This window comes from Streptomyces anthophorae, assembly GCF_049310305.1.
Lineage (GTDB): Bacteria > Actinomycetota > Actinomycetes > Streptomycetales > Streptomycetaceae > Streptomyces.
Genome location: NZ_JBLWQQ010000001.1, coordinates 4,929,594 through 4,985,394, shown reverse-complemented (window position 1 = coordinate 4,985,394; position 55,801 = coordinate 4,929,594). Strand labels below are relative to the sequence as shown.

Here is a 55,801-nt window from a genome sequence, read left to right as displayed (position 1 = left end):
GGAGTGCGTCAGCAACGTCGCCAATCCTACACGCTCCGCGGGGGTGCTCCGTACAGCCTTTATGACCAGGGGACACGCACTACGAGCAGCGCTTTCCGTCGGCCGGAGGGGTGCCGGTGAGCAGGTAGTCGTCGATCGCTCCGTCCACGCAGTCGCTGCCGCGGCCGTACGCCGTGTGGCCGTCGCCGTCGTACGTGAGGAGGTGGCCGGAGGAGAGCTGGGAGGCGAGGGACTTCGCCCAGCGGTAGGGGGTCGCCGGGTCGCGGGTGGTGCCGGCCACCACGATCGGGGCGGCGCCGTCGGCGGTGATGCGGTGGGCCTCGCCCGTCGCCTTCACCGGCCAGTAGCCGCAGTTCAGGGACGACCAGGCGAGGCCCTCACCGAACAGCGGGGAGGCCTTCTCGAAGTCGGGGACCGCCTTCTCCACCTCCTCGGGCGAGGTGAAGGACGGGGGCTGGTCGAGGCAGTTCACGGCGGCGTTGGCGAACATCATGTTCGAGTACGTGCCGTCGGGGTCGCGCTCGTAGTAGCTGTCGGAGAGGGCGAGCAGGCCCGCGCCGTCCTTGTGCTTCATCGCCGCGGTGAGCGCCTCGCGCAGCTGCGGCCACGCCCCCTCGTCGTACATCGCGGCGATCACGCCGGTCGTCGCGAGGGCCTCGCCGAGCTTGCGGCCGTGCTCGTCGCCGGTGCCGATCGGCTTGCGGTCGAGGGTGGCGAAGAAGTCCTTGAGGCGCTTGCTCGACGCGGCGGGGGCGCCGGTGCCGAGGGGGCAGCCGGAGCGCTTCGCGCAGTCCTTCGCGAAGGACTTGAACGCCGTCTCGAAGCCGGCGGTCTGCTGTTCGTTCATCTCGCGCGCGGGCAGCGAGGGGTCCATCGCGCCGTCCAGGACGAGCCTGCCGACCCGCTCCGGGTACAGGCCCGCGTACGTCGCCCCCAGGAACGTCCCGTACGAGGCGCCCACGTAGTTGAGCTTCTCGTCGTCGAGCGCCGCGCGTACGAGGTCCATGTCGCGGGCCGCCTCGACCGTGGAGACGTGCGGCAGGACCCGGCCGGATGTGCGGTTCGTCGTCTCGCAGCCGGCGCCGAACCCCTTGTAGGCGGCGGTCAGGCGGGCCCGCTCGGCCGTGTTGTCCGGGGTGACGTCGGTCTGCGTGTATGCGTCCATCCGCTTGCCGTCGAGGCAGGTGACGGGCTCGCTGCGGGCGACGCCGCGCGGGTCGACGGCGACCATGTCGTAGCGGGCGCGGACCTTCTCCGGGTAGCCGATGCCCGCGTACGACTGGAGATAGCCGATCGCGGAGCCGCCGGGGCCGCCCGGGTTGACCAGGAGCGAGCCGAGGCGCTTGCCGGGGCCCGTGGCCTTCTTCCGGGAGACGGCGAGGTCGATGTCGCCGGCGGACGGCTTGTCGTAGTCGAGCGGCGCCTTGAGGGTGGCGCACTCGAATCCGGGCACGCCGCACTCGTGCCACTTCGGGGTCTGGTCGTAATACGGGGCCAGGTCGGCCGGTGTGGCGCGGGGCAGCGCGGCGAGCGAGGAACCCGGGCTCCCCGAACTGCCCGACGCGCAGGCGGAGATGGCGGCGAGCAACAGCCCACCGGCGACGGCGAGCGCGGCGGGTCGGCGGCGTGGGGCGAGGGGGTGGCGCCAGGAGTACATCGAGCGAGCGTAACGCTCCGCGGACAACTGGTCACATTGCGTATCGGCGAGACAACTCAAGCCCCGCCGGCGATTGAGGCGCGGGGTCCGGGGCGGAGCCCCGTGGCGTGGGGGCGGCGCCCGGTACCCGACGGCTGAGGGAACGGCTCCCCGTACCCGACCGCTAACCCGCGCGGAGCGCCATCGTCATCGCCTCCACCGCCAACAGCGGCGCCACATTCCCGTCCAACGCCACCCGGCACGCCCCGATCGCCTCGATCCGCCGCAGCGTCGACTCCGGCGACGTACTGCGGGCGACCCGCTCCAACGTGTCCTGGATCTCGATGTTGGCCAGGTCCACGCGCGAGCCGAGCTGCATCGCCAGCACGTCCCGGTAGACCCCGGTCAGCTCCGTGAGCGCGAGGTCGAGGCTGTCGCGCTGCGAGCGCGTGCGGCGCCTCTTCTGCATGTCCTCGAGGTCCTTCATGACCCCGGCGGTGCCGCGCGGCATCCGCCCGCCGCTCTGCGCGCCGAGCGCCGCCTTCAGCTCTTCCGTCTCCTTGGTGTCGACCTCTTCGGCGAGCTGCTTGGAGTCCTCGGCGGCCGCGTCCACCAGTTCCTGCGCCGCCTTGAGGCAGCCGCCGACCTCCTCGACGCGCAGCGGCACCTTCAGGACGGCGGCCCGGCGCTCCCGCGCGCGCGGGTCCGTGGCCAGACGGCGGGCCCGGTCGATGTGGCCCTGCGTGGCGCGGGAGACGGCGGCGGCGACATCGGGCTCGATGCCGTCACGTCGTACGAGCATGTCGGCGACGGCCGAGACGGCGGGCGTGCTCAGGGTGAGCAGGCGGCAGCGGGAGCGGATCGTCGGGAGGACGTCCTCCACAGAAGGCGCGCACAGCAGCCACACCGTGCGCGGCGCCGGCTCCTCCACGGCCTTCAGGACCGCGTTCGCCGACTTCTCGTTGAGCCGCTCGGCGTCCTCCACGAGGATCACCTGCCAGCGGCCGACGGCGGGTGCCGTGTACGACTTGCGGACCGTGTCACGCATGTCCTTGACGAGGATCTCCGAGCCGACCGCGGCCACCGTCGACACGTCCGCGTGCGTGCCGAGCAGCGCGGTGTGGCACCCGTCGCAGAATCCGCAGCCGGGGGCGCCGCCGAGGGCGCGGTCCGGGCTGACGCACTGGAGGGCCGCGGCGAACGCGCGGGCCGCGGTCTCCCGGCCGGCTCCCGGCGGACCGGTGAACAGCCAGGCGTGCGTCATCCTCGACGCGGCGGGCGGCGGGGTGTCGGCCGCGGCCGCCGTCACGAGCGCGTCCGCGTCCTGCGCGGCCGCGCTCAGCTCCGCGGTCACCCGGTCCTGACCCACCAGGTCGTCCCACACGGCCATGCGGTCACCGTCCCTTGCTCCTGCCGATCCCAGCGCACCCCATTGTGCCGGGCACCACTGACATCACCGGAACCGTGCCCAGGTCGCGGGGCTCTGCCCCGGATCCCGCGGGCTCTCGTACGAAAGGCGGGCTTGATTTAGCGGCGCCGTCCGCCCCGGTCGTCCTCGTCCTCGTGCCCGCCGAGCAGTTCGTCCGCCAGCGACGGCAGGTCGTCCAGCGGCGTCTCCTCCGCCCAGTCGGGCCGGGGCCGCCGCGGCCTGCCGTTCTCGTCGACCTGGGGCAGCTCCGCCGTACGTTCGTTGGACCCCTCCCGCTCGTCGCGGAAGTAGCCGCTCGGCACCCGGTCCGCCGGCTCGGACACCTGCGGAAGGACCGCCGTCTCGTCCGCTGCGCCGGGCGCGGGCGGCTGCGGCAGCTGCGTCGTCTCCTCGGCGTCCGCCGTGTCCCGGTACTGCGGCAGCACCGTGGTCTCCGCGGCGTCCGAGGACGGCTCCGGAGCCTTGGTGAAGTCGACGATCGGCGTCGGCACCGTCGTCTCGTTGTCCGGCACCGCGTCGTCCGCGGCCGCGTCGCCCGGGGCCTCGCTCGGCAGCTCGACCTTGCGGAGGTTCGCGGTCGGCGCGCCCGCGCTGCGCTGCGCCTGCTCGGCGGCCTGCGCCGCGAGCCGCCGCGCCTCCTCCGCGCGCAGCAGGGCCTCCTCGGCCTTGCGCTGCTTCTCCAGGCGCCGCTCCTCGGCCTCGGCCCGCAGCCGCGCCTCGTCCTCGGCCTGCTTGCGAAGCCGCTCCTGCTCGGCGGCGCGCGCCTCTGCCTCGGCCTTGAGGCGGGCCCGCTCCTCCTCGGCCCTGCGGCGCTCCTCCTCGGCGCGCTGCCGTGCCTCCTCGGCCTGCCGCTCGGCCTCCAGGCGCTGCGCCTCCTCCAGCTCGCGGCGCTTGCGCTCCTCCTCCTCGGCGCGCAGCTTGGCGAGCTGCTCCTGGCGCTCGCGCTCCAGGCGCTCCTCCTCCGCCTTGCGGGCGGCCTCTTCCTCGGCCTTGCGGCGCGCCTCTTCCTCGGCGGCCTTCCGGGCCTCCTCCTGCGCCTTGATCTCGGCCTCGGAGAGCGGAAGCAGCATGTCGAGCCGGTGCCGTACGACCGTCGTGACGGCCTCCGGTTCCTGGCCCGCGTCGACCACCAGGTAGCGGCCGGGGTCGCCCGCCGCCAGCGTCAGGAAACCGGAGCGCACGCGCGTGTGGAACTCCAGCGGCTCCGACTCGAGCCGGTCGGGCGCCTCGGTGAACCGCTCGCGGGCGGCCTCCGGGTCGACGTCGAGCAGCACGGTCAGGTTCGGTACCAGGCCGCTCGTGGCCCACCGGTTGATCCGGGCGACCTCGGTCGGCGACAGGTCGCGGCCCGCGCCCTGGTAGGCGACGGACGAGTCGATGTACCGGTCGGAGATGACGACGGCGCCGCGCTCCAGGGCGGGCCGGACGACCGTGTCGACGTGCTCCGCGCGGTCGGCGGCGTAGAGCAGCGCCTCCGCGCGGTGCGAGAGACCGGCGGACGAGACGTCCAGGAGGATCGACCGCAGCCGCTTGCCGACCGGCGTCGCGCCCGGTTCGCGGGTGACGACGACCTCGTGGCCCTTGCCGCGGATCCACTCCGCGAGCGCCTCGGCCTGCGTCGACTTCCCGGCGCCGTCCCCGCCCTCCAGGGCGATGAAGAAGCCGGTCGCGGCCGGGGCCTGCACCGGGTCGTTCCCGCCGCGCAGCGCGTCCCGCAGGTCGTGCCGCAGCGGCACTCCGCTGCGGTCGTCGGCCTTGGCGAGCACCAGCGCGGCGACGGGCAGCAGCAGCGCGCCCACGAGCATGAGCGTGAACGCGGCGCCCCCGTGCGCGAAGACGAACTTTCCGCTCTCCAGGTGGTGCGGCCCGATCAGCGCGGCGAGGACGGGCGCGAGCAGCGCGCCGAGCGCGACGCACACCCGTACGACGGCCTGGAGGTGCTCGGTCGTGCGCGCACGACGGTGGTCCTCGGTCTCCTGGTCGAGCAGCGCGTGCCCGGTGTTCGCCGCGATGCCGGCGGTGACTCCGGCGATGGTCACGAGCAGGATCACGCTCGTGACGTCGGGCACCAGGCCGGCGGCGAGCAGGGCGATGCCCGTGAGCGTGATGGCGAGCGCGAAGAGGCGGCGCCGCGACAGCGGCGGCAGCACCTTGGGCGCCGTGCGGATGCCGACGACGGTGCCGCCGGTCAGGCCGAGCACGAGCAGCCCGAACGTGACCGGGCCCCCGCCCAGGTCCTTGGCGTGCAGCACGGACACGGCGACGGCCGCCGCGATCGCCCCGGCGACGCAGGAGCAGGCGAGGACGAGCAGCCGGATCGCGCCGGTGCGGCCCTTGTCCACACCCGTGCCGGTGTTCGGCCTGCGCAGCCCCTCCAGCGGCGACCGCGCGCGCGGGGTCTGCGTGTCGGGCAGTTCGAGGAAGAACACGACCGACAGGGAGGCGGCGAAGAGGCCCGCCCCTACGTAGGAGGACAGCGCCACCTGGTGCGAGGCGAACCAGTCGACGCCCGCGCCGAGCAGGTTCTGCACCAGCGTGACGACGACGAGGCCGGCCGCGCCCAGCGGCACGGCGACGAATCCGGTGCGCAGCGAGAGCCGCCGCAGCGCGTCCGTGTGGTCGGGCAGCGGCCGGACGGCCGCGCCCTCCAGCGGCGGCGGGGGCAGCAGCGCGGGCGCCGCGCTCGCCTTGGCGACGGTCCAGAAGCGCTCGGCGACACCGCCGACGAACGCGGTCACAAGGAGCATCGCCAGCGCGTTGTCCGGCACCCAGTCGATCCACAGGGGGGCGACGATGAGCAGCGCGGCCCGCACTCCGTCGGCGCCGACCATGGTCCAGCGCCGGTCGAGCGGTCCGCCGGGCGTCGTCAGCGAGGTGAGCGGCCCGAGCAGGACGGCGCCGAACAGCAGCGTCGACAGGATGCGCGCCCCGAACACGGCGGCGACGGCGAAGGCCACGCCCCGGTATCCACCGCCGAAGGACTCCTCGGGGATGGCCGTCTGCACCGCCAGCACCACAAGGACGAGCAGCCCGATCACGTCGCCGACTCCGCCGACGAGTTGCGCCGACCACAGTCGCTTCAACTGAGGTACGCGCAACAAGGCGCGCACCGCACGCTCTCGGGAGTCCGCGACCAGGGCGTCGTCTGGGGCCGTGTTGGGGTCCGTTGGCTGCTCGGCACGGGTCATTCGTCCAGCCTATAGGGACCCGCTGACACACCGAAGGTGTGTTCCCGGTGTGAACGCCTCCCCGCACGGATCACGGGGAGGCACTCGTTCCGCTGAGCCGCCGACCATCCGGTCGGCCACTCCGCCGACTATTCGGCCGGAGCGGTCTTCTTGGCGGCCGTCTTCGCGGTCGTCGTCTTCTTGGCCGCGGTCTTCTTCGCCGTGGTCGTCTTCTTGGCGGCCGTCTTCTTCGCCGCCGTTTTCTTCGCGGCGGTCTTCTTGGCGGGCGCCTTCTTGGCCGCGGTCTTCTTCTTGGCGGGGCCCTTCGCCCGCTTCTCGGCGAGCAGCTCGAACCCGCGCTCCGCCGTGATCTCCTCCACGGAGTCCCCCGAGCGCAGCGTCGCGTTGGTCTCGCCATCGGTGACGTACGGGCCGAAGCGGCCGTCCTTCACCACGACGGGCTTCTCGCTGACCGGGTCGGTGCCGAGCTCCTTCAGCGGCGGCTTGGCGGCCGCACGACCGCGCTGCTTCGGCTTGGAGTAGATCTCCAGGGCCTCTTCCAGCGTGATGTTGAAGAGCTGCTCCTCGGTCTCCAGGGAGCGCGAGTCCGTGCCCTTCTTCAGGTACGGGCCGTACCGGCCGTTCTGCGCGGTGATGTCGACGCCCTCGGCGTCCTGGCCGACGACGCGCGGCAGCGACATCAGCTTCAGGGCGTCGGCCAGCGTCACCGTGTCGAGCGCCATGGACTTGAAGAGCGAGGCCGTGCGCGGCTTCACCGCGTTCTTGCCGGTCTTCGGGGTGCCCTCGGGGAGCACCTCGGTGACGTACGGGCCGTAGCGGCCGTCCTTGGCGATGATCTGGCGACCGGTCTCCGGGTCCGCGCCGAGCTCGAAGTCGCCGCTCGGCTTGGCGAGCAGCTCCTCGGCGTACTCCACGGACAGCTCGTCCGGGGCGAGGTCCTCGGGGACGTCGGCGCGCTGGTGGTTCTCGGAGTCGCGCTCGCCGCGCTCGATGTACGGGCCGTAGCGGCCGACGCGGAGCACGATGTCGTTGCCCACGGGGAACGACGAGACCTCGCGGGCGTCGATCGCGCCCAGGTCGGTCACGAGCTCCTTGAGGCCGCCGAGGTGGTCCCCGTCACCGTTCCCGGCGTCGGCGGCGCCGCCCTGGCCGTCGGAGCCCTCACCGAAGTAGAAGCGCCGCAGCCACGGAACGGCCTGCGCCTCACCGCGCGCGATGCGGTCGAGGTCGTCCTCCATGGAGGCGGTGAAGCTGTAGTCGACCAGCCGGCCGAAGTGCTTCTCCAGCAGGTTGACGACGGCGAAGGACAAGAAGGAGGGCACGAGCGCCGTCCCCTTCTTGAACACATATCCACGGTCCAGAATGGTCCCGATGATGGACGCGTACGTAGACGGGCGTCCGATCTCGCGCTCTTCGAGTTCCTTGACGAGCGAGGCCTCGGTGTAGCGCGCGGGCGGCTTGGTGGCGTGGCCGTCGACCGAGATCTCCTCGGCGGACAGGCCGTCGCCCTCGGCGACCTGCGGGAGACGGCGCTCACGGTCGTCCAGCTCCGCGTTCGGGTCGTCGGCGCCCTCCACGTAGGCCTTCAGGAAGCCGTGGAAGGTGATCGTCTTGCCGGAGGCGCTGAACTCGGCGTCGCGGCCGTCGGCGGACGTGCCACCGATCTTGACCGTGACGCTGTTGCCGACCGCGTCCTTCATCTGGGAGGCGACGGTGCGCTTCCAGATCAGCTCGTACAGCTTGAACTGGTCGCCGGTCAGGCCGGTCTCGGCGGGCGTGCGGAAGCGGTCGCCCGAGGGACGGATCGCCTCGTGCGCCTCCTGCGCGTTCTTGACCTTGCCGGCGTACGTACGCGGCTTGTCCGGCAGGTAGTCGCTGCCGTAGAGCTGCGTGACCTGCGAACGGGCGGCCGCGACGGCCGTGTCCGACAGCGTCGTGGAGTCCGTACGCATGTAGGTGATGAAGCCGTTCTCGTACAGCTTCTGGGCGACCTGCATGGTCGCCTTCGCGCCGAAGCCCAGCTTGCGCGAGGCCTCCTGTTGCAGCGTCGTCGTACGGAACGGGGCGTACGGCGAGCGGCGGTACGGCTTGGACTCGACGGAGCGTACGGAGAACCGCGTGTCCTGAAGGGCGGCGGCGAGCGCACGGGCGTTCGTCTCGTCCAGGTGCAGCGTGTTCGCCGAACCGGCCTTCAACTGGCCGAGCGAGTCGAAGTCGCGGCCCTGCGCGATGCGCTTGCCGTCGACGGCGCTCAGGCGTGCGGTCAGCGAGGACGGGTCGGAGGAGTCACCGGCGCGGCCCGTCGCGAACGTGCCGGTCAGGTCCCAGTACTCGGCCGAGCGGAAGGCGATGCGGTCGCGCTCGCGCTCGACGACGAGGCGGGTGGCGACGGACTGGACACGGCCCGCCGACAGGCGCGGCATGACCTTCTTCCACAGGACCGGCGAGACCTCGTAGCCGTACAGGCGGTCGAGGATGCGTCGGGTCTCCTGGGCGTCGACCAGCTTCTTGTTCAGCTCACGGGGGTTCGCGACGGCGGACCGGATCGCGTCCTTGGTGATCTCGTGGAAGACCATCCGGTGGACCGGGATCTTCGGCTTGAGGACTTCCTGGAGGTGCCACGCGATGGCCTCGCCCTCGCGGTCCTCATCGGTTGCGAGGAAGAGCTCGTCGGACTCCTTCATGAGGTCCTTGAGCTTCTTGACCTGCGCCTTCTTGTCGCTGTTCACGACATAGATGGGCTGGAAGTCGTGCTCGACGTCCACTCCGAGGCGGCGCACCTCCCCGGTGTACTTGTCCGGCACTTCGGCCGCGCCGTTGGGGAGGTCGCGGATGTGCCCGACGCTCGCTTCGACGACGTATCCGGGGCCGAGATAGCCCTTGATCGTCTTCGCCTTGGCGGGCGACTCGACGATGACGAGTCGGCGGCCGCCCTGTGCGGTCTCGCTGGTCGGGGACAACTTCGCTCTTCTCTCCGGTCGGCGGTTCGGGGCCTCTTCGATGGCTTTCTCCCGCGGGATCGTGCCGTTTCTGCGGCACTGCTGCGGAGTGTGACGGTACCTCCCGCCGGTGTGTCAAACGGGAAAAGCACGCAGCAGCCACTCGGAACGGTAACCCGACTCCTCGTGATCCTGCCCCCGGACCGGTGAGGCCCCACCCCGATACATAGCGGTCCCGTGCCCTCGGACCCGCCCGTTTATCCCTTCCTGACAAGATGGCGCATGGCTGGGGGAGCCCACGGGAAGCCTCCGGCTCGTCCCCAAGGTATTACTATCCAGGAGCTTCCGGACATGTCCGACAGTAATCCGTACGGCCAGCCCCCCAAGGACCCGTCCGGCGGGAACCCGTACAACCAGCCCCCGGCCGACCAGCCGGGCCAGCCGCCGCAGGGCCAGCCGTACGGCTACCCGCAGCAGGGCTCGCAGCCCGGCTACGGCACGCCGCCTCCCGGCCAGCCCGGTCAGCCGCCGCAGGGCCAGCCCGGTCAGCCCGGCTACGGCTACCCCTACCCCGGCTCCGCCCCGGCCGGCGGTGGCGCGTACCCGCCCCCGCCCGGCCCCGGCATGGGAGCTCCCGGCATGGGCGCCCCGAACATGGGCCCCGGCATGGGCATGCCCTACGACCCGGCCGCGCCCTACGGCTACGACCCGTACGGCCGTCCGTACTCGGACAAGACGAAGCTCGCCGCGGGTCTCCTCGGCATCTTCCTCGGCTTCTTCGGCGCGGGCCGCTTCTACACCGGACACACCGGCATCGCCGTCGCCCAGCTCATCGTGTCGATCGTGACCTGTGGAATCGGCAGCGTCTGGGGCCTGATCGACGGCATCATGATGCTCGCCGGCGGCAACGCCACCGACGCTCAGGGCCGCCTGCTGCGGGACTCCTGACCCGTGCTCCGCGCCGCGTCACCCACGGCTCGCCTCAGGAGCGCGCTCGGCGCCCCGGCGGCGGCCCCGCTCGGGGTGCTCGCGGCGGGGACCGCGGCCGCGCTGTACCTGTACGGCACGGACCCGCACGAACCGGGCCACGCCCTGCCGGGCTGCCCCTTCCGCCTCGCCACGGGGCTGCTCTGCCCCGCGTGCGGCGGGACCCGGATGGTCTACGACCTGATGCACGGCCGGTACGTCATGGCCTGGCACGACAACGGCGCGCTGCTGCTCGCCGCCCCCTTCGTCCTTGCCCTGCTGGGGTGTTGGACGTACGAGGGGCTGCGCGGGCGCCGCTGGGCGCCGCCGATCGGAGGGCGCGGCGCGGCCGCGATCCTGATCGGGGCGGTGGCCTGGGCGGTCCTGCGCAACGCGCTCTGAACGGCGGCCCGGTGGAGCCGGACGGCCGGGGCCAGGGCCCTAGACCTGGCCGAAACACCACACGGCGAGCGCCAGGGCCCCCGCACCGGCCACCCCCGCGAGCACCACCGACGTCACGGGGCGCGCCCCGTACGCCACCGGCTCACGGTGCGCCGCACGGGCCCCGGTCCACGTCAGCAGGCCCGCTCCGAACAATCCGAACACGGCGCCTGCGAACACCGCGGGAACACTCTCCATCGCCTTGCCTCCCCCAACCTACGGACCGATTCCGGTACCCAGGCGGGCGACGCTGACACGGACAGCCGAACCCCGGGTGAACTCCCGGGCGCCACAAGGCGAAGAGCGGCCGACCGGAGTCAGCCGGCGGGCGTGAAGGGCTCCAGGAACCCCTGCTCGACCAGCGTCCGGATCTGCGCGGGCGTGCGGTCGCGCAGCGACACCGGGTCCTCGCCCATGAGTTGGGCGATGGCGTCCAGGATCGTCCCGGCGCTCAGCGAGCCGTCGCAGACGCCGGCGAACCCGGCCCCGACCGTGTCCACCTTCGTCGCCCGGCGCATCCCGCGCCCCTGCCGCAGCACGACGTGCTCCGGGTCCTCGGCGCCCGGAAGGCCGACCTGCTCCTGCACGACCTCCCCGGCCAGCTTGAAGTGCGCACCGAGCAGCCCCGCGTCGTCGTGCGCCCGCAGCCAGTCGACCCGCTCGAAGTGCGCGCGCACGGCGTCGCCGAGCGGCTGCTCGACGGGGTGCGGCCACTCCTCGACGACGATCGAGGGCTCCTCGGCAGCGGTCTTCCGCAGCGTGATCCAGCCGAAGCCGACGGCCCGCACCTTGCGCGCCTCGAACTCGTCCAGCCACGCGTCGTACCGCGCCGCGTACGCGGCCGGGTCGCCGCGGTGGTCACCGGCGTCCCGCAGCCACAACTCGGCGTACTGCGCGACGTCCTGCACCTCGCGCTGCACGATCCAGGCGTCACAGCCGCGCGGCACCCAGGAGCGCAGCCGCTCGGTCCACTCCTCCCCCTCCACGTGCTGCCAGTTGGCGAGGAACTGCGCGTACCCCCCGTCGTTCAGGTGCTCCCCTGCCCCCTGAACGACCGAGCGGCACAGATCGTCCCCGCTCATGCCGCCGTCCCGGTACGTGAGGCGGGCGCCCGGCGAGATCACGAACGGCGGGTTGGAGACGACCAGGTCGTACGTGGCGTCGCCCACGGGCTCGTACAGCGAGCCCTCCCGCAGGTCGGCCGCCTGCGCACCCGACAGCGCGAGGGTCAGCGCCGTCATGTGCAGCGCACGCGGGTTGAGGTCGGTCGCGGTGACGCGCGTGGCGTGGCGCGCCGCGTGCAGCGCCTGGATCCCGGATCCGGTGCCGAGGTCGAGGGCCGAGCCGACGGGCGTGCGCACGGTGATCCCGGCGAGCGTGGTGGACGCCCCGCCGACCCCGAGCACGACGCCTTCCTCGCTGCTGCCGATGCCTCCGGCGCCGCCGACGGCGCACCCGAGGTCGGACACGATGAACCAGTCCTCGCCCTCGGGGCCGCCATACGGGCGTACGTCGACGCTCGCCGCGACCTCGTCGCCCCCGACGGCCCGCAGCCACCCGCTCTCCAGGCACGCGTCGAGCGGCAGCACCCCGGCCACGCGCTCGCGCGGCGCGGGCTGCTGCAACAGGAACAGCCGGACGAGCGTCTCCAGGGGCCGCTCGCCCCGGGTGGCCCGCAGGGCAGGCACGGTCTCGCTGCGCGCAAGCGCCGCGTAGGCGGACGCCCCCAGCAACTCGAGCAGGCCGTCGGCGGTGAACTCGGCAGCAACGAGCGCGTCCCGCAGGGACTGGGCGACATCGTCTCGATCAACGGAGGGCAGCGATACAAACGCGGAAGAACTCACCCCTCCATTGTGACTCCCCCACAGCCACGGACAGCCGCTACACCCCACTGTGGGCAGGCATTCCGCCCCGCTGTGGGCAGGCGTTCCGCACGGCGGAACGGGTGGGCACAGCCCCCGGCGCAGGCCTCCGAAAACACGACAGCGCCCCCGGTGCCGCGCAAAAAAGCGCAACCCCGGGGGCGCGAACCCCAAACCGGAACCTAGGACCCCGAAGGCGTAGCGGAAGCGCTCTTGCAGCTCTCCTGCTTCGCCATCGCCTTGCCCACGTCCCCCTCCTCAAGGTTCTTGAGCGCGTCACTGCCGTCCTGGCTCAGCGTGTCCAGCTGGCCGGCGATGTCCTTGAGCCCGTCGGCGAACTTCGCCTGGTCGCCCGTGTCGAGCTTGTCGACCTTCTTCTTCAGGTCGGCGTACGACGTCGAGATCTTGTCGAGCTCCTTGACGGCGTTCTGCTGCTTCTTGTCACCGCCGTCGACCGGCGGGGCCCCCGCCTTGTCGACCGCGTCACCGATCGCCTTGTACGCGTCGGACATGTCCTGGAACGCCTGCGAGTCGGTCTCCTGGACCTGCTTGGGCTCGCTGTTGTCCGAGGTCTGCTTCTGGATCGCGGTGTTCGCGGCCTCGATCTTCTTGGCCTGCGGCTGGACCTTGTCGCAGACCTGCTTGGCCCAGGAGTCGAGCTTCTCGTTGCTGTCGTCGCTGCAGCCCGACAACGCCAGTACCAGTACCGCACCGCCGGACAGTGCGGCAGCAAGCTTCTTGTTCACCGGATTGGTCCCTTCCATGGCTCTCGGCCCCGGAACTTACACGCCACGCACACGACAATCGCACGCCGGGTGTCCTATACGACCACTTTATTGACCTTTAGCAGCCATTTGCACCAAGAGAGATAAGGCTCACTGAAACCGGAAGGGCCCGCCCCGCAGGCGTAAGAAAACTACGCCAGAACAGACCGATGGGCGGACAGCCCGTCAAAAAAGGCTGTCCGCCCACCCGTTGTCGTACTGACGTGCACTCAAGTCACGTACGCATGTTCCTCACGTACGTGTCGTGGAGACCACGGCGGGATCCGACTGTTCCGGCACCCGTCCGGCCCCTTCGGTGGTCCCGTCCTCGTCCCCGCCGACCGCGATGCCGCGCCGCTTGGACATGTACACGGCACCGATGATCACGGCGAGCGCCACGACCGCGGCCCCGATCCGCACGCCCACGCTCGCGTCGTCCCCGTAGCTGAACTTCACGATCGCCGGCGCGATGAGCAGCGCCACGAGGTTCATCACCTTGAGGAGCGGGTTGATGGCGGGGCCCGCGGTGTCCTTGAAGGGGTCACCGACGGTGTCACCGATGACGGTGGCGGCGTGGGCCTCACTGCCCTTGCCGCCGTGATGCCCGTCCTCCACCAACTTCTTCGCGTTGTCCCACGCGCCGCCGGAATTCGCGAGGAAGACGGCCATCAGCGTGCCCGTCCCGATCGCCCCCGCGAGATACGCCCCGAGCGCGCCGACGCCGAGCGTGAAGCCGACCGCGATCGGCGCCATGACGGCGAGCAGCCCGGGCGTGGCGAGCTCCCGCAGTGCGTCCTTCGTGCAGATGTCGACCACACGTCCGTACTCGGGCTTCTCCGTGTAGTCCATGATCCCGGGGTGCTCGCGGAACTGCCTGCGCACCTCGTAGACCACCGAACCCGCCGACCGCGAGACGGCGTTGATGGCGAGCCCGGAGAAGAGGAACACGACCGCGGCGCCCGCGATGAGCCCGACCAGGTTGTTGGGCTGCGAGATGTCCATGACCAGGTTCATGGGTCCGCCGGAGCCGACCTTCTCGCCGACGTCCCGCGCCGCCGTGACGATCGCGTCCCGGTACGAGCCGAACAGCGCGGAGGCCGCGAGCACGGCCGTCGCGATGGCGATGCCCTTGGTGATGGCCTTCGTCGTGTTGCCGACGGCGTCCAGGTCGGTGAGCACCTGCGCGCCCGCGCCCTCGACGTCGCCGGACATCTCGGCGATGCCCTGCGCGTTGTCGGACACGGGGCCGAAGGTGTCCATGGCGACGATGACGCCGACCGTGGTGAGCAGCCCCGTACCGGCCAGGGCGACCGCGAACAGGGCGAGCATGATCGACGTACCGCCGAGCAGGAACGCCCCGTAGACGCCGAGCCCGATCAGCATCGCCGTGTAGACAGCCGATTCGAGGCCGATGGAGATGCCGGCGAGGACGACCGTCGCGGGGCCGGTCAGCGAGGTCTTGCCGATGTCGCGGACCGGGCGCCGGGTCGTCTCGGTGAAGTAGCCGGTGAGCTGCTGGATGAGGGCCGCGAGCACGATGCCGATCGCCACGGCGACGACCGCGAGGATCCGCGGGTCGCCGTCCTTGCCGCTGATCGCCGCGTCCGTGACGCCGTCCAGGTCGGCGTACTTGCCCGGCAGGTACAGGAACACGGCGATGGCCACGAGCACGATCGAGATCACCGCGGAGATGAAGAAGCCGCGGTTGATGGCGCTCATTCCCGAGCGGTCGGCCCGGCGTGGCGCGACGGCGAAGATGCCGATCATCGCCGTGACGACCCCGATCGCGGGCACGATCAGCGGGAACGCGAGACCGGCGTCGCCGAAGGCCGCCTTGCCGAGGATCAGCGCGGCGACCAGCGTGACGGCGTACGACTCGAAGAGGTCGGCGGCCATTCCCGCACAGTCTCCGACGTTGTCGCCCACGTTGTCGGCGATGGTCGCGGCATTGCGCGGATCGTCCTCCGGAATGCCCTGCTCGACCTTGCCGACCAGGTCGGCGCCGACGTCGGCGGCCTTGGTGAAGATGCCGCCTCCGACACGCATGAACATCGCGATCAGCGCGGCGCCGAGCCCGAAGCCCTCCAGGACCTTGGGCGCGTCGGCCGCGTAGACGAGCACGACGCAGGAAGCGCCGAGCAGGCCGAGTCCCACCGTGAACATGCCGACGACGCCGCCCGTACGGAAAGCGATCTTCATGGCGTGGTGCGAAACGCTGGTGAGATCCTTTTCCGGCTCGCCTTCCGCCGGGGTCGCTTCTCTTGCGGCAGCGGCGACGCGCACATTGCTGCGCACCGCGAGCCACATTCCGATATAGCCGGTGACGGCCGAGAACACCGCGCCGATCAAGAAGAAGATCGACCGGCCCGCTCGCTGATTCCAGTCGTCCGCCGGAAGCAGCATGAGCAGGAAGAACACCACGACGGCGAATACGCCGAGAGTCCGCAACTGTCGGCCCAGATACGCTTTCGCGCCTTCCTGGACCGCGCCCGCGATCTCCTTCATCGAGTCCGTGCCCTCACCGGCCGCGAGCACCTGGCGCACCAGGACTCCGGCGACGGCGAGCGCCGCGAGCGCGACGACGGCGATGACGACGACGATCAATCTGTTGTCGTCGGTCAGAACTGCGGCTGCGAACGTAGCAGGGGTAGAGGGCTCCGCCATTCGTCCTCCTTGACGCTTGGACTGAGCTCAAGATGTGGACGGATTGTAGGGAGCGGACCCTGATCAAAACAGGGCGCGGCAAACGGAATTGTTTCCTACCCAGCAAATGTTCGGTGAACCTCGATCGGTCACGCGAAGAGGAATGCGTAATGCATTGAGCGCATTAGCGCGCGAGAAAGATCGTAATGATCTCGATAAACGCAACGTGACCTCGGGAAACACAACAGAGGCTCCGTTCACCTCGCGGTGAACGGAGCCTCTGCAAAAGATCTCTGATGACGCGGAGCGTCAGGGAAGCGTCGCCGGCAGGGTCGGCCAACTCATCCGAATGAGTCCGCCGTCCGTGTCCGCGGTGACCTCGACATCGTCCACGAGGCCGCTGATGACGGCGAGACCCATCTCGTCCTCGCCCTCCGCCGCCAGCTCGTCCGCGGCTCCCGCGCCGTCGGCCGCGGCCGACGGGGGCACCGAGCGCGGCGCCTCGTCCCCGACCTCGATGGAGAACTGCTTCTCCTCCTCGATCAGGGCCACCCGCACCGGCGCCGTGATGCCGCTGCTCTGGTGCAGCCCGACCGCGCGGCTGCAAGCCTCACCGACGGCGAGCCTGACCTCGTCGAGCACGGCCTCGTCCACGCCCGACCTGCGCGCCACGGCGGCCGCCACCAGGCGGGCCGTCCTGACGTGCTCGGGCAGAGGGCTGAAGCGGAGTTCGACAGTGGCCATGCATCCCCCTCGGACAGACGGGCCCACGGTTGTACGAGCGTGCTCCCGGGGATCGGCCGGCCTCGGCCGCCCGATCCCCTCGTCTCCGCCGGTGTCGCCACCGGCATCAACCGGATCAGTCGGTCGCCGAGACGGCTTCCTCGACCGAGGTGTGGATCGGGAACACCTTGGTCAGTCCGGTGATACGGAAGATCTTGAGAATGCGCTCCTGGTTGCACACCAGGCGCAGCGAGCCCTCATGGGCACGCACGCGCTTCAGACCGCCGACCAGTACGCCGAGCCCGGTGGAGTCGAGGAAGTCCACGCCCTCCATGTCGACGACAAGGTGGAAACTGCCGTCGTTCACCAGCTCGACCAGCTGCTCGCGCAGCTTGGGCGCGGTATACACATCAATTTCGCCACCGACCTCGACGACCGTACGATCGCCGACGGTACGGGTCGACAGGGACAGGTCCACGGATCCTCCAGCACCTTGCTATCGAGCGGTCGCCCCTCGGGGACACCTCGGCATGATCCCCCGGGACGGTTCGCCAGCCGCGATGGCATTCAATCACTTACCGGCAGGCGTGCACGACGCCTTGAGAGCATTGTCCGTCACGCCAGTGACACACTCGGTGCCGATGGCCAAGAATCACCGATCCGAACGACCCTCGCCATCCGCCCCAGTCCGCCCCTCTCCCGGTGCGGTCCTGGAGCGGCTCGCCTCGGGTCCGAGCAGGGCTGCGCGCATCACCCATACGGAGCACTTGCCCCCTCGCCCCGGCCGTCATGCCGTCTGGCCCGATCGGATCCGCGCCGAGGTCATCGCGGCCGTGCAGACCGCCGGAATCGCGCATCCCTGGGCCCATCAGGCACTCGCGGCGGAGCACGCGCTGGACGGCGATTCGGTGGTCGTCGCCACCGGCACGGCCTCCGGAAAGTCGCTCGCCTATCTGGTTCCGGTCCTGTCGACTCTCCTCGACGGATCCGAGGCGCCGAACGGGCGCGGCGCGACCACGCTCTACCTCGCCCCGACGAAGGCGCTCGCGGCGGACCAGTGCCGATCGGTGAAGGAACTTTCACAACCGCTCGGTACGGCGATTCGGCCGGCGGTCTACGACGGCGACACCCCGTTCGAGGAACGCGAATGGGTACGCCAGTACGGAAACTACGTCCTCACCAACCCGGACATGCTGCACCGGGGCATCCTGCCCTCGCACCCGCGCTGGTCCTCCTTCCTCAAGGCGCTCAAGTACGTCGTGATCGACGAGTGCCACACGTATCGCGGCGTCTTCGGCTCCCACGTGGCGCAGGTGCTGCGCAGACTGCGCCGCATATGTGCCCGCTACGGATCCGATCCCGTCTTCCTGCTTGCCTCGGCCACCTCGGCCGAACCGGCCCTCTCCGCCCAGCGGTTGACGGGCCTTCCGGTCGTCGAGGTCGCCGACGACGCCTCGCCGCGCGGCGAACTGGTCTTCGCGCTCTGGGAACCCCCGCTGACGGAGATGCAGGGCGAGAAGGGCGCGCCGGTGCGGCGCACGGCGACCGCCGAGACGGCGGACCTGCTGACCGACCTCGCGGTCCAGGGCGTGCGCTCGGTGGCCTTCGTACGCTCCCGGCGTGGCGCCGAGCTGATCTCGGTGATCGCGCAGGAGCGGCTCGCCGAGGTCGACCGCTCGCTCGCCCGGCGGGTCGCGGCCTACCGCGGCGGCTATCTCTCCGAGGAACGCCGGGCCCTCGAGGCGGCCCTGCACTCCGGCGAACTCCTCGGCCTCGCCGCCACCACCGCCCTCGAACTCGGCATCGACGTCTCGGGGTTGGACGCCGTGCTGATCTCCGGCTATCCGGGTACGCGGGCGTCGCTGTGGCAGCAGGCGGGCCGGGCCGGGCGCTCCGGGCAGGGCGCGCTGGCGGTCCTGGTGGCCCGTGACGACCCCCTGGACACGTATCTGGTCCACCACCCGGAAGCCCTCTTCGACCAGCCGGTCGAGTCGACGGTCCTCGACCCCGACAACCCGTACGTCCTGGCGCCGCACCTGTGCGCCGCGGCGGCGGAAATCCCCCTGACCGAACCGGACCTGGACCTGTTCGGCCCGGCGACCCTGGACCTGCTGCCGCAGCTGGAGGCCGCGAAGCTGCTGCGCCGCCGCGCTGCCACGAAGGCCTGGCACTGGACGCGCCGGGAGTCCGCCGCCGACCTGGCCGACATCCGCGGCGAGGGCGGCTCTCCCGTCCAGATCGTCGAGGCCGCCACGGGTCGGCTGCTCGGCACGGTCGACGCGGGCTCCGCCCACACCTCGGTCCACGACGGCGCGGTCCACCTCCACCAGGGCCGCACGTACGTGGTGAAGAAGCTGGACCTCGACGACAACGTCGCCCTGGTCGAGACGGCGAACCCCACCTACTCGACCACCGCCCGCGACACCACGGCCATCTCCATCCTGGAGACCGACGTCGAAGTCCCTTGGGGCGACGGCCGGTTGTGCTACGGCTCGGTCGAGGTCACGAACCAGGTCGTCGGCTACCTTCGCCGCCGCCTCATCACCGGCGAGGTCCTCGGCGAGACCAAGCTCGACCTCCCTCCTCGTACGCTGCGCACCCGCGCGGTGTGGTGGACGGTCACGGAGGACCAGCTGGACGCGGCCCGGGTGAACCCCGAGATCCTCGGCGGCGCCCTGCACGCCGCCGAGCACGCCTCCATCGGCCTGCTCCCCCTCTTCGCCACGTGCGACCGCTGGGACATCGGCGGCGTCTCGATCCCGCTCCACCCGGACACGCTCCTCCCCACGGTCTTCGTCTACGACGGTCACCCCGGCGGCGCGGGCTTCGCCGAACGCGCCTTCCACACCGCCCGTGAGTGGCTGACCGCCACCCGTGAGGCCATCGCGTCCTGCGAGTGCGAGGCCGGCTGCCCCTCCTGCATCCAGTCCCCCAAGTGCGGCAACGGCAACGACCCGTTGCACAAGCGGGGTGCGGTGCGGCTCCTCTCCGTTCTGTTGCGGGATGCGGCGGGGTAGCCGTCCGTTCCGTTGCGGGATGCGGCGGAGTAGCCCTTCGTGTTCCGTTGCGGTCTTCCGGTCCTACGCCTCGGGGCTCCGCCCCGGACCCCGCTGCTCAATCGCCGCAGGGGCTTGAATGGCCGACACCGGCCCCGCATCCGAAGGCTGAGGCCTGCCCAGGTGGGCCTGCCCGCGCCCGGACCTCCGAGTGGAAGGCCCCGTGGCCCGCCGTCGCGGTCACGTCCGACACCTCCCCGTGGACCACGCAGCGCACCACCCCCGCGTCCTGCGCCCGTGCCACACGCGCCGCCAGGGCGCACGCCTTCGTAGTCCCGTCCATCCAGTGGTCCGCCGCCGCCAGGGCCGCCAGGTCGGCCGCCGAGCCCGCCCGGTGCCGTACCTCGATCGCCTGGCCCATCGCCAGCACCGCCCCGAACACCACTCCCACCGCGGCCATCGCCATCGCGACCCACACGGTCGCCGAGCCGCGGTCGCCCCGCCCCCTCACGTCGTCTCCTCCGCCGCCACCGCCTGCGCGCCCAGTTCCACCCCGAGCGCTCCCGGCCCCACGGACCTCGCCCGCACCGTCACCCGCACCAGATCGCCCTCCCGGCCCACCACGACCCTGGCCCCCGGCGGCGCGGCCTCCCGCGCCGCCGCCAGCGCCGCACCCCTGGGCTCCTGCCGGGCCACCGCCCTGGCCCCGGCCCGCGCCGCGTCCACGCATCTGATCTGCGCCGACGCCGCGAGCACCACCCAGACCAGCGCCATCGTGAACGTCACGAGCACCGGCAGCACCACGGCCGCCTCCGCCGTCACGAATCCCCGGTCGCCGCGCCGGGGCTCAGAACGACCCATGGAGCGCCTTCGCCACCAACGACTGCAACGCCGACTGCACGACGTCGCTCGTCACCACCTGGAACAGCACTCCGGCGAAGCCCACCGCCGCGATCAGCCCCACCGCGTACTCGGCGCTCACCATCCCCGCGTCCCGCCGCCCGGACCGCACCGCCCGCACCCACCGAAGGACGCCTCCGCGCAGCCACTCGCACGCTCGACCTGCCCGCATTCCGTTCATGCCAACTCCCTTGATCCGTGCTGCTGTTACGCCAACTACCTGTCGGGCCGTTCAGCCCTTCTGCCGTCCCGCCCATCTGCCGTCCAGCCGCCCCGCCGCCCCGCCTTTGATCCGTCACGCCGTTCATCGCCCTCCGAAGACCCCGTCCCCCAGGCCGATCACCACCGGCACCACCCCGACCACCAGGAACGCGGGCAGGAAGCACAGGCCCACCGGTGCCGTGATCGCCACCGCGGCCCGGCGGGCCGCCGTCGTCGCGACGCGCGCCCGCCCGGCGCGGCACTCCGCGGCGAACCGCGCCACCGGGGCCGCCGCCGGGGCCCCAGACTCGCCCGCCCGCTCCAGCAGCCGTACAAGCCCCGCCGCCCCGGGAATCGCCGACAACTCCCGCCACACCAAACCCAGTTCACCCCCGAGCCGCACCTGGGCCGCGCCCCGCGCAAGGCCCCGCCCGACGGGCCCGCCCAGGGCCTCACCCACCGCCCGCGCCGCCTCCACAGGGCCGGCACCCGCCGCAAGACACGAAGCCAATAGGTCCGAGGCCAAGGTCAGTTGACGTACCGCGTCACCCCGAGGCACCGCCCCGGCTCCCACGCGCCCCTCCAGGTGGCGCGACCACTTCCACACCCCCACCCCGCACACCACCCCGACCAGCGCCCCCGGCACCCCGCCGACCAGCACGAACCCGGCGCACACCGCACCAGCGACCGGCACCCACCGCCGCACCCCGGCCGGCAGGCGCACGGTCCGCCGGGCCGAGGACTCCACAGCCACCCGCAGCACCAGCCGTACCCGCTTCCGCAACGCCCGTTCGGCCCGCCGCTCCGCGATCTCCCGCACCAGCCACATCGCCATCACCGCGACGCACAGCACCGCCCCCAGCCTGTGGACAACATTCATCGCCCCTCACCCCTCCGCCCCTCGCACGATCCGCATCGCCCACCACAGCCCGGCGGCCTCCAACGCCCCGCCCACCACCAGGCACCCGATCCCGGGCCACGTGTGCAGCAGCACCCGCAGGGGCCGCGCCCCCATGCCCGCCCCGAGCAACAGCGCGCACACCGGCAGGCAGGCGAGCATCACCGTGGTCGACGAGGGGCCCGCCAACTGGGCCCTGAAGTCGGCTCGTTGATCCCGCTCCGCGCGCAGGGCGTCCGCGAGCCGTTCGAGCCCCGACGCGAGCCCCGCGCCTCTGTCCACCGCCACCCGCCAGCACGCCGCGAGCCCGCTCAGCCCTTCGGCCCCCGGCTCCCGCGACGCCGCTCCCAGGGCCCCGGGCACATCCCCGCCGAACCGGGCCGCCGCCACCACGGCCGCACTCCCCGCGCCGGTCAACGCCCCCGACCCCCGCACCGCCACCACCAGCGCCTCCCCCGGCTGCCGCCCGGCCCGCACCTCACCGGCCAGCAGCCCGCACAACCGGATCACCGCCTCCCCGCGCCGCTCCCTTCCCCGCCGCGCCGCCCGCGCCCCGCGCAACCGTCCCGCTCCGGGCACCGCGCACACCCCGAGCACGACCGGCAGCACCGAGGCCCCGGCGATCCCGACCACCAACCCCCCGACCGCACAAGCCCATTCGGGCCGCGCCCGCAGCCACGCCCACCACCGCTCGGCCAGGACCGACCACCCGGACAGCACCCCGAGATCCGCCCCGGCACCCAACACCCTCCGGGCCCGCCGCACCTCCAACTCCCGTACCTGTACCGCCCGCATCACGACCACAGCCCCCAACACGGCCACCACCACACCGAGACCGCCGCCCAAGCTCCCACCACTCACACCCACGCACCCCTCTCCACCAGCTCCACCGAATCCGGCAGCTCCACCGAATCCACCGACCCGCACGCCTCCGACCGACGCCCCACCGCCACGCGCCCTCTCCGGGCGCCACAGACGGCCACCGGGCCGCACCCACCTGCGACGCCCCGCACACCGGGCCCGTCGCCGCAGCCGCCGCCCTCACCCCAACCGCAGCCCCAGCAACCCGCCGAGTCGCGCCCACCCCACCCCCTCCACGAATCCCCGCTCGCCCCACTCCAGCGCCGGTACCGCCCGCACCCAGCCCTCCGCGTCCCGCTCCAGCACCTGGACCTGGGCGATGCGCCGCCGCCCGCCCCGGTCCCGTACGAGATGCAGCACCACGGACAGCGCCGCCGCCAACTGGCTGTGCAGCGCCGCCCGGTCGAGCCCGGCCGCCGTCCCCAACGCCTCCAGGCGCACCGGGACATCGCTCGCCGCGTTGGCGTGGACCGTGCACGAACCCCCTTCGTGGCCCGTGTTCAGGGCGGCCAGGAGCGAGACCACCTCGGCGCCGCGCACCTCGCCCACCACGAGCCGGTCGGGCCGCATCCGCAGCGCCTGCCTGACCAGGTCGTCGAGCCCGACGGCCCCCGCGCCCTCCTGGTTGGCGGGGCGCGATTCGAGGCGGACGACATGGGGGTGGTCCGGCCTCAGCTCGGCGGAGTCCTCCGCCAGGACGATCCGCTCCCGCGGCCCCACCAGGCCGAGCAGCGCGCTCAGCAGCGTCGTCTTGCCCGTGCCCGTACCGCCGCTGATCAGGAACGACAGGCGTGCGTCGAGCAGCGCCCGCAGCACCCGGTCGCCGCCCGGCGGCACCGTCCCCGCCGCCGTCAGCTCCTCCAGGGTGAACGCCCGGGGTCGCACGACCCGCAGGGACAGGCAGGTGCAGCCCGCCGCGATCGGTGGCAGCACCGCGTGCAGCCGCGTCCCGTCGGGCAGCCGGGCGTCCACCCATGGCCGCGCGTCGTCCAGGCGGCGGCCCACGACGGCCGCGAGCCGCTGGGCCAACCGGCGTACGTCGGCGGCACTTTCGAAGGCCACACCGGCCCGTTCCAGACCGCCGCCCCGGTCCACCCACACCTCGTCCGGCGCCGACACCAGGACATCCGTCACCGAAGGGTCGGCGAGCAGCGGCTCCAACGGCCCCGCGCCCACCAGCTCCGACCTCAACCTGCCCGCCGCGCCCAGCACTTCGGCGTCGCCCAGGATCCGGCCCTGCGCCCGCAGCGCCTCGGCCACGCGCGCGGGCGTCGCCTCCGACCCGTTCTCGGCGAGCCACTGCCGTACGCCGTCCAGCATCCGCGCCCCGACCACCGCGCTCATGACACCCCTCCCCGCATCCACCGCTCAACCGCCGGCACACCGACCACCACCGCGCCCTCCACGGCCCGCCAAGCCGCGCCCGACGCCCAGCCCCTCCGATTCACGCCGCGTCCCCCTCCACCGCCGCCACCGGCATCCGCTCCCAGAACGCCTCGCAGAACCGCCCCAGCGGGCCGCCCTTCACCACCTCGGCGTCCGCCGGCAGCTCGCCCGCGAACGGCAGCCCGACGAGCCGCGCCGCCTCGTCCGCCGCGAGGCCTCCCGCGCCGCCCGCGCGCGCCGTCATCACCCGCAGATCCCGCAGCACCATCCCCGCGGCCCCCGCCATCCGACGGGCCGCCGCAACGGCCCGCAGCTCCGGTGGCACGACGAGCAGTCCCAGGTCGAGCTGGGCCAGGGCCTCGACGGATCCGGCGTCGACCCGGCGCGGCAGGTCCACCACGACGACCCCGCCCCTGCGCCGCCCGGCCGCGAGCACCGCCCGCACCGCCTCCGACGGCACCGCCGCGAGATCCCCGCGGTCCCAGCTGAGCACCCGCAGATCGTGCAGCCGGGGCAGCGACTCCTCCAGGGCCGTACTGCCGACCCGGCCCCGCGACTCGGCGAAGGCGGGCCAGCGCAGCCCGTCCACCGCCTCGCCGCCGAGCAGCACATCGAGCCCGCCGCCGAGCGGGTCCGCGTCGACCAGGAGCGTGCGCCGCCCCGACCGCGCGGACGCCACCGCCAGCGCACAGGCGAGCGTGGAGGCCCCGGCCCCGCCGCATCCGCCGAGCACTCCGACGGTGAGGGCGGGCCGCCCCACCCCCTCCGCGACGTCGGCGATCCGGTCCATCAGCCACTGTTCGCCGTCGGGCAGCACCAGGACATGGTCGGCGCCGATCTCCACGGCCCGCCGCCACACCCCGGAATCGTCCTGATCACGCCCAACCAAGATCACGCCATGTCGCCGGGACACCCCTCGCAGCCGCCGCGCGGCATCGTCCCCGACCAGTACGAGAGGCGCCGATTCCCAGCCGCCCCAGCCCGCTCTGCCCGCCGGCGCCCCGTGCCCGACCTCGGGCCGCACGCCCGCCGCCGCGCACAGCCGCAGCAGGTCGTCCAGCAGTTCCACGTCCTCCGTCACGATCAACGGGGCGCTTCGCACGTCCCGTGCGTCGCGCTCGATGACTCCCGTCATGGTCCGGTCCCCCTCTCGCCGCGTTCGCCCGCACCTGCGGACGATCCGTTCCGCACGTGAAGACAGGGGTGTCCTAGGCGCCGAATACCGCCCATCCGCCACAGCACGGCCATAACAAACCGGCCATGAACACGGACCCGGACTTCGCGTGCGGAATCACCGTGCAGCGATCCCGGAAATCGTGTGGATCTTGGTCAATAACTGTGGACACGAGAAGGCTTGTGAATATCCCCGTCACCCATACCAGTGACACTGTGAACTCGGCATGAATCTGTCCGCAGAGCAGCCCAACGGTCACACAGCGTGACGAGGCCTCGGGGTGCGGGCCGGGGCGCGCGAGCCCCTGAAACCCCCTGTTCGGGCATGAAAAAAGGACCCGAAAACGGGTCCGGACATGCGACGACCCCCGCCGGGGGGGAGAGCGGGGGTCGTCCCCACGGTCCGACTCGGGGGGGGAGGAGCCAGACCGGGTTAGCACGGTCGCGAACGATCCGTGACTTCCATGGTGTACCCGAGAGCCTTCTCAAGCAAACCCACGCGCCACAGCTTACGCCGAATGGTTGGCGCCTATGCTCGGCCTCGTGGAAAACCACTCCTTGCCTCACTCCACGCCTCGTACAGCGGCGTTCTTTGACCTGGACAAGACGGTCATCGCTAAGTCGAGCACACTCACGTTCAGCAAGTCGTTCTACCAAGGCGGGCTGATCAACCGGAGGGCCGTACTGCGCACCGCCTACGCGCAGTTCGTCTTCCTCGCCGGCGGCGCCGACCACGATCAGATGGAGCGGATGCGCGAGTACCTCTCGGCGCTCTGCCGCGGCTGGAACCAGCGGCAGGTGACGGAGATCGTCGCGGAGACCCTGCACGACCTGATCGACCCGATCATCTACGACGAGGCGGCGTCCCTCATCGAGGAGCACCACACCGCCGGGCGCGATGTGGTGATCGTCTCCACGTCGGGCGCCGAGGTCGTCGAGCCGATCGGGGAGCTCCTCGGCGCGGACCGGGTGATCGCCACCCGCATGGTCGTGGGCGACGACGGCTGCTTCACGGGCGAGGTGGAGTACTACGCGTACGGGCCCACCAAGGCGGAGGCCATCAAGGAACTGGCGCGCTCCGAGGGATACGACCTCGGGCGCTGCCACGCGTACAGCGACTCGGCGACGGATCTGCCGATGCTCAGCTCCGTCGGGCATCCGCACGCCGTCAATCCGGACCGGGCGCTGCGCCGCGAGGCCCTCGCGCGCGGGTGGCCGATCCTCGACTTCCACAAGCCGGTCCGGCTCAAGCAGCGCCTGCCCCACCTGTCCGCGCCCTCGCGGCCCGCGCTGCTCGCGGCGGCCGGGGTCGGCGCGGCGGCGGTCACGGCCGGCCTCGTCTGGTACGCGAGCAGGCGACGCGCCACGTCGGGCGCCCACTGAAGCGCCCACTGAAGCCGCCGGTTCGCCCTATTTGAACCTAAAAGTAAAGAAGTGCGGCCAGGGCTTCCGCTTCCCCCTGGGGAGGAGTACAAAGGATTCAACGGCCCGCGAGACCAAGGACATCCGAGAGGAACACCTTCAACCGCAATCAGGCCCCACGGACCGATGCATGAACACCGGGCACCCACGCGACGTCGACCCGTCGATTACGGGCCAGCCGCACCAGGCGACGGGCAAAGAACCCGACCTGATGGGCAACACTTCGAGGACGCTTGGTAACCCAGTGGACATGCCAGCGGCGGTACGAGTATTCGTACCGCCGCAACCCTTTTCCCGGACCTTCTCCCGCTACGCGGCACCCCGCTGAAGCGCCTCGCAGACGGCCGTCGACTCCCTGACGCCCAGCTCGATCGCCTTGCCGCAGTGGTTGATCCAGGCCGCCATCCCCTCCGGCGTTCCGGAGACGTAGCCGTCGAGCGCGGCCGCGTAGGCCGCGCGGCCGAGTTCGGCGTGGCCCAGCTCCGCCGGGCAGACGGACTTCGGGTCGAGGCCGCTGCCCACCAGGACGATGCGTTCGGCGGCCCGCGCGACCAGGCCGTTGTGCGAGCCGAAGGGGCGCAGGGCGAGCAGCTCGCCGTGCACGATGGCGGCGTTCACCAGGGCCGGGGCCGCGCTCTCGGCGATGATCAGCTGCGAGAGCCCCTCCAGGCGGCCCGCCACCTCCTCGGCGTCCGGCACCGGGAGTTCGACGAGCGGCTCGTCGACCGGCTCACCCGCGAGCCTCGGCCGACCCACCGCGTCGCTCTTGTCGGCCGCCGCGACCAGGTGGAGGCGCGCGAGCACGCGCAGCGGCGACTGCCGCCAGATGGAGAGCAGTTGACCCGCCTCGGCGGTCAGTCGCAGGGCCGCGCCGACCGTGGGCGCTTCCTTGTCGCCGTCACCGCCGCTGAAGTCGGTGCGCCTGCGCACCTCTTCGAGCGGCCAGTCGGCACCGGAGAGCGCCGCGCTGCCGCGCGCCCCGCGCAGCGCCGCCTCTGAGGTGATCTCGTTGCTGCGACGGCGCATGACCCGGTGCCCGTAGACCCGGTCCACTGCCTTGCGCACGGAGGCCACGGAATCGGCCACGCCCGGCAGGTCGGCCAGGGCGGCGAGGGGGTCGGCTGTCGTACTCATGAGTACGACCCTACGGGCCGTGCGGCGCCGCCCCACGAAGGAGTGGTCTTCTTCACGCCACATCGACACGGACAGCGACCCTACCGATACCCTTCGTGAACATGAAGATCGCTTTCGTGGGGAAGGGCGGCAGTGGCAAGACCACTCTCTCCTCCCTGTTCATCCGCCACCTCGCCGGAACCGGCTCCCCGGTCATCGCCGTCGACGCCGACATCAACCAGCACCTCGGGGCCGCGCTCGGCCTCGACGAGGGCGTCGCGGGCGAGCTGCCCGCCCTTGGAGCCCGGCTGCCCCTGATCAAGGACTATCTGCGCGGCTCGAACCCGCGGATCGCCTCGGCCGACACGATGATCAAGACGACGCCGCCCGGCGAGGGCTCCCGGCTGCTCCGGGTGCGCGAGAACAATCCGGTGTACGACGCCTGCGCCCGCGATGTGGAACTCGACGGCGGGGCCGTGCGTTTGATGGTCACCGGGCCCTTCACCGAGGCCGACCTCGGGGTCGCCTGCTACCACTCCAAGACCGGCGCGGTGGAGCTGTGCCTCAACCACCTCGTCGACGGCCGGGGCGAGTACGTGGTGGTCGACATGACCGCGGGCTCGGACTCCTTCGCCTCGGGCATGTTCACGCGCTTCGACATGACGTTCCTGGTCGCCGAGCCGACCCGCAAGGGGATCTCGGTCTACCGCCAGTACAAGGAGTACGCGCGGGACTTTGGGGTCGACCTGAAGGTGGTGGGCAACAAGGTGCGGGACGCGGACGACCTGGAGTTCCTGCGCTCCGAGGTCGGCGACGACCTGCTCGTCACCGTCGGGCACTCGGACTGGGTGCGCGCCATGGAGAAGGGGCGCCCGCCGCGCTTCGAGCTCCTGGAGGAGCCCAACAAGGCGTCCCTGCGGGCGCTTCAGGCCGCGGCCGACGCCACGTACGAGGCCCGCGACTGGGAGCGCTACACGCGCCAGATGGTCCACTTCCACCTGAAGAACGCCCAGAGCTGGGGCAACGAGAAGACCGGGGCCGACCTGGCGTCCCAGGTCGACCCCGACTTCGTGCTGCGGGAGAGCGTCGCGGCGACCGCTTGAGCAAGTGCCGCGTCGCGACTACGACTTGGCGGCCGGGGCTCCCGGTACCCCCTTGGGGGCCGGGGCCCGCTTGCCGCCGAGGTAGGAGGCCCAGCCCTTCTTCGGGCTCTCGCCCACACCGAGGCCCCCGAGCTTCTTCAGGGTCTTCGGGTCCTGGGCGTCGAGCCAGTCGGCGAGCTGCCTGAAGGAGACGCAGCGGACGTCGGGCTTCGTGCAGACCCGCTCGACCGTCTCCTCGACGGCGCGCATGTACGTGCCGCCGTTCCAGGACTCGAAGTGGTTGCCGATGACGAGCGGGGCGCGGTTGCCCTTGTAGGCGCGGTCGAAGCCCGCGAGCAGGCTGTCGCGCATCTGGTCGCCCCAGTACTCGCGCTTCGAAGGGTCGCCCTGGGTCGCCGTGCCGGACTGGTTGACCATGAAGTTGTAGTCCATGGTCAGCTGCTCGTAGGAGTGGCCCCGGAACGGTACGAGCTGCATCGACAGGTCCCACAGGCCGTTCTTCTTCCGGGGCCAGACCTGGTTGTTGACGCCACTGGTGTCGTAGCGGAAGCCGAGCTCGCTCGCGGCGCGCGTGAAGTTCTCCTTGCCCTCGAGGCAGGGGGTGCGGGCGCCGATGAGCTCCTTGTCGTAGTCGAAGGGCAGCGGCGCGGAGCGGTTCAGGCCCGCGTTGGTCTTCCAGCCCTTCACGAACGACTTGGCCTGCCGGATCTCGCTCTTCCACTCGGCCACCGACCACTGGCCGACGCCGCCGTTCTTGCCGCAGAAGTGGCCGTTGAAGTGGGTGCCGATCTCATTGCCCTCGAGCCAGGCACCGCGCAGTTGCTCGACGGTGTCCTTGATTCCCTTGGCGTCGTTGAAGCCGATGTCCGAGCGGCCGGCCGAGTGCTGCGGCGCGTGGTACTCGTCGGCCTTGTCCTGCGGGAGCAGGTACACGCCGCTCAGGAAGTACGTCATGGTCGCGTCGTTCTTCTTCGCGACCTTGCGGAAGTGCGAGAACAGCTTCTGGCCGTCCTCCCCCGCGCCGTCCCAGGAGAAGACCACGAACTGCGGTGGCTTCTGCCCCGGTCTGAGGCGCTCGGCCCGTGGCAGGTTCGGCTGCCGCCCGGTGTACGCGGTCGAGCCGTCGCCGATGAGCCTGATCGCGCTGCCCGGCTTGGCCTTCTTTGGGCCGGGGGCGCCCTGGCGGGGCTTGACCTTCTCTGCCCGGTGCTCAGCGGATCCGCCGGTTCCCCCGGTGGCGCATCCGGCGAGTGCCGCGGCGCATGCCGCGGCGGCGGTGATGCCCGCGGCGAGCCGCTTGGCGGCGGTCCTGTGGGTGGCGGCCATCTTCCGCCCACCTTCTTCCTGGAGTCGGCTTGTGTGGCGGTGAAACGCAAGAAACGTCCGTTATGTACGGACATCGCCGCCACCGTGACACGGGAGCCGAACCGAATTAATCCGACAAGCCGACCAGGATTCTTATTCACTACTGAGCGTGAACTTCTGACCCATTTGCCCCTTTAATCCGTCCACAACCTTTACTCTGCATTACGATTCATTTACCGAGCGTTGATTTCATCCCGCCGCTGCACGCCGTGAACCACGGCCGCGATCGACCCCACCCACCGCTCAGGGGTCACCCCACATTCCGCGACCGCGCTGCACCCCGGAGGAGACGGGAACCATGTCAGCCTGCGTACCCACCCGCACCAGTGACTCCGACCGACCGGGCGAGCCCTCCGGCTCCGCCCGTACCGCACACAGTCCACCGCCCACGCCCCGCCGCTTCCGCATCGCGGGAGCCGACCTCTCCGCGTCCGTCGCGGTCTTCCTCATCGCCCTGCCGCTGTCCCTGGGCATCGCCCTCGCGACCGGCGCGCCCCTGGAGTCGGGGCTCGTCGCCGCCGCCGTCGGCGGCATCGTCGCCGGCTGCGTAGGCGGCGCCCCGCTCCAGGTCAGCGGGCCCGCCGCGGGCCTCACCGTCGTCACCGCCGAGCTGATCCAGCGCTACGGATGGCGGACCACCTGCGCCATCACCGTCCTCGCCGGAGTCGCCCAACTCGGCCTCGGGTGTCTGCGAGTGGCCCGTACCGCCCTCGCCGTCAGCCCCGCCGTCGTGCACGGCATGCTCGCCGGCATCGGGGTCACCATCGCCGTCGCCCAGCTGCACATCGTGCTCGGCGGCAGCCCCGACAGCTCCGTGCTCGCCAACGTGGCATCCCTGCCGGGCCAGTTGGCCGACGCCCAGCCCGCCGCCCTCGGCGTCAGCGTGCTCACGCTCACCGTCCTGCTCGCCTGGCCGCGCATCCCCGGCCGGATCGGCGGCTGGGCCCGCAAGGTGCCGGCCGCGCTCATCGCCGTGACCGCCGCGAGCGTGACCGCCGCCCTGCTCGGGCTCAGCCTGCCCGAGGTCGATCTGCCCTCCTGGAGCAGCCACGCGCTCGCGGGGCTTCCGGACGGGCCCGTGCTCGGCCTCGTCGCGGCCGTGCTGACGACCACGCTCGTGTGCAGCGTGCAGTCGCTGCTCGGGGCGGTCGCCGTGGACAAGATGACCGCCAAGCGGCCCGACCTGCCGCCCGCGATGCGCCGCTCGAACCTGGACCGGGAGCTGCTCGCGCAGGGCGCGTCGAACATCGTCTCCGGCTCGCTCGGCGGGCTGCCCGTCGCCGGGGTCGCGGTGCGCAGCACGGCGAATGTGAACGGGGGCGCCGTGAGCGGGAACTCCTCGATCCTGCACGGCGTTTGGGTAGTGGCCGCCACGCTGCTCCTGGTCCCCGTCCTGGAGCTGATCCCGCTCGCCGCGCTCGCCGCGCTGGTGATGGCGGTCGGCGTCCAGATGGTGTCCCTGAACAACATCCGCACGGTCACCCGCCACCGTGAGGTCCTCGTCTACGCCGTCACCACCCTCGGCGTCGTCGTCTTCGGCGTGCTCGAAGGCGTCGGACTCGGTGTCGCGGTCGCCGTCGGCGTCGCCCTGCACCGCCTCGCGCGCACCCGCATCACGCACGAGGTGGATTCCCGCGGCGTCCACCACGTGCGCGTACGAGGGCAGTTGACGTTCCTCGCGGTGCCCCGGCTCAGCCGGACCCTGCACCAGGTGCCGCACGGCGCGGACTGTGCCGTGGAGCTGGACGGGTCCTTCATGGACCACGCGGCGTACGAGGCGCTTCAGGACTGGCAGAAGTCGCACGCCGCGCAGGGCGGCGGGGTCGAGGTCGCCGGACGCGGAGGGGCCAGGATCGCCGAACCCGCGCGCGCGAGCCACACCTGCTGCCGGCCCTGGACGCCGTGGCGCAACCACCACTGCGACCGGCCCTCGCACACCCCGCGGGAGGCCGAGGCCGCAGAGCCGCGGCGCGCCGGAAACCATCAACTGGCCAGCGGCATCAGCGCGTTCCAGCGCAATACGGCGCCGTTGGTGCGCGAGGAGCTGGCCCGGCTCGCGCGCGAGGGCCAGAAGCCCACGCAGCTCTTCCTGACCTGCGCCGACTCCCGGCTCGTCACCTCGATGATCACGTCGAGCGGTCCGGGCGATCTCTTCGTCGTCCGCAATGTCGGCAACCTCGTGCCGCTGCCCGGCGCGGAGAGCGGGGACGACTCGGTGGCGGCCGCCATCGAGTACGCCGTGGACGTGCTGAAGGTGCAGTCGATCACCGTGTGCGGGCACTCCGGATGCGGGGCGATGCAGGCGCTGTTGAGCACGCCGCCCCACGCGGGCGCGCAGACCCCGCTCAAGCGCTGGCTGCGGCACGGGGTGCCCAGCCTGGAGCGGATGTCCGACGCGGTCCTGCCGTGGGCGCGGCTCGCCGGGCGGGCGCCCGCCGACGCGGCCGAGCAGCTCTGCCTGACCAATGTCGTCCAGCAGTTGGAGCACCTGCGGGAGCACGAGTGCGTGGCACGCGCCCTGGAGCGGGGCGCGCTCGAACTGCACGGCATGTACTTCCATGTCGGGGAGGCGCAGGCGTATCTGCTCGAGGAGGCCGATCCCGTCTTCGGACAGGTCGCGGCCGGAGTCCTCGACGGCGGCCTCGACGAAGGCAGCGCCACGCGGGCCTGAACCAACCCGCCCCCGCCTCCGTGCAACAGATGAGACCGTAGGGCTCCCGACCAGGTCGGGAGCCCTACGCGTACAGGTCTAAACCAGTTCGTGGACCCCCCTTGTCACCAGGGGTCGCGGTCTGATGAGCTGTGGCCTGGGACACAACGGTCGCCTCCGACACAAACACTGCATGGGAGAAGCGTCGTGAGCAACGAAAGCCTGGCCAACCTTCTTAAGGAGGAGCGACGCTTCGCGCCGCCCGCTGACCTGGCCGCGAACGCCAACGTCACGGCCGAGGCGTACGAGCAGGCCAAGGCTGACCGGCTCGGCTTCTGGGCCGAGCAGGCCCGCCGCCTCACCTGGGCCACCGAGCCGACCGAGACGCTCGACTGGACGAACCCGCCGTTCGCCAAGTGGTTCAAGGACGGCAAGCTCAACGTCGCGTACAACTGCGTCGACCGCCACGTCGAGGCCGGGAACGGCGACCGGGTCGCCATCCACTTCGAGGGCGAGCCCGGCGACAGCCGCGCGATCACCTACGCCGAGCTCAAGGACGAGGTCAGCCGCGCCGCGAACGCCCTGACCGAGCTGGGAGTTCAGGCCGGCGACCGGGTCGCCGTCTACCTGCCGATGATCCCGGAAGCCGTCATCTCGATGCTCGCCTGCGCGCGCATCGGCGCCGCGCACTCCGTCGTCTTCGGCGGCTTCTCGGCCGACGCCATCGCCAAGCGCATCGAGGACGCCGACGCCAAGGTCGTCATCACCTCCGACGGCGGCTACCGGCGCGGCAAGCCGTCCGCGCTGAAGCCAGCGGTCGACGAGGCGCTGACCCGCGTATCCGTCGAGAAGGTCCTCGTCGTGCAGCGCACCAAGCAGGACGTGGCGTGGACCGAGGGGCGCGACCTGTGGTGGCACGAGACCGTCGGGCGCCAGTCCGCCGAGCACGCGCCGCAGGCCTTCGACGCCGAGCAGCCGCTCTTCATCCTCTACACGTCGGGCACGACGGGTAAGCCCAAGGGCATCCTGCACACCTCCGGCGGCTACCTGACGCAGGCCAGCTACACGCACCACGCGGTCTTCGACCTCAAGCCGGAGACGGACGTCTACTGGTGCACGGCCGACATCGGCTGGGTCACAGGACACTCGTACATCACCTACGGCCCGCTCTCGAACGGCGCGACGCAGGTCATCTACGAGGGCACCCCGGACACCCCGCACCAGGGCCGCATCTCCGAGATCGTGCAGAAGTACGGCGTCACGATCCTCTACACGGCGCCCACCCTGATCCGTACGTTCATGAAGTGGGGCGACGAGATCCCCGCGAAGTTCGACCTGAGCAGCCTGCGGGTGCTCGGTTCCGTGGGCGAGCCGATCAACCCCGAGGCCTGGGTCTGGTACCGGAAGAACTTCGGCGCCGACAAGTGCCCCGTCGTGGACACCTGGTGGCAGACCGAGACCGGCGCGATCATGATCTCGCCGCTGCCGGGCGTCACCGAGGCCAAGCCGGGCTCCGCGCAGCGCGCGCTGCCGGGCATCTCCGCCACCGTCCTCGACGACGAGGGCCACGAGGTGCCGAACGGCGGCGGTGGCTATCTGGCCCTCACCGAGCCGTGGCCGTCGATGCTGCGCACCATCTGGGGCGACGACCAGCGGTTCATCGACACGTACTGGTCCCGCTTCGAGGGCACGTACTTCGCCGGTGACGGCGCCAAGAAGGACGAGGACGGCGACATCTGGCTGCTCGGCCGGGTCGACGACGTCATGCTCGTCTCCGGGCACAACATCTCGACCACCGAGGTCGAGTCGGCGCTCGTCTCGCACCCGGCCGTCGCCGAGGCCGCCGTGGTCGGCGCCGCCGACGAGACGACCGGTCAGGCGATCGTCGCCTTCGTGATCCTGCGCGGCAGCGCGAACGCGGAGGACGAGTCGCTGGTGGCGGACCTGCGGGGCCACGTGGGCACCTCCCTCGGCCCGATCGCCAAGCCCAAGCGCATCCTGCCGGTCGCCGAGCTGCCCAAGACCCGCTCCGGCAAGATCATGCGCCGCCTCCTGCGCGACGTCGCGGAGAACCGGGCGGTGGGCGACGTCACGACGCTCGCCGACTCCTCCGTGATGGACCTGATCCAGGCGGAGCTGCCCTCGGCGTCCAGCGAGGACTGAACCGACTGAGCGATGGGCCGCCCACGCGGTCACAGGAACGGGCATCCGGCGAGCGCGCCGGGTGCCCGTTTCGTGCATAAGGTGATGATCACCAAGCAGACCGGGCACCCTGTAGGGTGAATGTCGCGTCAAGGACGCGTCAGGGATCCAACAGGTGCGCCGGGAAGTCTGGTCGGCAACGCAGTCAGCCGTACCCGACTGGAGGTCTCCCCCGTGAGCGCGCCCAAGAACAAGCCCGTCCGCAAGGCACTCGGCCGGCTCTCCCTGCCCGAGCGCACCTTCGTCGCCGACGCGCTGCGCACGGAGACGGTCGGTGGTGTCCTGCTCCTCGTGGCCGCGGTCGCCGCGCTCGTCTGGTCCAACATCCCGGCCCTGCACGACAGCTACGAGGCCGTCAGCGACTTCCACCTGGGGCCCGGCGCGCTCGGCCTCAACCTCTCCATCGAGCACTGGGCCGCCGACGGGCTGCTCGCGATCTTCTTCTTCGTCGCCGGTATGGAACTCAAGCGCGAGCTCGTCGCGGGCGACCTGCGCGATCCCAAGGCAGCCGCGCTGCCCGTCGTCGCCGCCCTCTGCGGCATGGCCATGCCGGCGATCGTCTACGTGGTCGTCAACGCGTTCGGCGGCGGCTCGATGTCCGGCTGGGCGGTGCCGACCGCCACCGACATCGCCTTCGCGCTCGCCGTCCTCGCCGTCATCGGCACCTCGCTGCCGAGCGCCCTGCGCGCGTTCCTGCTGACCCTCGCCGTGGTGGACGACCTCTTCGCGATCCTGATCATCGCGATCTTCTTCACGGACGACCTGAACTTCGCCGCGCTCGGCGGCGCCTTCCTCGGCCTCGCCGTCTTCTGGCTGCTGCTCCGGAAGCGGGTGCGCGGCTGGTACGTCTACGTGCCGCTGGCCCTGGTCATCTGGGGGCTGATGTACAACAGCGGCGTCCACGCCACCATCGCCGGTGTCGCCATGGGCCTGATGCTGCGCTGCCACCGCGAGGAGGGCGAGGAGCAGTCCCCCGGCGAGCACATCGAACACCTGGTCCGGCCGCTCTCCGCAGGGCTCGCGGTGCCGCTGTTCGCGCTGTTCAGCGCCGGTGTCGCGGTGTCGGGCGGCGCGCTGGGCGACGTGTTCACCAAGCCGGAGACGCTCGGCGTGGTGCTCGGTCTCGTCCTCGGCAAGGCGCTCGGGATCTTCGGCGGCACCTGGCTGACGGCCCGGTTCACCAAGGCCTCGCTCTCGGACGAGCTGGTCTGGCCCGATGTGTTCGCGGTCGCCTCGCTCGCCGGCATCGGCTTCACTGTCTCGCTGCTCATCGGGGAACTCGCCTTCACCGACGACCCCTTGCTGACCGACGAGATCAAGGCGTCCGTGCTGGTGGGATCGCTGATCGCCGCTGTGATCGCCAGCGCGCTCCTGAAGATCCGGAACGCCAAGTACCGCTCCCTGTACGAGGCCGAGAACCGGGACGAGGATCTCTCGGGCATCCCCGACATCTACGAAGAGGGGCAGCCGGAGTACCACCTGCGGATGGCCGAGCTCTACGAAAAGAAGGCCGCGGAACATCGCAGGCTTGCGCAAGTGGCGGCCGGGGCAGGCGGCGAGGACGAGCGTCCGGCATGATCTGACGGAGAGTCCGCGCGGTAAGCGCACGAACAGTACGCGCATAAGAAGCAGCCACAGAAGAACAGGGGAGTACGCGATGAGCGCACCCGACGACAACCCGGTCGGCGCCGAACGCAGCATCGGCCAGCTGTTCGCATCGGCGACGGCCGAGATGTCCGCGCTGGTGCACGACGAGATCGCCCTGGCCAAGTCGCAGCTGAAGCGGGACGTGAAGCGAGGCGCCGTCAGCGGCGGCGCACTGGCGGCGGCCGGGGTGGTCCTCACCTTCTCGCTGCCGATGCTGAGCTTCGCGCTCGCGTACGGGATCAACTCGTGGACCGGCGGGCACAACGGCGAGGGCGGCTGGAACCTCGCCTGGTGCTTCCTGCTGTCGTTCGCCGCGAGCTGTGTCCTCGCGGGACTGCTCGCGCTGGTCGGCATCGCCTTCGCGAAGAAGGCCGCGAAGGGCAAGGGCCCGCAGAAGACGGCCGCCTCGTTCAAGGAGACGGCGGGCGTACTCCAGAACGCCAAGCCGCACCCCCGTGAGGTGACCGCGGACGGCCATGACACGAAGGCCATCGAGGCTGTGGCACGCTCGTCTTCATGACGGACCCTGCCACTCCATCGGCCCAGCCGCCCGCATCCTCCGTACTCCTCGACGTCCCCGGTGAGCACAAGCTGACCCACCGGGACGTCGCGGCGAACGGCGCGCGCTTCCACATCGCGGAGATGGGCGACGGGCCGCTGGTCCTGCTGCTGCACGGCTTTCCGCAGTTCTGGTGGACGTGGCGGCACCAGCTCGTCGCGCTCGCCGACGCGGGCTTCCGGGCCGTGGCGATGGACCTGCGCGGGGTGGGCGGCAGCGACCGTACGCCGCGGGGTTACGACCCGGCGAACCTCGCGCTCGACGTCACGGGCGTGATCCGCTCCCTGGGCGAGCCCGACGCGGCGCTCGTCGGCCACGACCTCGGCGGCTACCTCGCCTGGACCGCGGCCGTGATGCGCCCCAAGCTGGTGCGCCGGCTCGTGGTCTCCTCGATGCCGCATCCGCGCCGGTGGCGCTCGGCGATGCTGGCGGACTACCGGCAGTCGCGCTCGGGGTCGTACGTCTGGGGATTCCAGCGCCCCTGGCTGCCCGAGCGGCAGCTGCTCGCGAACGACGGCGAGTTGGTGGGCAAGCTGGTCCGCGACTGGTCGGGGCCGCACCAGCCCGACGACGCCACCGTGCGGACGTACCGGCAGGCCATGTGCATCCCGTCGACCGCGCACTGCTCGATCGAGCCGTACCGATGGATGGTGCGCTCCCTCGCACGCCCCGACGGGATCCAGTTCAACCGGCGGATGAAGCGCCCCGTGCGGGTGCCGACGCTGCATGTGCACGGCTCCCTCGACCCGGTGATGCGCACCCGCAGCGCGGCGGGCTCGGGCGAGTACGTGGAGGCCCCCTACCGCTGGCGCCTCTTCGACGGCCTCGGCCACTTCCCGCATGAAGAGGACCCGGCCGCGTTCTCGAAGGAACTGGTGAACTGGCTGAAGGATCCCGAACCGGACCGGTGAGCCCTGTTCGTTGCGGTTACGACAGGGGGAACGCCTGTGCTTCGAACGGCCAATTGCCCGGCGCATACGCCATTTTGGGGAGCGTGAGGGCGATTACCGACCATGGGGCAGGGGCACACGTCGGGGTATGGGCTGGACGCACGACTACAGTGACGCAGCACGCAATCGCCGCCCAGCGATGACGCTGGGCTCTCCCCAGAGGGGGGCGCCGGACGGCTGGTCGGCGCACGATCCCCGGCTGGGCATTCCTCGTATTCTGCGGCGCCGGGCCCGGTGGGTGTCCGCGCGGATCCGGCACGGCAGTCGGGGCTGAACGCCCCTTCCACACCCGCTGACTACAGCGCGCAGGCGTCCGTGTCGACCTGCTGGTTCGCCGTACGGCCGCGTGCGATGTCGGTGCTGATCTCGTCTCCGGACAGCGCGTAACCCGTCTGCGAGTCGTCGAGCGACTTCGCGAAGACCACGCCGTAGACCTGGCCGCCCGGGGTGAGCAGCGGTCCGCCGGAGTTGCCCTGACGGACCGTCGAGAACAGCGAGTACACATCGCGGCGCACGGTGCCGCGGTGGTAGATGTCCGGGCCGTTCGCCGTGATGCGGCCGCGTACGCGCGCGGAGCGCACGTCGTACGCGCCGTTCTCCGGGAAGCCCGCGACGATCGCGCCGCCGCCGCGCTGCGCGTCCGTCCGCGTGAACTGGAGCGGGGGCGCCTTCAGGGCCGGCACGTCCAGGACCGCGATGTCGCGCTTCCAGTCGTAGAGCACGACCTTCGCGTCGTACTTCACGCCCTCGCCGCCTATCTGGACGGTGGGTTCGTCGACCCCGCCGACCACATGCGCGTTCGTCATCACGCGGCGGTCGGAGAACACGAAGCCGGTGCCCTCGAGGACCTTGCCGCAACTGGGCGCCTGACCCACCACCTTGACGATGGAACGCTTCGCGCCCCGCGCCACCTGGCTGTTCGCCAGCGCCGGGTCCGGCGGCTTCACATCGGCGATCGGCTCGTTCGCGAACGGGCTGAAGACCTGCGGGAACCCGTTCTGCGCGAGGGTCGAGGAGAAGTCGGCGAACCAGGTGTCCGCCTGCGTGGGAAGCGCCTGCGAAACGCCCAGCAGCACCTTCGAGTTGCGTACTTCCTTGCCGAGCGTGGGCAGGGTGGTGCCCGCGAGGGCGGAGCCTATGAGCCAGGCCACCAGGAGCATCGCCGCCACGTTGACCACCGCGCCGCCCGTCGCGTCGAGCGCGCGGGCCGGGGACCAAGTGATGTATCTGCGCAGCTTGTTGCCCAAATGCGTGGTGAAGGCCTGACCGACGGAGGCGCAGACGATCACGACGACCACGGCGACGACCGCGGCGGTCGTGGTGACCTCCGCGTCACTGGTGATCGCGTCCCACAGGAGCGGCAGCGCGTAGACCGCGACGAGGCCGCCGCCGAGGAACCCGATCACCGACAGGATGCCGACGACGAACCCCTGGCGGTAGCCGACGATCGCGAACCAGGCGCCCGCGGCGAGCAGCAGGAAGTCCAGCACGTTCACCGATTCACGCCCCGCCTTGCATCTCGCCTCGCCCCTGTCGGCCTGTGCTCGTGATTCACGGCGCCCACCCTGTCACGACCGCCAATCGAGTGGGACCGTCTTTGATCGGTCCCAGGGGCGCTCCCACCCCGCGTAGTGCAGCAGCCGGTCGATCACGCCTGCGGTGAACCCCCAGACCAGGGCCGACTCCACCAGGAAGGCCGGGCCCTTGTGACCGCTCGGGTGGACCGTCGTCGCCCGGTTCTCCGGGTCGGTGAGATCCGCCACGGGGACCGTGAAGACACGCGCCGTCTCCGCCGGGTCGACCGCCGCGACGGGTGAGGGCACCCGCCACCATCCCAGTACGGGCGTGACGACGAAGCTGCTCACCGGGATGTACAGCTTCGGCAGCACGCCGAAGAGCTGGACGCCGCCCGGATCGAGCCCCGTCTCCTCCCACGCCTCCCGCAGGGCCGCGTGCAGCGGCCCGTCGGCGAGCGGGTCGCCGTCCTGCGGGTCGAGGGCGCCGCCGGGGAAGGAGGGCTGGCCCGCATGGGATCTGAGCGATCCCGAGCGCTCCATGAGCAGCAGCTCGGGACCGCGCTCCCCCTCGCCGAACAGGATCAGCACGGCGGACTGCCGGCCCGCCCCGCTCTCGGGCGGCAGGAAGCGGCTGAGCTGCTCACCGCGGACGGTGGCGGCGGCGTGGGCCACGGGGTCCAGCCAGGAGGGCAGACCCTCGGTGCGGAGCGTCACGTCGGAGGGAGGCGGGCCGCCCTGGCCGTGCGATCCGCCCGGTCCGTGCGACCCACCCGATCCGTGCGCACCCGCCGTGCCGTGCGCCTCTGCCGTCCCCTCCGCCCCGCCGCTCATCCCGCCGATCTCGCTCACGTGCTTCATCGCCGCCCCCTCGCGGTGTGCTGGGCCAAGCTGCCCTCCTGTGCGGTCCGTCACGCCTCCCGGCCGGCCAGGGGCGGCGCCGGGAGGCCGCCCGCGTCCAGGTAGGACTGCGGGGGCTTCAGGCGCTGGCCGGGGTAGCCGCCCTTCTCGTACTTGAGCAGCTTCTCGGCCTTCTGCGGGTCCGTCTCGCCCTCCCCGTACGCCGGGCAGAGCGGGGCGATCGGGCAGGCGCCGCAGGCCGGCTTGCGGGAGTGGCAGATGCGGCGGCCGTGGAAGATCACGTTGTGACTGAGCTGGGTCCACTCGCTCTTCGGGAAGAGCGCGCCGACGGCCGCCTCGACCTTGTCGGGGTCCGTCTCGTCGGTCCACTTCCAGCGGCGCACCAGGCGGCCGAAGTGCGTGTCGACGGTGATGCCGGGCCTCCCGAACGCGTTCCCCAGCACCACGAAGGCGGTCTTGCGGCCCACGCCGGGCAGCTTGACGAGGTCTTCCAGGCGGCCGGGCACCTCACCGCCGAACTCCTCGCTCAGCGCCTTGGCCAGGCCCATGATCGAGCGCGTCTTGGCGCGGAAGAAGCCGGTCGGCCGGATCAGCTCCTCGACCTCCTCCGGGTTGGCCGCGGCCAGGTCCTCGGGGGTCGGGTACTTCGCGAACAGGGCGGGCGTCGTCTGGTTGACCCGCAGGTCCGTGGTCTGGGCCGACATCACCGTGGCCACCAGGAGCTGGAAGGGGTTCTCGAAGTCCAGCTCAGGGTGGGCGTACGGGTACACCTCCGCGAGCTCCCGGTTGATCTTCCGGGCGCGGCGGACGAGCGCCGTGTGCGACTCAGGCCGCGCGGCGGTCTTCTTCGCGGCGGCCGCCGTCGGAGCTGCCGCCTTCTTCACGGCGGGCTTCTTCGGAGCCGCAGCCTTCTTCGGGGCCGCCGCCTTCTTCGCTGCGGTCTTCTTCGCGGGCGCGGACATCGACTAGGCGGCCTTCCCCTGTACGGACACGGAATTGAGTACGGGCGCGGTCCCGATCACGCTCACAGGGACCACCATCGGCCTCCTGGTCACGGCCTCGGGGACACTTTTCTGCGCCTGTTCGCCCACAGCGGAATCGAGATCGCTCGCCACCGCCACGACCCCCTCCGCCTGCGCTCTCACCGGCTTTTTGAACACCCGGCCAGCCTAAAGCCCGGCACTGACATCCGCCCCGAAGCCGCCGGATCGCTCCACGATTGGCCCCCTCCCCCTCGGGTTGTGGCGCGGGTGCGGCAGACTTGTGTACGAGTGACTGATCACACTGTTTGGACCGTCCGGCAAAATGGGCAGTGGAAATGATCGACAACCGGGGCGATCCGGTCGATTCGATCGGGTCCCTTCCCGATGCAGGCGACATAGGAGAGAAACTCGTGGACGACGTTCTGCGGCGCGCCCCGCTCTTCGCGGCGCTCGATGACGAGCAGGCCGCGGAGCTCCGCGCCTCCATGAGTGAGGTGACCCTCGCACGCGGCGACGCCCTGTTCCACGAGGGCGACCCCGGAGACCGCCTGTACGTGGTCACCGAGGGCAAGGTGAAGCTCCACCGCACTTCCCCCGACGGGCGCGAGAACATGCTCGCCGTCCTCGGCCCCGGCGAGCTGATCGGCGAGCTCTCGCTGTTCGACCCGGGACCGCGCACCGCCACCGCCAGCGCCCTCACCGAGGTCAAGCTGCTCGGTCTCGGGCACGGCGACCTCCAGCCCTGGCTGAGCGCCCGCCCGGAGGTGGCCACCGCACTGCTGCGCGCTGTCGCCCGGCGCCTGCGCAAGACCAACGACCAGATGTCCGACCTGGTCTTCTCCGACGTGCCCGGCCGTGTGGCCCGTGCGCTCCTCGACCTGTCGCGCCGCTTCGGCGTGCAGTCCGAGGAAGGCATCCACGTCGTGCACGACCTGACGCAGGAAGAGCTGGCCCAGCTGGTCGGCGCCTCCCGCGAGACGGTCAACAAGGCGCTCGCGGACTTCGCGGGCCGCGGCTGGCTCCGCCTGGAGGCCCGCGCCGTGATCCTCCTGGACGTGGAGCGCCTCGCGAAGCGCTCGCGCTGACCACCCACCATGCCTGCGCGGACGGGCCCCGCCACACCTCGTGGCGGGGCCCGTCGACGTACCAAGGGGAGCCCTCGATGACACAGTCGGCCGAACTCGTCACCCGTTTCGAGGAGGAGCGCGGGCGGCTGCGCTCCGTGGCGTACCGGATGCTCGGCTCGCTGAGCGAGGCCGAGGACGCCGTGCAGGAGGGCTGGCTGCGCTTGCAGCGCGCCGAGACGGACGACGTGCGGAACCTGAGCGGCTGGCTGACCACCGTCGTCGGGCGGATCTGCCTGGACATGCTGCGCACCCGCACGGCGCGCCGCGAGGACCCGCTGGAGGACGGGGCGGCCGAGATCCGCGTCCCCGACCCGGTGGTCCGCCCCGCCGACCCCGTCCACGAGGCCGAACTCGCGGACTCCGTGGGGCTCGCGCTGCTCGTCGTGCTCGACACTCTCGCGCCCGCCGAACGCCTCGCCTTCGTGCTGCACGACATGTTCTCGGTGCCGTTCGAGGAGCTCGCCCCCATCGTGGAGCGCACCCCCGCCGCGACCCGGCAGCTGGCGAGCAGGGCGCGGCGCCGGGTGCAGGATGCGCAGGTGCCCCGGGACACCCCGCCCGCCCGGCAGCGCGAGGTCGTCGACGCCTGGCTGGCCGCGACGCGCGTGGGCGACTTCGAAGCGCTGCTCGAACTCCTCGACCCGGACGTCCTGTTGCGCGTCGACGCGGGCGGCGGCACCGCCACCGGACTGCTCCGCGGCAGCCTCGCGGTGGCCAAGCAGGCCGCGTTCTACGGGAAGCTGGCGCAGGAGGCGTACCCGGCGTTCGTCGGCGACGCCCTCGGCATCGTGCAGGCGCCCCGCGGCCAGGTCGTCTCGGTGCTCGCCTTCACGTTCCGCGGCGGCAGGGTCGTCGGCGTCGACATCATCGCGGACCCGCCGCGCCTGGCCGCCCTCGGCATCACGTGGCCGCAGGAGCCCGCAGACTCCTAGATCAGCCCGTGCTCGCGCAGGTACTCGAGCTGGGCCCGCACGCTCAGCTCGGCCGCCGGCCACAGCGAGCGGTCCACGTCCGCGTACACGTGCGTGACGACGTCCGGCGCGGACACGTACCCGTTCTCGACGGCCGTCTCCACCTGGGCGAGCCGGCCCGCGCGGTGCGCCAGGTAGAACTCGACCACTCCCTGGGCGTCCTCCAGTACGGGACCGTGGCCCGGCAGCACCGTGCGCACCCCGTCGTCGACCGTCAGCGACCGCAGCCGCCGCAGCGAGTCGAGATAGTCGCCCAGGCGACCGTCCGGGTGGGCCACCACGGTCGTGCCGCGACCGAGGACGGTGTCACCCGTCAACACGGCCTGATCGGCCGGGAGATGGAAGCACAGCGAGTCCGCGGTGTGGCCGGGGGTCGGCACGACGCGCAGCTCCAGGCCGCCCGTGGTGATCACGTCACCGGCGGCGAGCCCCTCGTCCCCGAGCCGCAGCGCCGGGTCGAGCGCCCGCACCTTCGTCCCGGTCAGCTCGGCGAACCGGCCCGCCCCTTCGGCATGGTCCGGGTGCCCGTGCGTGAGCAGGGTGAGCGCGACCCGCTTGCCCGCCTTCTCGGCGACGTCCATGACGGCGCGCAGGTGCTCGTCGTCCAGCGGTCCGGGGTCGATGACCACGGCGAGGTCGCTGTCCGGTTCGGCGACGAGCCAGGTGTTGGTGCCGTCGAGGGTCATCGCGGACGGGTTGGGGGCCAACACGTTGATCGCGCGGGCGGTGGCGGGGCCCGAGAGGACCCCGCCGCGAGGCTGTCCCGGCAGGGCCGCGGCTTCGGTCATGAGGAGGCTCCCCCGTTGCTGTCGCTCTTCTTGGCCGGGATGTGCTTGGTGAACTCGTCGTGCCCCGGCCAGGACAGCACCAGTTCGTCGTCCTCCATGCGCGCCTGCGCGAGCACGGGGGTGAGATCGCGGCCCGCCGCCCCGTCCAGGGCGTCGCCCACGCGCGCGTACTCGGCGAGCGTGCGCAGCGTCGCGATCGTCGGCGGCATCATCGTCAGCTCGCCCCGGTCGTACTCGGCCGCGGCCCGCCCCGGCCTGATCCACACCGTGCGGTCCGCCTCGGAGGAGTCGTCGCTGGTGCGTTGGCCCGCCGGGAGCGCGGCCGCGAAGAACCACGTGTCGTAGCGGCGCGGCTCGAACTCGGGAGTGATCCAGCGGGCCCACGCGCCCAGCAGGTCGGAGCGCAGCACCAGGCCGCGGTTCTCCAGGAACTCGGCGAAGGACAGGTCCCGGTCGATCAGCGCCTGCCGGTCGGCCTGCCACCGCTCGCCCGTCGTGTCGTCGACGACGGTGTCCGGGGTGGGCCCGGCGAGCAGCACGCCCGCCTCCTCGAAGGTCTCCCGCACGGCGGCGCAGACGATCGCCTGGGCCTCCCCCTCCGGCACCCCGAGCCGCTCGGCCCACTCCGCGCGCGTGGGGCCCGCCCAGCGGACGAGCCGGTCGTCGTCGCGGGGGTCGACGCCGCCGCCCGGATACGCGTAGGCACCGGCCGCGAACTTCATCGACGTACGTCTGCGGAGCATGTGCACCTCGACGCCCTCAGCGGCGGCGTCCTGCCTGAGCAGCATCACGGTCGCCGCCCTGCGCGGCGTCGCGGGCGTGAGCGTGCCGGCGGTGAGGGCACGGATGCGTTCCGGCCACTCGGGGGGATACCACTGCCCATTAGCCATGGCCGGAGGCTAACCGGTGACGCCAGGATGTTCGAGAGGCCGCCCGAAACCAAGATCGGACGGCCTCCCGGACACACGGCCTGCGCGCACGCACACGCGCGTAGGCGAACGTCAGCGGCTCACGCCTCGGTGAGCTCCACCTGGATCTCGACCTCGACCGGCGCGTCCAGCGGCAGCACGGCCACGCCGACGGCGCTGCGGGCGTGCACGCCCTTGTCGCCCAGGACCTCGCCGAGCAGCTCGCTCGCGCCGTTGATGACGCCGGGCTGACCGGTGAAGTCCGTGGCGGAGGCCACGAAGCCGACGACCTTCACGACACGCGCGATGCGGTCCAGGTCACCGGCGACGGACTTCACTGCCGCCAGCGCGTTCAGCGCGCAGGTGCGGGCCAGGTCCTTGGCCTGCTCGTCGGTGACCTCGTCGCCGACCTTGCCGGTCAGCGGCAGCTTGCCGTCGACCATGGGCAGCTGACCCGCCGTGTAGACGTACACGCCGGACTGCACGGCCGGCTGATACGCGGCCACCGGCGGGACCACGGGCGGCAGCGTCAGGCCGAGCTCGGCGAGCCGCGCGTCGACGACGCCGCTCATGCTTGCTTCTCGCGCTTCAGGTACGCCACCAGCTGCTCGGGGTTGTTCGGCCCCGGCACGACCTGGACCAGCTCCCAGCCGTCCTCGCCCCAGGTGTCCAGGATCTGCTTCGTCGCGTGCACGAGGAGCGGCACGGTCGCGTATTCCCACTTCTTTGCCATGGGCCCGACTGTATCCGCCGGACATGGCCGAAGCGTTCCGGAGGCTGCTGCGTGGATGTCCGACGTACTGGTTAGGCTCGAATACGTGAGCAGGCTCCAGGTCGTCAGCGGCAAGGGCGGGACCGGAAAGACCACGGTCGCCGCCGCGCTCGCGCTCGCCCTCGCGACCGAGGGAAAGCGCACTCTCCTCGTGGAGGTCGAGGGCAGACAGGGCATCGCACAGCTCTTCGAGACAGAGGCGCTCCCCTACGAGGAGCGCAAGATCGCCGTCGCGCCCGGGGGCGGGGAGGTGTTCGCCCTCGCCATCGATCCCGAACTGGCGCTGCTCGACTACCTCCAGATGTTCTACAAACTGGGCGGCGCCGGCCGCGCCCTGAAGAAGCTGGGCGCGATCGACTTCGCGACCACCATCGCGCCCGGCCTGCGGGACGTGCTCCTGACCGGCAAGGCCTGCGAGGCCGTGCGCCGCAAGGACAAGCAGGGCCGGTACAGCTACGACTACGTGGTGATGGACGCGCCGCCCACCGGCCGCATCACCCGGTTCCTGAACGTGAACGACGAGGTGGCCGGGCTCGCCAAGATGGGCCCGATACACAACCAGGCGCAGGCGGTGATGCGCGTCCTCAAGTCCCGTGAGACCGCGGTGCACTTGGTGACACTCCTCGAGGAGATGCCGGTGCAGGAGACCCTCGACGGGGTCGCCGAACTGCGTGCCGCGAAGCTCCCGGTGGGACGAATCATGGTGAACATGGTGCGACCCGCGCTTCTCGGGGAACCCGCCCTGGCGCTGACCTCAGACGGCGAGGTCCGTCCGGCGGTCACCGAGGCCCTCACGGCCGCCGGGCTCGGCAGCGCCAAGCGGCTCGTCGGCCCGCTGCTCGCGCAGGCCGGGGAGTACGCCGAGCGCTACGCCCTGGAGCGCGCCCAGCGCGACCAGCTCGCCGCGGCGGGCCTCCCGCTGCACGAACTGCCCTTGCTCACCGAGGGCATGGACCTCTCCGGGCTCTACACGCTCGCCGAGGAACTGCGACAGCAAGGGATTTAGGGGACCGTTTCGATGACGCTGGATCCGCGCGCCTCGCTCGATGTCGACCCGCTGCTCGACGACCCGGCCACCCGCATCGTGGTGTGCTGCGGCAGCGGCGGCGTCGGCAAGACCACCACGGCCGCCGCCCTCGGCCTGCGCGCCGCCGAGCGCGGCCGCAAGGTCGTCGTCCTCACCATCGACCCGGCCCGCAGGCTCGCCCAGTCCATGGGCATCGACTCGCTGGACAACACGCCGCGCCAGGTGAAGGACATCGACAACGGCTCGGGCGGCGAGCTGCACGCGATGATGCTCGACATGAAGCGCACGTTCGACGAGATCGTCGAGGCGCACGCGGACGAGGAGCGCGCGAAGGCGATCCTCTCCAACCCCTTCTACCAGTCGCTCTCCGCGGGCTTCGCCGGCACGCAGGAGTACATGGCGATGGAGAAGCTGGGCCAGCTGCGCTCGCGCGACGAGTGGGACCTGATCGTCGTCGACACCCCGCCCTCGCGCTCCGCGCTCGACTTCCTGGACGCGCCGACGCGGCTCGGCTCCTTCCTCGACGGGAAGCTGATCCGGCTGCTCATGGCGCCCGCGAAGGTCGGCGGGCGCGCCGGCATGAAGTTCCTGAACGTCGGGATGTCGCTGATGACCGGCACCCTCGGCAAGCTGCTCGGCGGTCAGCTCCTGCGCGATGTCCAGACGTTCGTGGCCGCGATGGACACGACGTTCGGCGGCTTCCGCACGCGCGCCGACGCGACGTACAAGCTGCTTCAGGCCCCCGGCACGGCGTTCCTCGTGGTCGCCGCGCCCGAGCGGGACGCGCTGCGCGAGGCCGCGTACTTCGTGGAGCGCCTGGCCGCCGAGAAGATGCCGCTGGCCGGGCTCGTACTGAACCGGGTGCACGGCAGCGGCGCGAGCCGGCTGTCCGCCGAGCGGGCGCTTGCCGCCGCAGAAAATCTTGACGAGCGCCGCATTGTGGATCAGACGGGCGGGAAGGAAGAGGGTCGTGCCACTCCCGAGGCACCCCCCGAGGCATCTTCCGAAGCGCCCATCGAGGCATCCCCCGAAACATCGGGGTCCGACCCCACGGCCGGGCCCAGCATGGAACAACTGACCGCGGGACTGCTGCGGTTGCACGCGGAGCGCATGCAGGTGGTCGCGCGCGAACAGCGCACGCGTGACCGCTTCACCGCGCTGCACCCCGAGGTCGCCGTGACCGAGGTCGCGGCCCTGCCCGGTGACGTGCACGACCTGGCAGGCCTCAGGGACATCGGAGAACGGCTCGCGGCCGGTGGCACTCCGGCCGGAGCGTGAGCCGTACATCCGTGGTCCGAACATCCGTGGTCCGACGGATGATGGTGGTGCGCGGGCCGGCTATCCGACGGCCGCGTACCTCTCGTACGTCTCGTCGTTCTCCAGTTCCACGGGCAGCAGGCCCGCGCCGCGCTCGTACTCCGTACGCGCCGTCTCGAGCAACCTGCGCCACGAGGTGACCGTCGGCCGCCTGCGCAGCAACGCGCGGCGCTCCCGCTCCGTCATGCCACCCCACACGCCGAACTCGACGCGATTGTCCAGCGCGTCCGCCAGGCACTCGGTCCGCACGGGGCATCCCGTGCACACCGCCTTCGCCCGGTTCTGCGCTGCTCCTTGAACGAACAGTTCGTCCGGATCGGTAGTGCGGCAGGCCGCCTGCGCACTCCAGTCGACTACCCAGCCCATACCGGCGCCGTCCTCTCCCGAATCGAGGCTCCCCCACGGCGGCAGCGGCATATTCACCGCCGCCAGTTGAGGACGTTACGGAAGGTGGGCACAGCGCAACACCCCCTTCGGGCCCAATCTTGAATGGCCCGAACGGACTATGCGTAAGCGGCAGATCACCCGACGGAGTGACCGGGGGACATGCGTAATAACCCCGGCAAAACGGGACAGTTCACTTGAGTCACAACGGGCGTCGAGTGACACACAAGGCGGATTCGGACACCCCCTGAGCCCTACGCGAAGCCGCGCGAAAGGGCCCGGGAATGACTACAAGAGGCACTTCATACGTACCGGGAACGATTCGGGGTCGTCCCGCATCTTGATACGAGACCGCACTGCTGTGACAGTTGAGTGCAGCTTAGGCCAAGGCATATACGCCTGTCCGGAGAATCGACACGTAGGCTGCCCCGTATGGGAAAGAAGCGCTCGGGCGGTGGCGGCGGCATGTCGCCGGCCCAACAGGCCGCCAAGTTCCTCGGAGTCAGCGTGCTCGCCGGAGCCGTCCTCGCGGGGATCGCCCTGCCCGCGGCAGGCGCGCTCGGCCTCGCGGCCAAGGGTTCGGTCGAGGGATTCGACGAGATCCCGGCGATGTTGAAGACCCCGCCGCTGAGCCAGCGCACCACGATCCTGGACAACCAGGGCGGGAAGATCGCGACGACGTACTCGCGCGACCGCACCGTCGTGAAGCTCGACGACATCTCGCCCTACATGCAGAAGGCGATCGTCGCGATCGAGGACTCGCGGTTCTACGAGCACGGCGCCCTCGACGCCAAGGGCATCCTGCGCGCGATCAACGCCAACGCGCAGAACGGCGGCGTCTCGCAGGGCGCTTCCACCCTCACCCAGCAGTACGTGAAGAACGTCTTCATGGAAGAGGCGGGCGACGACCCCACCAAGCTGGCGCAGGCGACTCAGCAGACCATCGGCCGCAAGGTCAAGGAGCTGAAGTACGCGATCCAGGTGGAGAACGAGGTCGGCAAGAAGAAGATCCTCAACAACTACCTGAACATCACGTACTTCGGGCAGCAGGCCTACGGCGTCGAGGCCGCGGCCCAGCGCTACTTCTCCAAGCCGGCCAAGGACCTGGACATCCCGGAGTCGGCGATGCTCGCCGGCATCGTGCAGTCGCCCAGCCGCTACGACCCCGTCAACGACGAGGCCGAGGCGAAGAAGCGGCGCAACATCGTGCTCCAGCGGATGGCCGAGACGCACGACATCACGCAGGCCGAGGCCGAGAAGGCCAAGAAGACGCCCATCGGCCTGAAGGTCAGCAGGCCGCAGAACGGCTGCATCACCGCGGAACACGGCGCGGCGTTCTTCTGCAAGTACGTCGAGCAGGCCTTCAAGAACAACCCGGCCTTCGGCAAGACCCCGGAGGAGCGCACCAAGATCTGGAACCGCGGCGGCCTGACGGTGAAGACGACGCTCGACCCGCAGGCGCAGGAGTCGGTGCAGGAGTCGATGAAGCAGCACGTCTACCAGTCGGACAAGGTCGACGCCGCGGGCGCGTTCGTCGAGCCCGGCACCGGCAAGGTCCTCGCCATGGGCCAGTCGAAGCCGTACGGATCCGACGCCGGCAAGAACGAGTCCGAGATGAACTACTCGGTCAACTACCGGGACGGCGGCTCCAACCTCGGCTTCCCGACCGGTTCGACGTTCAAGCCGTTCGTGGCGGCCGCGGCCCTGGAGAAGGGCACGTCGGTGACGAAGCAGTACCCGGCGCCGTACCAGATGCCGTACCCGAGCCGCGTCCAGACGTGCAGCGGCAAGCCGTGGGTCAACGACGGCGGCTACAAGCTGGAGAACGAGAACGAGTCGGAGGTCGGCCCCTATCGCCTCAAGGAGGCGATGGCCAAGTCCATCAACACGTACTTCGTGCAGATGATCGGCGACATCGGCATGTGCCCGGTCGTGAAGATGACCGACAAGCTGGGCGTGGTGCAGGGCAACGGCAAGAAGGTCGACGAGGTCCCCTCGTCCATGACCCTCGGCTCGACGGGCCTGTCGCCGCTGACGATGGCCTCCGCGTACGCGGCGTTCGCCGACCGCGGCACGTACTGCACGCCGGTCGCCATCGAGTCGATCACCGACCCCAACGGCAAGGCGCTCAATGTGCCGAAGTCGAAGTGCTCGCGCGCGATGTCGGCGTCGACGGCCGACAAGATCAATACGCTGCTCAGCGGCGTGATCGACTCCGGTACGGGCAAGGCGGCCGGTCTCTCCGGCCGGGACAACGCCGGTAAGACCGGTACCACCGACGGCCGCAAGAACGCCTGGTTCGCGGGCTACACGCCGAACCTGTCCGGCGCCGTCTGGGTCGGCAGCGCCTCGCAGGCGGTCGAGATGACCGACATCACCATCGGCGGCCAGTACCACGACAAGGTCTTCGGCGCCGACACCCCGGGCCCGATCTGGCGCGACGCGATGACCGGCGCGCTGTCCGGCAAGGAAGCGCCCAGCTTCAACAAGGTGAACATCCCGGACCCGGACAAGAAGAAGGACAAGGGCAAGGGCAAGGGCGACAAGCCCCAGCCCGGTGACGACGGGGGCAACGGCGACACCAACCCGCTCCCCGACATCTCGATCCCGCCGGACCTGATCGGCGGGAACGGACACGGGGGCGGCAGGGGCCGCCACTGACCCCCCGGCGAACGAAGAAGAGGGCGCATCCCGCACGGGATGCGCCCTCTTCGTGCACGTCGTCCGCGGCGGCGGTCAGCCCGCCAGGAGGCGCTTGACCGTCGAGGCCACCCGGCCGCCCTCGGCGCGGTCCGCGACCTTCGGCTTCACGATCTTCATGACCTGGCCCATGGCCCTCGGCCCCTCGGCGCCCGCCGCCTTCGCCTCCTCGACCGCCTGCGCGACGATCTGCTCGAGCTCGGCGTCGGACAGCTGCTGCGGCAGGTACTCGGCGAGCAGCTCGCCCTCCGCCACCTCGCGGCTCGCGGACTCGGTGCGGCCCGCCTTCTCGAAGGCCTCGGCCGCCTCGCGGCGCTTCTTGGCCTCCTTGGCGATCACCTTCTGCACCTCGTCGTCCGTCAGCTCACGCTTCTCGGTTCCCGCGACTTCCTGGTTGGTGATCGCGGAGAGGGTCAGCCGGAGCGTCGAGGAGCGCAGCTCGTCACGCTCCCTGATCGCGGCGTTGAGGTCGTCATGCAGCTTCGACTTGAGCGTGGTCATGACGTGATTGTCGCAGGTGCCCGAGCCTCAACGCCCGCCGATTTCCGGCGGGGTGCCGGTCTGACACGATGGTGAGCATGCGCGCTCGATACGGGAATCCCCTGAAGACCTCCCTGAAGGTGACAGCAGGCATCGCGGCGGCGGGCGCCGCCGGACTGGTCTACTCGGCGGGCTTCGAGGCCCGCTCATTCCGCCTGCGACGGGTCACGATCCCCGTACTGCCTGCGGGAATGCGCCCCATGCGGGTGCTCCAGGTCTCCGACATCCACATGGTCGGCGGCCAGAACAAGAAGCGCCGCTGGCTCCAGTCGCTCGCCGGTCTGCGCCCCGACTTCGTCATCAACACGGGCGACAACCTGTCCGACACGGAGGGCGTCCCCGAGGTCCTCGACGCCCTCGGCCCGCTGATGGAGTTCCCCGGCGCGTACGTCTTCGGGTCCAACGACTACTACGGCCCCAAGCTCCTCAACCCGGCCCGCTACCTGAAGCAGCAGATCTCGGGCAGGCACGGCCTCAACGGGAACGCCCCCGTCGTCGGCGCCATCCACAACCCGTGGGAGGAGCTGCGCGACGGCTTCGACGCGGCCGGCTGGCTGAACCTCACGAACACGCGGGGCACCCTGAAGGTGGCAGGCGTGGAGATCGGCCTCACCGGCCTCGACGACCCGCACATCAAGCGCGACCGGTACACGGAGGTGGCCGGCGGACCGCTCTCCGGCCCCGACTTCTCCATGGGCGTCGTGCACGCCCCGTACCTGCGCGCCCTGGACGCCTTCACCGCGGACGGCTACCCGCTGGTCCTCGCGGGCCACACGCACGGCGGCCAGCTCTGCATCCCCTTCTACGGCGCCCTCGTCACCAACTGCGACCTGGACACGGACCGCGTGAAGGGCCTGTCCACGCACGAGGCGGCGGGCAACACGTCCTACCTCCACGTCTCGGCTGGCTGCGGCACCAACCGCTACACCCCGGTCCGCTTCGCCTGCCCGCCCGAGGCGACCCTGCTGACGCTGGCTCCCGCGGCTCCCTGAGCCCCCGCGCACGGGGCCGCCGAAAACCGGATTTCGTCTCAGGCCGACAGTCCGCTAAAGTAAACGACGTCGCCGCGACCTGCAGAACAGCAGAGACCGGAACAACGACATCGGGGTGTGGCGCAGCTTGGCAGCGCGCTTCGTTCGGGACGAAGAGGTCGTGGGTTCAAATCCCGCCACCCCGACAGCCAAAACAGCAGGTGAGGCGCCTACCGGAAACGGTGGGCGCCTCGCCTGTTTGTTGGTGTGTGTGCGTGCGTGGCTCAGCCCTTGGTCTGCTGGGTGATGCGGTTGCCGGCCGCGTCGCAGGGGAGTTCCGCGTTGCTGTCGTGGGCGCGGAGGTCGCGGACGGCCTGCTTCTCGACGTCTGAGATGGCTGTGGGCTGCACGTCGACGATGCCGCCGAAGGGGCGGTCGACGTCGCGGATGATGCACAAGGTGGCCGTGAGCAGTGCCGTGATCAGGGTGAGCGCGATCAGCTGGCCGCGGTTGTGCTTGCGCGGCAGGCAGATGCCGAGCGAGACCACGGTCACTGCGAGGACGGCCAGCAGGAACCAGAAGATGGCGCTGGGGATGCTCGCGGTCGACTGGGTGAGGCGTTCCGAGCGCTCCTCCGAGCGCTTGGTGTCGGCGCTGACCAGCATGCCGAAGGCCGGTTCGCCCTCCAGGGGGCGGAAGTTGTGGCGCATGGCGGTGGACCACACGCTGGGCGCCTTGGAGCCGTCGCCGTTCCCGTCGGCCATCGCGGGCCATTCCTGGACGCGGACGGCGCGGGCGTAACAGGCGGCGTCGGACTGGATGGCCGCCCGCTGGTCTCCGTCGGCGTACTCGGCGGTCTCGACGAGCTGGTCCAGGGCGCGCGCCTCGCCGCGCGCGGCCACCTCGGCCTTTCCGTACGAACCGTTGGCCGTGACCAGGACGAAGGCCAGCAGCAGGACGGTCAGGGTGAGCAGGGGGCCGACCAGGTCCTTGACCGCCATCCCGCTGTCGTCGTCCTCGGCCAGCAGCCTCGGCCGCAGATATTTGTTCGCCGCGAGCCCCGCGATCAGGGCGAGCACGGCGACGACGATGGCGATGAGCACGAGCGCGTACCTCCGGAAGACAGGAAAACGGTGCGCCCTGTCGTGGGGCACCGTGCTCTTGTCCTGACCGCCGCAGCCCTCCCGGTCCGGCCCATGGCCTCACTGGCCCTCTAACGAGCGACAGGTCTTCCCCCGGAAAGCGGGTGCCCGGGACGGCCGAAGCCGCCCCGGGCACCGCAGGGTCCGATCGAAGTCGGATGCCTAGCCGTTGGCGCAGACGTTGCCGCCCGCCGGGTTGAGACCGGCGATGAGGTTGAGCGAGTTGCCGCACGCGTTGATCGGAACGTCGATCGGAACCTGGATCACGTTCCCGGACAGCACGCCGGGGCTGTTCTGGGCCACACCGGAGGCGCTGGCGCCGTCGGGGCCGTCCACGGCGGAGGCCATGGCCGCGGATCCCATGACAGCGGTCCCGGCCAGCACGGCCGCGGCCGCGAAGGTGCGAAGACGCATCGTTGCTCCCTTGAGAGGTGAGGGGATATGACGTGCCAATCACACCGCCGAACCGGGACAGAAGGGGTATATTGGCCCATTGGAGGGCGTGTTCGTCAGCCCGTCCGGAACTCCCGTCAGCGGGTCAGGATCATGATGCCGACGATGCCGAGGTGGGCGGCGGTCGGTGCCCAGGAGGAGTCCGCGAAGAAGGCCCGTACGCCCCGTGGCGCCGTCGTCACGCGCGCACGCGCCGGATGGGCAGCAGGCAGTGCGCGGAGGCCAGCAGGGTCTCCTCGGAGCCCACGAACTCCTCCAGCTCCTTCTCGCTCACCGGCGCACCCGGCGTCGCGCTGGGCCAGACGCGGGTGGTGAACAGGAAGTACGCGCTCTTACGGGCCTCGGCCGCCGCCAGCCACTCGGGCGGCACGGAGCACTGCGCGTTCAGGAGCGGCGCGGTGACGACGGCCTGCCCCGCCTCCACCAGCAGGGACACGGGGAACCGGGGCCGGCCCGCCGCGTCGTGGACGGTGGTGCCCACCGTGAGGCCGTTGGTCTCCAGGAGGCCTCGCACGGCCGTCTCCGCGGCCTCGGGGCCTGCCGGGGAATCGCCCATGGAGTACGCGAGGAGAAAGGGGACGTCGCCATTTCCGTCGGGGCCTTCGCCGCTCCAGGCGATGACCGCCAGAGTTCCCAGATCGGCTGCTCGAAATGCGGGGCCACTGCTCACAGTTGAAGTCACCCAAGAAGCCTAGCCAGAAGCGATTGGCGCACCGGCCTTCGTTCACTCGCTTGGCGGAACGCATTCCGTGGATGAAATACCGAAGGCTGACCCGGGACACCAGAGTCCCGAACCAGCCTTCGACGCATGGCCCGCCGTACGAACCTGCTGACCGGCTACTTGCCGGCGGGGAGCCCGCCGAGCAGGCTGCCGGTGCCCGAGCCGCTCTCGTTCAGCCCGTTCACGGCGCCCGAGACGGTGCTGACGGCGCCCCCGTCGTTCTTCGGGTCGAGAAGGTTGCTGTCCACCGGCGCGACATCGAGCGTCGGCTGGCTGGTGATCGTGTTCACCGCACCGTTAAGGCTCATCGGAGTGAGGTCCGAGGCAAATGCCGGAGCGGCGGCACCGACAATCGCCATCGATCCGGCGACAACGGCAGCGGTCTTCAGAACCTTCATTGTTTATGCCTTCCCTCGACGACCTGCGTCATCGGTTGGAAAATTCGCTTCTGTTTACTCAACGAGCGTCTCGACCGGGGGGTGTGCCGCATTCGCGCCAAAACCCGAAGGAACCGCACGAGACGGAGCCGGACAACGGAACAGCCGCCCCTCGGGGAGGGGCGGCTGCGGAAGAGTCGGGCTGTGCCCGTCAGTCGTTGACGCAGG

50 protein-coding genes and 1 tRNA gene (1 of these 51 running past the window's edge) are annotated in these 55,801 nt (G+C 71.1%); 18 read left to right on the top strand and 33 right to left on the bottom strand.

Annotation, left to right across the window (positions count from 1 at the left end):
• Window positions 1-79: 79 nt before the first annotated feature.
• The 4 genes from ACNYS0_RS22715 to topA form a co-directional block, all read right to left on the bottom strand.
• A complete protein-coding gene (locus tag ACNYS0_RS22715) occupies window positions 80-1,657 on the bottom strand; it encodes an alpha/beta hydrolase (protein ID WP_422476321.1) in 1,578 nt (525 codons plus the stop codon).
• A 163-nt stretch (window positions 1,658-1,820) separates the two neighbouring features.
• Window positions 1,821-3,026: a DNA polymerase III subunit delta' gene (locus ACNYS0_RS22710; RefSeq protein WP_422476319.1), complete on the bottom strand. Its 1,206-nt coding sequence runs from the start codon at window positions 3,024-3,026 to the stop codon at window positions 1,821-1,823.
• A gap of 137 nt (window positions 3,027-3,163) precedes the next feature.
• On the bottom strand, window positions 3,164-6,253 hold the full coding sequence (gene tmk / locus ACNYS0_RS22705) for a dTMP kinase (RefSeq protein ID WP_422476317.1): 3,090 nt from the start codon (window positions 6,251-6,253) through the stop codon (window positions 3,164-3,166).
• 128 nt (window positions 6,254-6,381) lie between these two features.
• Window positions 6,382-9,213, bottom strand: a complete 2,832-nt coding sequence (gene topA / locus ACNYS0_RS22700) for a type I DNA topoisomerase (RefSeq protein ID WP_422476316.1) — start codon at window positions 9,211-9,213, stop codon at window positions 6,382-6,384.
• Between the two features lie 330 nt (window positions 9,214-9,543).
• Between topA and ACNYS0_RS22695 the strand changes: the two genes are divergently transcribed.
• Window positions 9,544-10,140, top strand: coding sequence for a TM2 domain-containing protein (locus tag ACNYS0_RS22695; protein WP_422476314.1), 597 nt, complete (start codon window positions 9,544-9,546; stop codon window positions 10,138-10,140).
• A gap of 3 nt (window positions 10,141-10,143) precedes the next feature.
• Window positions 10,144-10,560 carry a DUF2752 domain-containing protein gene (locus ACNYS0_RS22690; protein WP_422476312.1) on the top strand — a complete coding sequence of 139 codons (417 nt, stop codon included), beginning with the start codon at window positions 10,144-10,146 and terminating at the stop codon, window positions 10,558-10,560.
• A 39-nt stretch (window positions 10,561-10,599) separates the two neighbouring features.
• Here ACNYS0_RS22690 and ACNYS0_RS22685 read toward each other — a convergent pair whose 3' ends face one another.
• The 6 genes from ACNYS0_RS22685 to bldG all read right to left on the bottom strand — a co-directional run bounded on the left by ACNYS0_RS22685 (window position 10,600) and on the right by bldG (window position 17,069).
• Window positions 10,600-10,797: a hypothetical protein gene (locus ACNYS0_RS22685; RefSeq protein WP_422408112.1), complete on the bottom strand. Its 198-nt coding sequence runs from the start codon at window positions 10,795-10,797 to the stop codon at window positions 10,600-10,602.
• 119 nt (window positions 10,798-10,916) lie between these two features.
• Window positions 10,917-12,443, bottom strand: coding sequence for a DUF7059 domain-containing protein (locus tag ACNYS0_RS22680; protein WP_422476310.1), 1,527 nt, complete (start codon window positions 12,441-12,443; stop codon window positions 10,917-10,919).
• Window positions 12,444-12,643: 200 nt separating this feature from the next.
• The gene (locus ACNYS0_RS22675; protein ID WP_422408114.1) at window positions 12,644-13,225 is read right to left on the bottom strand and encodes a small secreted protein; all 582 of its coding nucleotides are present in this window, start codon (window positions 13,223-13,225) and stop codon (window positions 12,644-12,646) included.
• Between the two features lie 252 nt (window positions 13,226-13,477).
• A complete protein-coding gene (locus tag ACNYS0_RS22670; RefSeq protein ID WP_422476308.1) occupies window positions 13,478-15,889 on the bottom strand; it encodes a sodium-translocating pyrophosphatase in 2,412 nt (803 codons plus the stop codon).
• A gap of 288 nt (window positions 15,890-16,177) precedes the next feature.
• Window positions 16,178-16,612 carry an ATP-binding protein gene (locus tag ACNYS0_RS22665; RefSeq protein ID WP_422431195.1) on the bottom strand — a complete coding sequence of 145 codons (435 nt, stop codon included), beginning with the start codon at window positions 16,610-16,612 and terminating at the stop codon, window positions 16,178-16,180.
• 115 nt (window positions 16,613-16,727) lie between these two features.
• Window positions 16,728-17,069: an anti-sigma factor antagonist BldG gene (gene bldG, locus ACNYS0_RS22660; RefSeq protein WP_125514212.1), complete on the bottom strand. Its 342-nt coding sequence runs from the start codon at window positions 17,067-17,069 to the stop codon at window positions 16,728-16,730.
• 82 nt (window positions 17,070-17,151) lie between these two features.
• Here bldG and ACNYS0_RS22655 point away from each other — a divergent pair, with 82 nt between their 5' ends.
• Window positions 17,152-19,608, top strand: coding sequence for a DEAD/DEAH box helicase (locus ACNYS0_RS22655; RefSeq protein WP_422476306.1), 2,457 nt, complete (start codon window positions 17,152-17,154; stop codon window positions 19,606-19,608).
• Between the two features lie 97 nt (window positions 19,609-19,705).
• On the opposite strand, the gene ACNYS0_RS22650 is transcribed toward ACNYS0_RS22655, so the two are convergent.
• The 7 genes from ACNYS0_RS22650 to ssd all read right to left on the bottom strand — a co-directional run bounded on the left by ACNYS0_RS22650 (window position 19,706) and on the right by ssd (window position 24,968).
• Window positions 19,706-20,053 (bottom strand): Rv3654c family TadE-like protein, encoded by a 348-nt coding sequence (locus ACNYS0_RS22650; RefSeq protein WP_422482753.1) that lies wholly within the window; start codon window positions 20,051-20,053, stop codon window positions 19,706-19,708.
• Window positions 20,054-20,094: 41 nt separating this feature from the next.
• On the bottom strand, window positions 20,095-20,448 hold the full coding sequence (locus tag ACNYS0_RS22645; protein WP_422476304.1) for a TadE family type IV pilus minor pilin: 354 nt from the start codon (window positions 20,446-20,448) through the stop codon (window positions 20,095-20,097).
• On the bottom strand, window positions 20,435-20,668 hold the full coding sequence (locus ACNYS0_RS22640; protein WP_422476302.1) for a DUF4244 domain-containing protein: 234 nt from the start codon (window positions 20,666-20,668) through the stop codon (window positions 20,435-20,437). The genes ACNYS0_RS22645 and ACNYS0_RS22640 overlap by 14 nt, the downstream gene beginning before the upstream one ends.
• Before the next feature lie 123 nt (window positions 20,669-20,791).
• Entirely contained in the window at window positions 20,792-21,568 is a 777-nt protein-coding gene (locus ACNYS0_RS22635; protein WP_422476300.1) for a type II secretion system F family protein, read from the bottom strand.
• Window positions 21,569-21,574: 6 nt separating this feature from the next.
• Window positions 21,575-22,381: a type II secretion system F family protein gene (locus tag ACNYS0_RS22630; protein ID WP_422482752.1), complete on the bottom strand. Its 807-nt coding sequence runs from the start codon at window positions 22,379-22,381 to the stop codon at window positions 21,575-21,577.
• Window positions 22,382-22,627: 246 nt separating this feature from the next.
• Window positions 22,628-23,791, bottom strand: coding sequence for a TadA family conjugal transfer-associated ATPase (locus ACNYS0_RS22625; protein ID WP_422476298.1), 1,164 nt, complete (start codon window positions 23,789-23,791; stop codon window positions 22,628-22,630).
• A gap of 100 nt (window positions 23,792-23,891) precedes the next feature.
• Window positions 23,892-24,968 (bottom strand): septum site-determining protein Ssd, encoded by a 1,077-nt coding sequence (gene ssd, locus ACNYS0_RS22620; RefSeq protein ID WP_422476296.1) that lies wholly within the window; start codon window positions 24,966-24,968, stop codon window positions 23,892-23,894.
• Between the two features lie 569 nt (window positions 24,969-25,537).
• Here ssd and ACNYS0_RS22615 point away from each other — a divergent pair.
• The gene (locus ACNYS0_RS22615) at window positions 25,538-26,389 is read left to right on the top strand and encodes an HAD family hydrolase (RefSeq protein WP_422476294.1); all 852 of its coding nucleotides are present in this window, start codon (window positions 25,538-25,540) and stop codon (window positions 26,387-26,389) included.
• 348 nt (window positions 26,390-26,737) lie between these two features.
• Here ACNYS0_RS22615 and ACNYS0_RS22610 read toward each other — a convergent pair whose 3' ends face one another.
• Window positions 26,738-27,562, bottom strand: a complete 825-nt coding sequence (locus tag ACNYS0_RS22610; protein ID WP_422476292.1) for a Fic family protein — start codon at window positions 27,560-27,562, stop codon at window positions 26,738-26,740.
• A gap of 101 nt (window positions 27,563-27,663) precedes the next feature.
• Here ACNYS0_RS22610 and ACNYS0_RS22605 point away from each other — a divergent pair, with 101 nt between their 5' ends.
• On the top strand, window positions 27,664-28,644 hold the full coding sequence (locus ACNYS0_RS22605; protein WP_422476290.1) for an ATP-binding protein: 981 nt from the start codon (window positions 27,664-27,666) through the stop codon (window positions 28,642-28,644).
• 18 nt (window positions 28,645-28,662) lie between these two features.
• Here the strand turns inward: ACNYS0_RS22605 and ACNYS0_RS22600 are convergent, their stop codons facing one another.
• The gene (locus tag ACNYS0_RS22600) at window positions 28,663-29,970 is read right to left on the bottom strand and encodes a polysaccharide deacetylase family protein (protein WP_422476288.1); all 1,308 of its coding nucleotides are present in this window, start codon (window positions 29,968-29,970) and stop codon (window positions 28,663-28,665) included.
• Window positions 29,971-30,307: 337 nt separating this feature from the next.
• On the opposite strand from ACNYS0_RS22600, the gene ACNYS0_RS22595 reads away from it, so the two are divergent.
• The 6 genes from ACNYS0_RS22595 (at window position 30,308) to ACNYS0_RS22570 (ending at window position 38,291) form a co-directional block, all read left to right on the top strand.
• A complete protein-coding gene (locus tag ACNYS0_RS22595) occupies window positions 30,308-32,680 on the top strand; it encodes a bifunctional SulP family inorganic anion transporter/carbonic anhydrase (RefSeq protein WP_422476286.1) in 2,373 nt (790 codons plus the stop codon).
• Window positions 32,681-32,866: 186 nt separating this feature from the next.
• Window positions 32,867-34,822: an acetate--CoA ligase gene (acs, locus tag ACNYS0_RS22590; RefSeq protein ID WP_422476284.1), complete on the top strand. Its 1,956-nt coding sequence runs from the start codon at window positions 32,867-32,869 to the stop codon at window positions 34,820-34,822.
• A 213-nt stretch (window positions 34,823-35,035) separates the two neighbouring features.
• Window positions 35,036-36,439, top strand: coding sequence for a Na+/H+ antiporter NhaA (gene nhaA, locus ACNYS0_RS22585; RefSeq protein ID WP_422476282.1), 1,404 nt, complete (start codon window positions 35,036-35,038; stop codon window positions 36,437-36,439).
• A 79-nt stretch (window positions 36,440-36,518) separates the two neighbouring features.
• Entirely contained in the window at window positions 36,519-37,028 is a 510-nt protein-coding gene (locus ACNYS0_RS22580; RefSeq protein ID WP_422476280.1) for a phage holin family protein, read from the top strand.
• A complete protein-coding gene (locus tag ACNYS0_RS22575; protein ID WP_422476278.1) occupies window positions 37,025-37,978 on the top strand; it encodes an alpha/beta fold hydrolase in 954 nt (317 codons plus the stop codon). The genes ACNYS0_RS22580 and ACNYS0_RS22575 overlap by 4 nt, the downstream gene beginning before the upstream one ends.
• Window positions 37,979-38,105: 127 nt before the next feature.
• Window positions 38,106-38,291 (top strand): hypothetical protein, encoded by a 186-nt coding sequence (locus ACNYS0_RS22570; protein WP_351334445.1) that lies wholly within the window; start codon window positions 38,106-38,108, stop codon window positions 38,289-38,291.
• Window positions 38,292-38,313: 22 nt separating this feature from the next.
• Here the strand turns inward: ACNYS0_RS22570 and ACNYS0_RS22565 are convergent, their stop codons facing one another.
• The 3 genes from ACNYS0_RS22565 to nth form a co-directional block, all read right to left on the bottom strand.
• Complete coding sequence (locus ACNYS0_RS22565; RefSeq protein WP_422476276.1) at window positions 38,314-39,513, bottom strand: MarP family serine protease; 1,200 nt, start codon at window positions 39,511-39,513, stop codon at window positions 38,314-38,316.
• A 72-nt stretch (window positions 39,514-39,585) separates the two neighbouring features.
• A complete protein-coding gene (locus ACNYS0_RS22560; protein WP_422476274.1) occupies window positions 39,586-40,392 on the bottom strand; it encodes an NUDIX hydrolase in 807 nt (268 codons plus the stop codon).
• 50 nt (window positions 40,393-40,442) lie between these two features.
• The gene (nth, locus tag ACNYS0_RS22555) at window positions 40,443-41,354 is read right to left on the bottom strand and encodes an endonuclease III (protein WP_422476272.1); all 912 of its coding nucleotides are present in this window, start codon (window positions 41,352-41,354) and stop codon (window positions 40,443-40,445) included.
• 431 nt (window positions 41,355-41,785) lie between these two features.
• On the opposite strand from nth, the gene ACNYS0_RS22550 reads away from it, so the two are divergent.
• Both ACNYS0_RS22550 and ACNYS0_RS22545 read left to right on the top strand, forming a co-directional pair.
• Window positions 41,786-42,460 (top strand): Crp/Fnr family transcriptional regulator, encoded by a 675-nt coding sequence (locus tag ACNYS0_RS22550; protein ID WP_356387200.1) that lies wholly within the window; start codon window positions 41,786-41,788, stop codon window positions 42,458-42,460.
• Between the two features lie 77 nt (window positions 42,461-42,537).
• Window positions 42,538-43,434 carry a sigma-70 family RNA polymerase sigma factor gene (locus tag ACNYS0_RS22545; protein ID WP_422476270.1) on the top strand — a complete coding sequence of 299 codons (897 nt, stop codon included), beginning with the start codon at window positions 42,538-42,540 and terminating at the stop codon, window positions 43,432-43,434.
• Here the strand turns inward: ACNYS0_RS22545 and ACNYS0_RS22540 are convergent.
• The 4 genes from ACNYS0_RS22540 to ACNYS0_RS22525 all read right to left on the bottom strand — a co-directional run bounded on the left by ACNYS0_RS22540 (window position 43,431) and on the right by ACNYS0_RS22525 (window position 45,902).
• Window positions 43,431-44,261 carry an MBL fold metallo-hydrolase gene (locus ACNYS0_RS22540; protein ID WP_422476268.1) on the bottom strand — a complete coding sequence of 277 codons (831 nt, stop codon included), beginning with the start codon at window positions 44,259-44,261 and terminating at the stop codon, window positions 43,431-43,433. The two genes, ACNYS0_RS22545 and ACNYS0_RS22540, sit on opposite strands and share 4 nt — an antisense overlap.
• Window positions 44,258-45,151 carry an NUDIX hydrolase gene (locus ACNYS0_RS22535; RefSeq protein ID WP_422476266.1) on the bottom strand — a complete coding sequence of 298 codons (894 nt, stop codon included), beginning with the start codon at window positions 45,149-45,151 and terminating at the stop codon, window positions 44,258-44,260. Before ACNYS0_RS22535 ends, ACNYS0_RS22540 begins: the two co-directional genes overlap by 4 nt.
• Window positions 45,152-45,270: 119 nt before the next feature.
• Complete coding sequence (locus ACNYS0_RS22530) at window positions 45,271-45,741, bottom strand: RidA family protein (RefSeq protein WP_356387189.1); 471 nt, start codon at window positions 45,739-45,741, stop codon at window positions 45,271-45,273.
• On the bottom strand, window positions 45,738-45,902 hold the full coding sequence (locus ACNYS0_RS22525; protein ID WP_073494871.1) for a Sp36 family protein: 165 nt from the start codon (window positions 45,900-45,902) through the stop codon (window positions 45,738-45,740). The genes ACNYS0_RS22530 and ACNYS0_RS22525 overlap by 4 nt, the downstream gene beginning before the upstream one ends.
• Window positions 45,903-45,987: 85 nt before the next feature.
• Here ACNYS0_RS22525 and bagA point away from each other — a divergent pair, with 85 nt between their 5' ends.
• A complete protein-coding gene (gene bagA / locus ACNYS0_RS22520) occupies window positions 45,988-46,947 on the top strand; it encodes an ATPase BagA (RefSeq protein WP_422476264.1) in 960 nt (319 codons plus the stop codon).
• A gap of 12 nt (window positions 46,948-46,959) precedes the next feature.
• Window positions 46,960-48,246 (top strand): ATPase BagB, encoded by a 1,287-nt coding sequence (bagB, locus tag ACNYS0_RS22515; RefSeq protein ID WP_422476262.1) that lies wholly within the window; start codon window positions 46,960-46,962, stop codon window positions 48,244-48,246.
• 60 nt (window positions 48,247-48,306) lie between these two features.
• On the opposite strand, the gene ACNYS0_RS22510 is transcribed toward bagB, so the two are convergent.
• The gene (locus tag ACNYS0_RS22510) at window positions 48,307-48,651 is read right to left on the bottom strand and encodes a WhiB family transcriptional regulator (RefSeq protein ID WP_356387178.1); all 345 of its coding nucleotides are present in this window, start codon (window positions 48,649-48,651) and stop codon (window positions 48,307-48,309) included.
• A gap of 450 nt (window positions 48,652-49,101) precedes the next feature.
• Here ACNYS0_RS22510 and ACNYS0_RS22505 point away from each other — a divergent pair, with 450 nt between their 5' ends.
• Window positions 49,102-51,330, top strand: a complete 2,229-nt coding sequence (locus ACNYS0_RS22505) for a transglycosylase domain-containing protein (RefSeq protein ID WP_422476260.1) — start codon at window positions 49,102-49,104, stop codon at window positions 51,328-51,330.
• 75 nt (window positions 51,331-51,405) lie between these two features.
• On the opposite strand, the gene ACNYS0_RS22500 is transcribed toward ACNYS0_RS22505, so the two are convergent.
• Window positions 51,406-51,870, bottom strand: coding sequence for a GatB/YqeY domain-containing protein (locus tag ACNYS0_RS22500; RefSeq protein WP_422408149.1), 465 nt, complete (start codon window positions 51,868-51,870; stop codon window positions 51,406-51,408).
• A gap of 77 nt (window positions 51,871-51,947) precedes the next feature.
• Between ACNYS0_RS22500 and ACNYS0_RS22495 the strand changes: the two genes are divergently transcribed.
• Window positions 51,948-52,901 (top strand): metallophosphoesterase, encoded by a 954-nt coding sequence (locus ACNYS0_RS22495; RefSeq protein ID WP_422476258.1) that lies wholly within the window; start codon window positions 51,948-51,950, stop codon window positions 52,899-52,901.
• 111 nt (window positions 52,902-53,012) lie between these two features.
• Window positions 53,013-53,086 (top strand) — tRNA-Pro (locus ACNYS0_RS22490).
• A gap of 78 nt (window positions 53,087-53,164) precedes the next feature.
• Here the strand turns inward: ACNYS0_RS22490 and ACNYS0_RS22485 are convergent.
• The 5 genes from ACNYS0_RS22485 to ACNYS0_RS22465 form a co-directional block, all read right to left on the bottom strand.
• The gene (locus tag ACNYS0_RS22485; RefSeq protein ID WP_422476256.1) at window positions 53,165-53,983 is read right to left on the bottom strand and encodes a bestrophin-like domain; all 819 of its coding nucleotides are present in this window, start codon (window positions 53,981-53,983) and stop codon (window positions 53,165-53,167) included.
• A gap of 201 nt (window positions 53,984-54,184) precedes the next feature.
• Window positions 54,185-54,436 carry a chaplin gene (locus tag ACNYS0_RS22480; RefSeq protein WP_422476254.1) on the bottom strand — a complete coding sequence of 84 codons (252 nt, stop codon included), beginning with the start codon at window positions 54,434-54,436 and terminating at the stop codon, window positions 54,185-54,187.
• A 217-nt stretch (window positions 54,437-54,653) separates the two neighbouring features.
• Window positions 54,654-55,157 (bottom strand): DUF5949 family protein, encoded by a 504-nt coding sequence (locus ACNYS0_RS22475; RefSeq protein WP_422476252.1) that lies wholly within the window; start codon window positions 55,155-55,157, stop codon window positions 54,654-54,656.
• Window positions 55,158-55,312: 155 nt separating this feature from the next.
• A complete protein-coding gene (locus tag ACNYS0_RS22470; RefSeq protein WP_422408163.1) occupies window positions 55,313-55,594 on the bottom strand; it encodes a hypothetical protein in 282 nt (93 codons plus the stop codon).
• A 190-nt stretch (window positions 55,595-55,784) separates the two neighbouring features.
• Window positions 55,785-55,801 carry the 3' end of a chaplin gene (locus ACNYS0_RS22465; protein WP_422408164.1) on the bottom strand. The gene runs 223 nt beyond the window's last position, so the window shows 17 of its 240 coding nt (coding positions 224-240); its start codon lies off the right edge, out of view; the stop codon is at window positions 55,785-55,787.

What these genes read in the sequence shown, in the direction of transcription:
- ACNYS0_RS22535 (WP_422476266.1), bottom strand. Translation starts at nt 45,151, where the DNA reads ATGGCTAATGGGCAGTGGTATCCCCCCGAGTGGCCGGAACGCATCCGT.
- ACNYS0_RS22650 (WP_422482753.1), bottom strand. Translation starts at nt 20,053, where the DNA reads ATGGCGATGGCCGCGGTGGGAGTGGTGTTCGGGGCGGTGCTGGCGATG.
- ACNYS0_RS22500 (WP_422408149.1), bottom strand. Translation starts at nt 51,870, where the DNA reads ATGACCACGCTCAAGTCGAAGCTGCATGACGACCTCAACGCCGCGATC.
- ACNYS0_RS22510 (WP_356387178.1), bottom strand. Translation starts at nt 48,651, where the DNA reads ATGGGCTGGGTAGTCGACTGGAGTGCGCAGGCGGCCTGCCGCACTACC.
- ACNYS0_RS22640 (WP_422476302.1), bottom strand. Translation starts at nt 20,668, where the DNA reads ATGAACGGAATGCGGGCAGGTCGAGCGTGCGAGTGGCTGCGCGGAGGC.
- nth (WP_422476272.1), bottom strand. Translation starts at nt 41,354, where the DNA reads ATGTCCGCGCCCGCGAAGAAGACCGCAGCGAAGAAGGCGGCGGCCCCG.
- ACNYS0_RS22495 (WP_422476258.1), top strand. Translation starts at nt 51,948, where the DNA reads ATGCGCGCTCGATACGGGAATCCCCTGAAGACCTCCCTGAAGGTGACA.
- ACNYS0_RS22605 (WP_422476290.1), top strand. Translation starts at nt 27,664, where the DNA reads ATGAAGATCGCTTTCGTGGGGAAGGGCGGCAGTGGCAAGACCACTCTC.
- ACNYS0_RS22530 (WP_356387189.1), bottom strand. Translation starts at nt 45,741, where the DNA reads ATGAGCGGCGTCGTCGACGCGCGGCTCGCCGAGCTCGGCCTGACGCTG.
- ACNYS0_RS22560 (WP_422476274.1), bottom strand. Translation starts at nt 40,392, where the DNA reads ATGAAGCACGTGAGCGAGATCGGCGGGATGAGCGGCGGGGCGGAGGGG.
- ACNYS0_RS22595 (WP_422476286.1), top strand. Translation starts at nt 30,308, where the DNA reads ATGTCAGCCTGCGTACCCACCCGCACCAGTGACTCCGACCGACCGGGC.
- ACNYS0_RS22630 (WP_422482752.1), bottom strand. Translation starts at nt 22,381, where the DNA reads ATGCGGGCGGTACAGGTACGGGAGTTGGAGGTGCGGCGGGCCCGGAGG.
- ACNYS0_RS22580 (WP_422476280.1), top strand. Translation starts at nt 36,519, where the DNA reads ATGAGCGCACCCGACGACAACCCGGTCGGCGCCGAACGCAGCATCGGC.
- ACNYS0_RS22545 (WP_422476270.1), top strand. Translation starts at nt 42,538, where the DNA reads ATGACACAGTCGGCCGAACTCGTCACCCGTTTCGAGGAGGAGCGCGGG.
- ACNYS0_RS22575 (WP_422476278.1), top strand. Translation starts at nt 37,025, where the DNA reads ATGACGGACCCTGCCACTCCATCGGCCCAGCCGCCCGCATCCTCCGTA.
- ACNYS0_RS22570 (WP_351334445.1), top strand. Translation starts at nt 38,106, where the DNA reads ATGGGCTGGACGCACGACTACAGTGACGCAGCACGCAATCGCCGCCCA.
- ACNYS0_RS22525 (WP_073494871.1), bottom strand. Translation starts at nt 45,902, where the DNA reads ATGGCAAAGAAGTGGGAATACGCGACCGTGCCGCTCCTCGTGCACGCG.
- ACNYS0_RS22715 (WP_422476321.1), bottom strand. Translation starts at nt 1,657, where the DNA reads ATGTACTCCTGGCGCCACCCCCTCGCCCCACGCCGCCGACCCGCCGCG.
- ACNYS0_RS22675 (WP_422408114.1), bottom strand. Translation starts at nt 13,225, where the DNA reads ATGGAAGGGACCAATCCGGTGAACAAGAAGCTTGCTGCCGCACTGTCC.
- bagB (WP_422476262.1), top strand. Translation starts at nt 46,960, where the DNA reads ATGACGCTGGATCCGCGCGCCTCGCTCGATGTCGACCCGCTGCTCGAC.
- ACNYS0_RS22600 (WP_422476288.1), bottom strand. Translation starts at nt 29,970, where the DNA reads ATGGCCGCCACCCACAGGACCGCCGCCAAGCGGCTCGCCGCGGGCATC.
- ACNYS0_RS22645 (WP_422476304.1), bottom strand. Translation starts at nt 20,448, where the DNA reads ATGGGTCGTTCTGAGCCCCGGCGCGGCGACCGGGGATTCGTGACGGCG.
- ACNYS0_RS22670 (WP_422476308.1), bottom strand. Translation starts at nt 15,889, where the DNA reads ATGGCGGAGCCCTCTACCCCTGCTACGTTCGCAGCCGCAGTTCTGACC.
- ACNYS0_RS22695 (WP_422476314.1), top strand. Translation starts at nt 9,544, where the DNA reads ATGTCCGACAGTAATCCGTACGGCCAGCCCCCCAAGGACCCGTCCGGC.
- ACNYS0_RS22470 (WP_422408163.1), bottom strand. Translation starts at nt 55,594, where the DNA reads ATGAAGGTTCTGAAGACCGCTGCCGTTGTCGCCGGATCGATGGCGATT.
- ACNYS0_RS22710 (WP_422476319.1), bottom strand. Translation starts at nt 3,026, where the DNA reads ATGGCCGTGTGGGACGACCTGGTGGGTCAGGACCGGGTGACCGCGGAG.
- tmk (WP_422476317.1), bottom strand. Translation starts at nt 6,253, where the DNA reads ATGACCCGTGCCGAGCAGCCAACGGACCCCAACACGGCCCCAGACGAC.
- ACNYS0_RS22655 (WP_422476306.1), top strand. Translation starts at nt 17,152, where the DNA reads ATGGCATTCAATCACTTACCGGCAGGCGTGCACGACGCCTTGAGAGCA.
- ACNYS0_RS22615 (WP_422476294.1), top strand. Translation starts at nt 25,538, where the DNA reads ATGCTCGGCCTCGTGGAAAACCACTCCTTGCCTCACTCCACGCCTCGT.
- ACNYS0_RS22505 (WP_422476260.1), top strand. Translation starts at nt 49,102, where the DNA reads ATGGGAAAGAAGCGCTCGGGCGGTGGCGGCGGCATGTCGCCGGCCCAA.
- ACNYS0_RS22610 (WP_422476292.1), bottom strand. Translation starts at nt 27,562, where the DNA reads ATGAGTACGACAGCCGACCCCCTCGCCGCCCTGGCCGACCTGCCGGGC.
- ACNYS0_RS22480 (WP_422476254.1), bottom strand. Translation starts at nt 54,436, where the DNA reads ATGCGTCTTCGCACCTTCGCGGCCGCGGCCGTGCTGGCCGGGACCGCT.
- ACNYS0_RS22635 (WP_422476300.1), bottom strand. Translation starts at nt 21,568, where the DNA reads ATGAATGTTGTCCACAGGCTGGGGGCGGTGCTGTGCGTCGCGGTGATG.
- ACNYS0_RS22625 (WP_422476298.1), bottom strand. Translation starts at nt 23,791, where the DNA reads ATGAGCGCGGTGGTCGGGGCGCGGATGCTGGACGGCGTACGGCAGTGG.
- ACNYS0_RS22665 (WP_422431195.1), bottom strand. Translation starts at nt 16,612, where the DNA reads ATGGCCACTGTCGAACTCCGCTTCAGCCCTCTGCCCGAGCACGTCAGG.
- ACNYS0_RS22540 (WP_422476268.1), bottom strand. Translation starts at nt 44,261, where the DNA reads ATGACCGAAGCCGCGGCCCTGCCGGGACAGCCTCGCGGCGGGGTCCTC.
- ACNYS0_RS22685 (WP_422408112.1), bottom strand. Translation starts at nt 10,797, where the DNA reads ATGGAGAGTGTTCCCGCGGTGTTCGCAGGCGCCGTGTTCGGATTGTTC.
- ssd (WP_422476296.1), bottom strand. Translation starts at nt 24,968, where the DNA reads ATGACGGGAGTCATCGAGCGCGACGCACGGGACGTGCGAAGCGCCCCG.